This window comes from Micromonospora sp. NPDC003241, assembly GCF_053589795.1.
Map to the genome: position 1 here is coordinate 1 of NZ_JBSFSO010000045.1, position 54,678 is coordinate 54,678.

The window sequence follows — 54,678 nt, forward strand, 5'->3', positions numbered from 1 at the left end:
GCTTCCGTAACCACTCGATCCCGGATCGAGCACGACCTTGAGGCTGGCGAGCGAGTGCGCCGGCGGGACGTTGATCCGATGCCCGGATCTGCCGCGATCCGGTGCGAGCGCGGCTGCCCCTGGCAGTAACGGAGTGTAATCAGCGAGGCGGCCTGCCGTGCGACATGGAGGCCTGCTCGACAGACGTCGTTGACTCCTTCTGGTGCGTCGATCTCTGTACGCTCCGGCGTACCTACCTGTGCACTCGGGCCTGTACGCCGACACCCGGCGAGGCTCCGGCACTCCGGGGGCGGGTCCAGCACTCAGGCGCGGGTCCGGCACTCCGGGGCGGGTCCGGCACTCGGGCGCGGGTCCGGTGGGCAGGCCATAGCATGGGCAGCGACGCCGACGAACGGAGAGACCTGCCGTGATCACCGCGATCGTCCTGATCGACTGCGCCACCGACTCGATCCCCGAGGTGGCCGAGGCGCTGGCCGACCTGCCCGGGGTCAGCGAGGTCTACTCGGTGGCCGGGCACGTCGACCTGATCGCCATGGTCCGGGTCCGCGAGTTCGAGGAGATCGCGCAGATCATCGCCGGCAGCATCTCCAAGGTGCCAGGGGTGCTCAACACCGAGTCGCACATCGCGTTCCGCGCGTACTCCCGGCACGACCTGGAGGAGGCGTTCGCGATCGGCCTGGGCGCCACCGACTGAGGCGTCACCACGCCGCCCGGCCCCGACGCCGAGGTGAGGACCCACTCCGCTTCCTGCCACGACGGGGCGAGCCGGTCCATCCGTGGGACGGACCGACTCGCCGCGTTCACCGCCGGATCAGCTCTGCTGCGGCACCGGGACCTCGGTGCCACCCGGCACCGGCGACTCGGTCGGGCCACCCGGGGTCTCCTCGGTGACGCCCGGAGCCGGGGTGGTGCCACCCGGGGCCGGCACCGTGCCACCCGGGCCAGGCGTACCGCTGGCGCTGGTCTCCGGGACCGGGATGCCCAGTTCCTCGGCCAGCGTCACCAGGGCGTCGTAGTGCGCCTGCAGCACCGGCAGCGCGGTCTGCGCGAGCTGGACCACCTGCGGCTCGGTGCCCTGCGAGATCTCCGTCTGGGTCGCCTGGATGGCCTGCAGGTGGCCGGCCAGACCCTGGGTCACCCAGAGCCGGTCGAACTCCTCACCACTGGCGTTGTTCAGCTGGTCGAGAGCCGTCCGCTGATCAGGGGTGGGCTCGTTCGGCAACTGGACGTTGAGCTGCCCGGCCACGTCCTGCACCGACTGGTCCAGCTCGGTGTGGTCCGTGACGAACTGCTGCGCCAGGTCCTTGACCTGCTGGTTCTGACCCTTCTGCTGGGCCAGCTCACCGGCGGCGATCTCGTACAGGTTGACCTGGTGCACCGCCTGCAGGTACTGCGTGTCCTGTTCCGAAGGCTGCGCCGCCGCCTGCGCTGCCGCAGCGGGCGCGACACCCACCAGCACCAGTGCGGCCAGCAGGCCGAGGCGTTTGATACCCAACATGCTTCCTCCCCGTTGAGACGTTGGACCGCACGGATACCCGGCTGGCCGGGGTTATTCCTGCGATCCGACGACGGGCGGGAAGCCCCGGCGGCGGTCCGGAAGGCCCAGAACGGGCGTGGCGCCCGCCGGAGGACTCCGGCGGGCGCCACGTCACGTGGTGACGGACCTCAGCGGCGGGACTCCCCGCTGCCGATCTCCTCGCGCTCGGCGCGCGGCTCGACGGGCGGGTGACCCGGCGACACCGGCGCCTCGGCCGGCTTCTCGATCGGGTAGAAGAAGCCCCGGATCGCCGGGCCGAGGGCACCGAGCCGGTTCATCTTCTTCGGCACCACCCAGCCCGCGTACTCCAGCTCGGTGTGTCCGTGCTCGTCCGGCGTGGTCAGCGGCTGGTGCACCTCGACGAACCGACCGTCCGGCAGGCGCCGGATGATGCCGGTCTCCACGCCGTGGGCCAGCACCTCCCGGTCGTGCTGCTGCAGACCGAGGCAGATCCGGTAGGTCACGTAGTACGCCAGCGGCGGCAGGAGCAGCAGACCGATCCGGCCACCCCAGGTCATCGCGTTCAGGCTGATGTGGAACTTGTCAGCGATGACGTCGTTCGCGCCGGAGAGCGTCAGGATCACGTAGAACGTGATGGCCATGGCGCCCAGGCCGGTACGGAACGGCACGTCGCGGGGACGCTGGAGCAGGTTGTGGCTCCGGTAGTCCTTCAGGTAGCGGGCCTCCATGAACGGATAGAGCGTGGAGAGCCCGACCAGGATGCCCGGTAGCACCACCGTCGGCCAGAACAGCGGCGGAATCACGTAACCGTCGCCGATGGGTATGTTGATCTCCCAGTCCGGCATCAACCGCGTCGAGCCGTCCAGGAACATCACGTACCAGTCGGGCTGGCTGGCCGCCGAGACCACCCACGCCTCGTACGGGCCGAACAGCCAGAGCGGGTTGATCTGGATCAGGCCGCCCATCAGCGCGATCACGCCGAAGACGACCATGAAGAAGCCGCCCTGCTTGATCGCGTACCGGGGGAACATCCGCTCGCCCACGACGTTGCCGTTGGTCCGACCCGGACCCGGCCACTGGGTGTGCTTCTGCTTGAAGACCAGCCCCAGGTGGACGCTGATCAGCGCGACCAGCAGACCCGGGATGAGCAGTACGTGGGCGATGAAGAACCGGCTGATGATGATCGTGCCGGGGAACTCGCCGTCGAAGACCGCGGCGGTGACCCAGGTGCCGATCACCGGGATGGACAGCATGATCGCCGAGGCGATCCGCAGACCGGTGCCGGAGAGGCCGTCGTCCGGCAGCGAGTAGCCGGTGAAGCCGGCCAGGAAGCCCACCCAGAACAGCAGCGAACCGATGATCCAGTTGGTCTCACGCGGCTTGCGGAACGCACCGGTGAAGAAGATCCGGAGCATGTGCACCACGATCGCCGCCATGAACAGCAGCGCGGCCCAGTGGTGCATCTGCCGCATGATCAGGCCGCCCCGGACGTCGAACGAGATGTCCAGCGTCGAGGCGTACGCGGCCGACATCGGCGTACCCCGCAGCGGGGCGTAGCTGCCGTTGTAGATGACCTCGGTCATCGTCGGCTCGAAGAAGAAGGTCAGGAAGACACCGGTCAGCAGCAGCACGATGAACGAGAACAGCGCGATCTCGCCCAGCAGGAACGACCAGTGGTCGGGGAAGACCTTGTTGAGCAGCTTGCGCAGGGGGGTGGCCACCTGGAAGCGGTCGTCGACCGCCCGGGCGGTGTTGCCCGGAACCGCTGCTACGTCAAACTTGCGCCGCTTCACGGCCGCTCCCAGAAGTCGGGCCCGACGGGTTCGGTGTAGTCGGACGTCGCCACGAAGTAGCCCTCGGAGTCCACCTCGATCGGCAGCTGCGGCAGCCGCCGGCTGGCCGGACCGAAGATGGGCTTGGCGTTGTCGGTGATCAGGAACTGCGACTGGTGACACGGGCAGAGCAAACGGTTGGTCTGCTGCTCGTAGAGGCTCGCCGGGCAGCCGGCGTGCGTGCAGATCTTCGAGTAGGCGGCGTAGTTGCCCCACATGTAGTCGCCGTGACCCTCGCGCTCGTTGTTGCGGCGCGAGGTCTCGGCGTCGGCGTCCCGCAGGTGGATCAGCAGGGTCGGCGAGTCGGCGTACCGGTTGCTGACCCCGTGCTCGATACCCGGGAAGACGGTGATCTGGCCACCGGCGCTGATGTCGGCGGGGCGGATCGGCCGACCGTCCTCGCGGACCAGCCGGATCTTCTGGCCGTCCTGCGGGGCGAAGCCGGTGGTCATCATCTGGTCGTTCGCGTGCGGGTCGGAGATCAGGCCACCGACCAGCGGCGCCGCGGCGACCGCACCGACCGGCACCAGACCGGCCAGCAGCGACATGCCGAGCAGCGGGCGACGCTTCACGCCGAGCTCGTCGGCCATGTAGAGCATGGTCTGCCCGGTGATCGTCCGGTCCTCGCTGGCCACCACGCCCTCGTGCCGGTCCTGGATCGACACCTCCTTGGGCAGCAGCTTCTTGCCCCAGGTCAGGACGCCGAAGCCGATGCCCAGCAGGGCGATGCCGAGGGTCGTGCCGAGCAGCGGGGTGAAGTACTTGTCCCCGCCACGGCCCGGCTGGTACTCCCAGGGCCACCAGATGTAGACCGCCAGGAAGGCCGTCGCGGCCAGGCCGGTGACCAGGAACATCGCCGCCACCGTACGGACCAGCCGGCGCTCGGCCTTGCTGCCCGGGGCCACCTGCTCCTCGTAGTGGACGATCTCGATGTCGTCCCGACGGGCGCCCTCGCGGACGATGTCGAACCGGCTCAGCGCCGGGTCGTTCACGTCCACCGTTTCGTGGCCCGGGTGGGCTGGCTGCTCGGTGTGGGTGCTCATTCGCTCGGTCACGACTTGCCCGCAATCCACAGGCTGGCGAAGACGAGCGCGACGATGCCGATCAGGAAGATCGCCACACCCTCGGTGGAGGGTCCGTACCGGCCCAGGTTGAACCCGCCCGGGTCGCCGTCCGACTTCAGCGTCTGCTGGATGTAGGCGATGATGTCGGCCTTCTGCTCCGGCGTGATCTGGTTGTCACCGAAGACCGGCATGTTCTGCGGGCCACTGAGCATCGCGGCGTAGATCTGCCGGTCGGTGGCCGGCGCGAGGCTCGGCGCGTACTTGCCGGAGGAGAGGGCGCCGCCACCGCCGCTGAAGGCGTGGCACTGCGAGCAGTTGATCCGGTACAGCTCGCCGCCGACCGCGAGGTTGCCGTCCTCGTGCAGGTTGTCGCCGGCCGGCACGACCGGGCCGCCACCGAGCTCCTGGACGTACGCGGCGAGCTGGTCGATCTCGTCCGGGCTGAACACGACGGGCTTGCGCGCCGCCTGGGCCTCCTGCCGGGCCATCGGCATCCGGCCCGAGCCGACCTGGAACTCGACCGACGCCGCGCCGACGCCGATGAGGCTCGGCCCGCGCCCCTCGACCCCCTGCGCGTTGCGACCGTGACAGGTCACACAGCTCACGTCGAACAGCGCCTTGCCGTCTGCGGCTGCGCTGCTCAGCGGCGGGTTTTCCTGCGCCGACGCGCTCGGGGCGAGGACGGTGTAGGCACCGCCGGCCAGCATCAGCGCGGCGACCAGCCGGACCGCGGCACCCAGCCGGCGGCGGCCCCTGCTGGGCGCCGCGGGCCGCCCGCGCAGCCGCGCGAGCAGGCCGCGTCGGCGGTCGTTGTCAGAAGTCATGACCTGTGTCCTTAACCGGTTGGACCTTGTCTGCGGGGGTGTAGCAGCGGCACGGCGCGAGACGCGCCAAGATCACTGAAGCCAGTAGATCATGGCGTAGAGCCCGATCCAGACCACGTCGACGAAGTGCCAGTAGTACGACACGACGATCGCCGAGGTGGCCTGGGCCGGCGTGAACCGGCCCATGGTGGTGCGGATCATAAAGATCACGAAGGCGACCAGGCCTCCCGCCACGTGCAGGCCGTGGAAGCCGGTGGTCAGGTAGAACATCGACCCGTAACCGTCAGCGTTGATCTTGATGCCGTGGTGGACCAGCTCGCGGTACTCGTTGAGCTGACCGAGCAGGAAGATCAGGCCCATCACGAAGGTGATCGTGAACCAGCGCCGCAGCGCGTGCACGTCACCCCGCTCGGCGGCGAAGACGCCGATCTGGCAGGTCACCGAGGACAGCACCAGGATCGTCGTGAACGTCGTCGCGTACGGGATGTTCAAGACCTCGGTGTGCATCGCCCACTGCTCCGGCGCCGCCGCGCGGATGGAGAAGTACATGGCGAAGAGCGCCGCGAAGAACATGAGCTCGCTGGAGAGCCAGACGATCGTCCCGACGCTGACCATGTTGGGCCGCGTCAGAGAGTGGATCCGGCTCTTGTCAATGGCTGGGGCCGCAGTCACGCGGTCATTATTGCCGTTGACCACGGCCGGCGATCAGCGGGGGGTGAAACCCGTGGTCCGAGTGGCCCGATCGGTACCGTCCGGTTCGCCTGACCTAGGCTGATTGGCGTGCTGGAAACCGACCCGATCACGCTGGCCGTGACGGCCGCGCCGTCGCTGACGGCGGGCGCGATCAGCCCGGCGACGGCCCCGGTGACCGGCGGTGCCGGGTGGCTCGCGGCCGACGCCGGCCCGCCGCCCTTCCAGATCACCGCCGTGGTCACCGAGGCCAAGCTGGACAACTGGCTCGCCGTCGTCCTGGTGGTCGCCGCCGCCCTCTACCTCTACGGAGTGCACCGGCTGCGGCTGCGCGGGGACCGCTGGCCGATCGCCCGGACGGTCTTCTTCCTCGGGCCCGGCCTGGGCGGCATCGCCTCGGTCACGGTCAGCGGGCTGCACGCGTACGACACCACGCTGCTGTCGGTGCACATGGTGCAGCACATGGTGCTCTCCATGATCGCGCCGATCTTCCTGGCGCTGGGCGCGCCGGTGACGCTGGCCCTGCGTACGCTGCCGACCCGCCCCCGCAAGCGACTGCTGTCGGTGCTGCACAGCAGGATCGTGCGGATCTGGACGTTCCCGCTGGTGGCGTTCGCCATCTTCGTGGTGAACCCGTTCGCGCTGTACTTCACCGACCTGTACCGCTACACGCTGGAGAACGTCTGGGCGCACGAGGTGGTGCACGCCCACTTCATCATGACCGGCTGCCTGTTCTTCTGGCCGCTGGTCGGCCTGGACCCGCTGCCCGGACGCTGGCCGTACCCGGGCCGGGCCCTGCTGATGCTGCTGTCGGTGCCGTTCCACACCGTGCTCGGGCTGACCGTCATGCAGAGCAGCACCCTGTTCGGCGGCGACTGGTACCCCTCCCTCGGGCTGACCTGGGCCGACCCGTGGGACGACCAGGTCCTCGCCGGCGGCATCCTCTGGGCCGGCGGCGAGTTCGTCAGCGTGACGATGCTCGGCGTCCTGGTGGTGCAGTGGATGCGCGCGGCCGAGCGGGAGGCCCGCCGGGTCGACCGCGAGCTGGACCGCCAGGAGGCCCGGCAACGCGCTGCGGAGACCACCACCGGCCCGGCCGCCTGAGCCGGTCGGCGGGGCGCGCGGGGCGGCGTGTCCCGGGCGTCGGCACGACCGGTACGATCGGCGGCGCAGCTACGAGGTGGGAGCAAGTCTGACCATGAGCGAGCGCGAGCGAGTCATCGGACTCGGTGCGGTGGTGCCAGCGGACAGCACGGAGCGAAGCGGAGTGTCGGCATGAGTGAGCGTCTGTGCACCGTCCTGCTCTACAGCGACGACCCGCAGGTGCGGGACAGGATGCGGCTCGCCGTGGGCACCCGCCCCGCGTCCGACCTGCGCGTCGAGTTCGTCGAGGCGTCCACCTACGCCGAGTGCGTCCGCGTGGTCGACGACTTCGAGATCGACCTGATGCTGCTCGACGGTGAGGCCAGCCCCGGCGGCGGTCTCGGCATCGCCCGGCAGATCAAGGACGACTACGAGAACTCCCCGCCGACCTGTGTGGTGATCGCCCGCGCCGCCGACCGCTGGCTGGCCGCGTACGCCGAGGTCGACGCCACCCTGGTCCACCCGCTCGACCCGGTGACCACCGCCGCCACGGTGGCCGAGGTCCTGCGGACGCACGCCCCCGCCTGACGCACGCCCGACTCCGGCACCGCCACGGCGCCGGGCGAGCCGGCGCCGGTCCCGTCCCACCCGCACTCGTCTGCTCGGGAGGCCCGTCATGGGCGATCGGACCTGGCCACACCTGCTCACCGCGCTGCTGCGCGGCGAGGAACTCTCCGCCGCCGACACCGCCTGGGCGATGGGCGAGATCATGTCCGGCTCGGCCGCACCGGCCCAGATCGCCGGCTTCGCCGTGGCGCTGCGCGCCAAGGGCGAGACACCGGCCGAGGTGAGCGGGCTGGTGGAGGCGATGCTCGGCCAGGCCGTCCCGGTCGAGCTGCCCGAGGAGGTACGGGCCACCGCGCTGGACGTGGTCGGCACCGGTGGCGACCTGGCGCACACCGTGAACATCTCCACGATGACCGCCCTGGTGGTCGCCGGAACGGGCGTCCGCGTGGTCAAGCACGGCAACCGGGCCGCCTCGTCCTCCTGCGGCACCGCCGACCTGCTGGAGTTCCTGGGCATCCCGCTGGACCTCGGTCCCGAGGGGGTGGCCCGCTGCGTCGAGCAGGCCGGCATCGGCTTCTGTTTCGCCGCCCGCTTCCACCCCGGCATGCGGCACGCCGGTCCGGTCCGCCGTGAGCTGGGCGTACCCACCGCCTTCAACTTCCTCGGCCCGCTCACCAACCCGGCCCGTCCCCGCGCCGGTGCGGTCGGCTGCTTCGACTCGACCATGGCGCCGGTGATGGCCGCCGTCTTCGCCGCCAGGGGTGACTCGGTGATCGTGATGCGGGGCGAGGACGGCCTCGACGAGTTCACCACCGCCGCGCCCACCCGCTTCTGGATCGCGCAGAACGGCACCGTCAGGGAGACCGTGGTGGACGCCACGGACCTGGGGGTACCCCGGTCCACCCTCAGCGACCTGCGCGGCGGTGACGCCGCCTACAACGCCGAGGTGGCCCGTCGGCTGCTCGCCGGCGAACCCGGTCCGGTACGCGACGCCGTGCTGGTCAACGCCGCCGCCGCCCTGGCCACCCAGGGCCCGCTGGACGGTAGCCTGACCGACGCCCTGCGCGCCGGCCTGGCCCGGGCCGCCGAGTCGATCGACTCCGGCTCAGCCGCTCGTACGCTCGACCGCTGGATCGAGGTCGCCACCGCCTGACCCGGCCCGTCGGCCGCGCTCCGACGTGTCGGACAACCCGTCGGAGGTCGGTCGCCGCTCGTGGAAGTGTCGGAGAGCCCGCCCCGTCGGAGGTCGGCGCCGCTCGCGGATGTGTCGGAGAGCCCGCCCCGTCGGAGGTCGGCGCCGCTCGTGTAAGTGTCGGACGGCCCGCCCGTCGGAGGTCGGTCGCCGCTCGCGGATGTGTCGGACGGCCGTGGGAAACTACAGGCGAGTAGTTCCCCAGACGGCCGCCGGCCGGCACGCGCGGGAGGAGACGCCCATGTTGGTACGTGAGCTGCACTGTGAGACCTGCGACGACATCCGCGCCTTCGAGATGCCGCCCTGCCCCGACGGCCACGGTCCGGACTGCCCCGAGCTCCTCTGCACCGGATGCGGCACGGCGATCTTCGTCGCCCCCTACGCCTCGCTCTCGCGGGCCACCCCGCCCGCCCGCCGGGCGCTGCACCCACGCCACGCCGCCTGACGCTCCACCCACGTCACCCCGCCCGACGCACCACCCACGTGCCAGGTCGCCGTCCAGCGGGTCCTGGTTACCTACGGCCACGGCGGCGTTGACCAGCACGCACTCTGGCTCGGTGCACCATCCACGCCGCGCACCCTGGCCCGGCACACCATCCACGCCGCGCACCCTGGCCCGGCACACCGCCCGCACCACGCACTCTGGCCCAGCCCAGGCCCACGCCACGCGCTGTAGCCCGGTGCACCATCCACGCCACGCGCTCTGGCCCCGCACACCGCCCACACCACGCGCTCTGGCCCCGCACACCGCCCACACCACGCGCTCTGGCCCCGCACACCGCCCACACCACGCGCTCTGGCCCGGAGTCTCCGCCGGACTGCCCGGCGGAATCCCTGTCGACGGCCGCAGCGGTCCGCGAGACGACCTCGCCATGCCCGGAGCCGTCGGCACCGTGGCACCATTGTGCCCGCGGTATCCCTGCTCACCGGCCGTGGCGGCGGGGAGGCAGCAACTTCTTGGATACTGCTGCCTCAGACCCGACCTGAGGCAGCAGTATCCAAGAAGTTGCGCGGATCATGAGGGTGACGGCGATCGAAGCCGTCCGGAGGTGCGGCACCACGCGCTACCACCACGTGCCGCTCGACCCGAGGGTGACAAGGGCGTCCTCCTCACCCTCGCCGCTCCGGTCCCGCAGCACGCGACACACCTCACCCGCCACGTCGACGGCGGACGCGACGCCTGCTCGTCTCCCCGGCCCCGCAGCACGCGACGTACACATCGCTCCGGTCCCGCAGCACGCGACACCTACCCGTATCCCCGGGTCCGCAGCGCGCGATACCTACCCGCATCTCCGGGGTCGCAGCACGCGATACCTACCCGGGTCCGCAGGCACGCGACGCCTCCCCGCAGGCACGCGACACCTCTCCGCATCCCCCCGTCCCGTAGGCACGCGACACACCTCATCCCGCCGCAGCGACCGCACACACGGACACGCACACGGAGACGGAGTCGGAGGCACGGGCATAGACACGGAGACGGACACGGGAAAGCCCGCCTCCCTCAGGGAGGCGGGCTTTCACCAGGTCGGTGCGCCGATCAGTGCTCGGCGGTGCGCCGGGTGCCGCTGTAGTACTCGAACAGCAGGCCGCAGGTGGCGAAGACCACTGCCACCATGCCGGCGACGAGCAACCAGAGCTGCCAGAACACCAGGCCGAGGCCGGCGATGGCGGCGGCCAGGGCTAGACCGAACGGCCAGTAGCTGCCGGGGCTGAAGAAGCCGATCTCGCCCGCGCCGTCGGCGATCTCACCGTCGGGACGGTCCTCGGGACGCAGGTCGATCCGGCGGGAGACGAACCAGAAGAAGCCGCCGCACATGGAGCAGAGCAGGAACGACAGCAGCAGGGCCACGGTGCCGATCCACTCGACCCGACCGCCCGAGTCGGCGAAGGTCCAACCGCCGTAGAGGGCGGTGGCGAACAGCAGGAACGCGGCGATGATGAGGAAGATGCGCCACTCGGTCTTCATCCGGGGTTACCTCAGTTTCCCGCGCCGGCCGTGGTGCTGGCCTGGTTGAAGTTGTCCTGGGTACGGCGCGTGTCGAACGGCTTGGTGGTGATCGCGTACGGCTCCTCGCCGATCGCGGTCAGCGCGTCCTGGGTCGACGCCCCGTCCTGCTTGGCCGCGAGGAACCGGTCGAAGTTCTCCGGCGAGACGACCCGCAGCTCGAAGTTCATGAAGGCGTGGTAGCTGCCGCACAGCTCGGCGCAGCGGCCCACGTACGCGCCCTCGGACTCCAGCGAGGAGACCTCGAAGACGTTGCGGATGCTGCCCGGCATCACGTCCCGCTTGAACAGCATCTCCGGCACCCAGAAGGAGTGGATGACGTCGCGGCTGGTCTCCTCGAACCGGATGGACCGGTTGCTCGGCAGCACCAGGATCGGGATGACCTCGCTGGTGCCCAGCACCGAGGCGGTGGTGTCGGCGTCCACGCCCTGGCCGTCGCGGTAGTTGAACTGCCAGTTCCACTTGAAGGCGACCACCTCGACGGTGACGTCGGGGTTGTTGGTGGTCTTCACCACGTCGGTCTGCACGACCGCGGTGTAGTAGAAGAGCACGGCCACGATCAGCACCGGCGCGATGGTGTAGAGGAACTCCATCGGCAGGTTGTAGCGGGTCTGCACGGGCAGCTCGTTGCCGCGCTTGCGGTAACGCACCACGCACCAGAAGATCAGGCCCCAGACGAAGACGCCGACCACCAGCGCGGCGATGCACGAGGCGATCCACAGGTCGTACATCCGCCGGGATTCCGGCGTGATGCCGCCCTGGGGCCAGCCGAAGCCGCCGAACGCCGCGCCGACGTCACAGCCCGTGAGCAGGACCAGCAGCGCCGCCCCGCCGAAGCCGAGCCCGACAAGACGCCCGGCGCGACGCCCCCGACGCCCGACGGCTCCTGGGGATGCGCTGCTCCGCACGGCCGTCGGCCGTACCTCCGAACTCCTTGCGACCACCTGGTCCTGCCTCCCTAGCGCGCCGCGGTGCTTCCTCGGTCCGGCCGGCTCCGCCGAGCGGAACCACCACACCAGCGGCAAAGGCGTCACCGACGGTCGCAGATTACTCGACCATGACGGGCTCGACCCGGTTGGGGTCAGTCTCCGCCCTGGACGGGGGATCTTGCGCGGACCGAGGCGATAGCGTGGGCAGACGTGATTCCTTCCCCGGTCTACCTGGACGCGGCCACCGCCGCGCCGCTGCATCCGGTCGCTCGGCAGGCGCTGCTGGTCGCCCTCGACGACGGTTGGGCCGACCCGGATCGGCTCTACACCCAGGCCCGCCGCGCCCGCCAGTTGCTCGACGCCGCCCGCGAGGCGGCGGCGGACACCCTCGGCGTACGCCCCGACGAGCTCTCCTTCACTCCCAGCGGTACGAGCGCGGCGCACGCGGCCGTGCTGGGTGGCCTGGTCGGCCGTCGACGTGTCGGGGCGGGGCTGGTGCACTCGGCGATCGAGCACTCGGCGGTGTTGCACGCCGCCGAGCAGCACGTGGCGCGGGGCGGCACCACCACCGAGGTGCCGGTCGACCGGTCCGGCCGGCTGGACCTGGACGCCTGGTCGGCGGCGGTGGCGGGGCCCAGGGTGGCGCTGGCCGCGCTGATCGCCGCCAGCCACGAGGTGGGCACCGTGCAGCCGGTCGAGGACGCGGCGGCGGCCTGCGCCGAGGCGGGGGTGCCGCTGCACGTCGACGCCGCCCAGGTCGTGGGGCGGGTACCGGTGCCGGCCGGCTGGTCGGTGTTGACCGCGAGCGCCCGCAAGTGGGGCGGTCCCCCGGGCGTCGGGCTGCTGGTGGTCCGCAAGGGCACCCGCTGGGAGTCGCCGTGGCCGTCGGACGAGCACGAGTCGGGGCGTACGCCCGGCACGGTCAACCTGCCGGCGGTGGTCGCGGCGGCGGCGAGCCTGCGCGCGGCGGCGGCCGACGCCGACGCCGAGGCGGCCCGGCTGGCGCCGCTGGTGGACCGGATCCGGGCCCGGGTGGCGGCCGACGTGCCGGACGTCGAGGTGGTGGGCGATCCCGAGCGGCGGCTGCCGCACCTGGTCACCTTCTCCTGCCTCTATGTCGACGGCGAGGCGCTGCTGCACGCGTTGGACCGGCGGGGCTTCGCGGTGTCGTCGGGCTCCTCCTGCACCTCGTCGACGTTGCGCCCGTCACACGTGCTGGAGGCGATGGGGGTGCTGTCCCACGGCAACGTCCGGGTCTCGCTGCACCGGGGCACCACCGAGACGGACGTGGACCGCTTCCTCGCCGAGTTGCCGCAGATCGTGGCCGACCTGCGGGCGGAGGCGGGGGTGGTGGGGCTGTGACGACGCCCGACGAGGTGCTCGACTGTCTCGGCCAGCGGTGCCCGCTGCCGGTGATCGCGCTGGCCCGCCGACTGCCGTCCCTGCCCGTCGGCGCAGTGATCCGGGTGCTCGCCGACGACCCGGCGGCGGCGGTGGACATCCCGGCCTGGTGCCGGATGCGCCAGCAGGAGTTCCTGGGCGCCGCCCCCGGTCCCGGCTACGACGTCCGCCGCTCTACGTGAAAGGGCGACGTCCGCCGGACGCTGTGAAAGGAAGGGCACCTTATTAACGCCTCGTGCATAGCCGGGGTCCCCTGCTAACACCGCACCTGACCCACGATCGGCTCTCGATCCCGTCCGCCGCAGCGGAACCGCTCGGGATCGAGAGCCGGGACACCGTTCAGGCACCGCGACGGTGCAGTGGTCAGGGCAGCAGGTGGGGGCGGACCTCGTCGGCGGCCTCGTCGCCGTACGACTCGGCGAGGCGCTTGACGAACAGGTCGCGGCGTACCTGGTACTCCTGGGTGCCGACGGTCTCCAGCACCAGTGCGGCCAGCAGCGAGCCGACCTGCGCGGCGCGCTCCAGCCCGACGCCCCAGGAGAGCGCGGTGAAGAACCCGGCGCGGAAGCCGTCGCCGACGCCGGTGGGGTCGATCGCCTGGGCCTCGCGGGCGATCGGCACGTGGATCGGGGCGAAGTCCCGCCCGGCGATCTCCACGCCGTGCTTGCCCAGCGTGGTGACCCGGATCCGGACCCGGTCCAGCAACTGCGCGTCGCTCAGCCCGGCCTTGCTCTGCAGCAGCGACTTCTCGTAGTCGTTGGTCATCAGGTACTCGGCGCCGTCGATCAGCGACACCACGTCCTCGCCGTCCATCCGGGCGAGCTGCTGGGACGGGTCGGCGGCGAACCGGTAACCGCGCTCGCGGCACTCGGCGGAGTGGCGCAGCATCGCCTCCGGGTCGTTGGCGCCGACCAGGACCAGGTCCAGCCCGCCGAGCCGCTGCGCGACGGGGTGCAGCTCGATGTTGCGCGCCTCGCTCATCGCGCCGGCATAGAAGGAGGCGATCTGGCACATGTCGGTGTCGGTGGTGCAGACGAAGCGGGCGGTGTGCGCCACCTCGCTGATGTGCACCGAGTCGCAGTCCACCCCGTGCCGCTCCAGCCAGGAACGGTAGTCGGCGAAGTCGGCGCCGACGGCCCCGAGCAGCACCGGACGCAGGCCGAGCTGTCCCATGCCGAACGCGATGTTCGCCGCCACTCCGCCCCGGCGCAGCACCAGATCGTCCACCAGGAAGGAGAGCGAGACCTTGTGCAGCTGGTCGGCGATGAGCTGGTCGGCGAACCGGCCCGGGAAGCTCATCAGGTGGTCGGTGGCGATCGAGCCGGTCACGGCGATCTTCATGGCAACCCTCGGGGTCGGGATCAGGGCGCGGTCAGCCTACCGGCACCACGCCTGCCGAGCGACCAGCCCGCTCAACCTCCCCCACCGCCCACTTACCCACCCACCACCCCAAACCATCCCGCCCCCGACCAACCCACCAGCCACACCCCCGTCCCCACCCGGCCGGCCGGGTTGATCAAGGAGTTTTCGCCCTCCCGGCCGCCCTCACGTGACCAAAACCTCTTGATCACCGCAGGCAGGCGGGCGGGGGGCGGGCGGGAGCGCGGAGCGCGGGTGGGGGTGGGTGGGGGTGGGACGCGCGACGGCGGAACGGCCGGGGGGCCGTTCCGCCGTCGGAGGTTGGTTGGAGACTCAGCTGAAGGAGTCGCCGCAGGCGCAGGAGTTGCCTGCGTTGGGGTTGTCGATGGTGAAGCCCTGGGCGTCGATCCGGTCGGCGAAGTCGATGGTGGCGCCGGTCAGGTAGGGGGCGCTCATCCGATCGACGACCACCTCGACACCGTCGTAGTCGGTGACGACGTCACCGTCGAGCGAACGCTCGTCGAAGAAGAGCTGATACCGCAGGCCGGAGCAGCCACCCGGCTGCACGGCGACGCGGAGCCGCAGGTCGTCGCGGCCCTCCTGCTCGATCAGGGCCTTGACCTTCTGCGCCGCGACGTCGGTGAGGACGACGGACGTGGGGGCCTTGGCCTCGGTCGACTCGGTCTGCGCTGGCGTGGTCACGTGGAATTCTCCCTGCGCGCGTTCGAAGAAGTGGTCTTCCCCTGGCCAACGTCGTTCGCCGGTCAGCGATTCCCACAGCGGTCCAGCTTCTGATTGTAGGCCGCCGAGCGCCCGGTGACCCGGCAGCGTGACGGGCTCCTCCGGCGCACGCCGGACACCGGGGTGCTCCGGGGACGAGCTGCGGTCAGCGGCTCCACTGCCGGGCCAGTCGGGAGCCGAGTTCCCGCAGCCCCTGGGCCGGACGTTCCATCGCCGCCGCCAGCCCGCCGCGCTCCTCGCCGCCGAAGTGCTCCACCAGGCTGTACGCGTCGGTCACGCCGACCGATGCCGCCTCGCGCCGACCGGTGCTGACCTGGCCGGCGAGCACGACGCAGGGTACGCCCCGGTCCCGGGCGGCGCCCGCCACACCGGCCACCACCTTGCCGCGCAGCGACTGGTGGTCGAACTTGCCCTCGCCGGTGACCACCAGATCGACCTCGTCGAGCACGGTCTCCAGCCCGATCGCGCGGCTGACCAGTCCGATGCCGGATTCGCACCGACCGCCGAGGGCCAGCAGCGCGGCACCGACACCGCCGGCCGCGCCGCCCCCGGGCAGCGCGCCGAGCCCGCTGGGACAGCCCGGCAGGTCGCGTTCGAGCACCTCGGCCCAGCGCCCGAGCGCGGCGTCGAGCAGCAGCACGTCAGCGCGGTCGGCGCCCTTCTGCGGCCCGAAGACGTTGCTCGCGCCGTGCAGCCCGAGCAGCGGGTTGTCGACGTCGGTGGCGGCGATCAGGCGGGCGTCGCGCAGCCGGGGCGCCCCGTCGAGCGTGGCGGCGGCGGCCAGCGCGGCACCGCCGTACGGCAGAGCGGCGCCGGTGTCGTCCAGCGGGACGGCGCCCAAGGCGGTGATCATCCCGGCGCCGCCGTCGTTGGTGCCGGAGCCGCCCAGCCCGACGACCACCGTCCGGGCGCCCGCCTCGACCGCGGCGGCGATCAACTGACCCAGCCCGTACGACGTGGTGGCCCTGGGGTTGCGTTCGGCGGGGTCGAGCAGGTGCAGTCCGCACGCCTGGGCGCTCTCCAGCCAGGCGGTCGCGCCATCGTCGGTGAGCAGGATCTCACCGGTGACGGCACGGCCCAGCGGATCGGTCGTCGGCACCGGCACCCGCCGGCCGGACAGCGCGCCGGCGAGCACGTCGAGGAAGCCCGGCCCGCCGTCGGCCAGCGGCCTGACCAGCAGATCGTCGCCGGGCGCGATCTCCCGCCAGCCGTCGGCCACCGCAGCGGCGACCTCGGGGGCCGGCAGCGTGCCGGCGAACTTGTCCGGACAGAGCAGTACGCGCATGCCTGGCAGTGTGGCAGCCCACACCGGCTCGGGCGGCACGCTGGTCATGCTGTGGGACCATGGTGGGCGTGACGTCGACCTGGGTTGAGCCCTCCAACACCGCGACTGCGCTGCTGCTTCTCGGCCGTGGCAGCGATCCCGCCACCGAGCGTGGCGTGGAGTGTCCGGGTGACCTGCCGGCACCGAGCGACCCCGATCTGGTGTCCCGGGCGGCGGCGGCCAAGGCGGCGCTCGGCGACCGGGTCTTCGTACTGGGGCACCACTACCAGCGCGACGAGGTGATCCAGTTCGCCGACGTGACCGGTGACTCGTTCAAGCTGGCCCGCGAGGCCGCCGCCCGGCCGGACGCGGAGTACATCGTCTTCTGCGGTGTGCACTTCATGGCCGAGAGCGCCGACATCCTCACCTCGGACGCCCAGCAGGTGATCCTGCCGGACCTGGCGGCCGGCTGCTCGATGGCGGACATGGCCGCGCTGCCGCAGGTCGAGAGCGCGTGGGACGTCCTGACCGAGCTGGGCATCGCGGCGCAGACGGTCCCGGTGACCTACATGAACTCGTCGGCCGACATCAAGGGCTTCGTCGGTCGCAACGGCGGGGTGGTCTGCACCTCGTCGAACGCCAAGCGGGCCCTGGAGTGGGCCTACCAGCAGGGCGAGAAGGTGCTCTTCCTGCCCGACCAGCACCTGGGCCGCAACACGGCGGTGCTGGAGATGGGCTTCTCGCTGGACGACTGCGTGCTCTACGACCCGCACAAGCCGGGCGGTGGGCTGACGCCCGAGCAGCTCCGCGACGCGCGGATGATCCTGTGGCGGGGGCACTGTTCGGTGCACGGCCGGTTCACCCTCGACAGCGTCAACGACGTACGCGAGCGGGTGCCGGGCGTGAACGTGCTGGTGCACCCGGAGTGCCGGCACGAGGTGGTCAACGCCGCCGATCTGGTCGGTTCGACGGAGTACATCATCCGTACGATCGAGGCGGCTCCGGCTGGTTCGGCATGGGCGGTCGGCACCGAGCTGAATCTGGTCCGCCGGCTCGCGCTGGCGCACCCGGACAAGCAGATCATGTTCTTGGACAAGGCCGTCTGCTACTGCTCGACGATGAACCGCATCGATCTGCCGCACCTGGTGTGGGCGCTGGAGGAGCTGGTCGCGGGTCGGGTGGTCAACCGGATCACCGTCGACGCGGACACCGCGCACCACGCGCGGGTGGCGCTGGACCAGATGCTCGCACTACCGGGCGCCTGATCACTCTCGGCAACCATTGCCGTACACAAAAGTGCCGGATCACCGATAAATGCCCCCAGGGGTAGTGTGACCGGATCCATTCTCATCACAGAGGGCTATGCTGCCGGGCGGACGAGACACCGCGGGCGTGTGCGTTTGGCCGCGACCGCGCCGTGGGTAGCCACCTGCGGTGACCCAGATCGATACGACAGCACGCACGCGCTGGAGGTTGCGTTGACCGACGACGTCCTGGTCGTACACGGAGGCACCCCGCTTCAAGGGCGGATCCGCGTGCGCGGTGCGAAGAACCTGGTTTCCAAGGCGATGGTCGCCGCCCTGCTGGGCGACAGCCCGAGCCGGTTGTTCGACGTACCCAAGATTCGCGACGTGGAGGTGGTCCGGGGCCTGCTCGGGCTGCACGGCGTCAAGGTGACCGACGGCCTCGAGGACGGCGAGCTGGTCTTCGACCCGGCCAACGTGGAGAGCGCCAGCACCGACCAGATCAACGTGCACGCCGGTTCCAGCCGGATCCCGATCCTGTTCTGCGGACCGCTGCTGCACCGCCTCGGCCACGCCTTCATCCCGGACCTGGGCGGCTGCCACATCGGTCCCCGGCCGATCGACTTCCACCTCCAGGCGCTGCGGGAGTTCGGCGCCACGGTCGAGAAGACCCCCGAAGGGCTGCACCTGTCCGCCCCGAACGGCCTGCACGGCACCAAGTTCTCGCTGCCCTACCCGAGTGTGGGCGCGACCGAGCAGGTGCTGCTCACCGCCGTGATGGCCGAGGGCGTCACCGAGCTGCGCAACGCCGCCGTGGAGCCGGAGATCATCGACCTGATCTGCATCCTGCAGAAGATGGGCGCGATCATCAAGGTGCACACCGACCGGGTCATCGAGATCCAGGGCGTGCCCCGACTGCACGGCTACACGCACCGGCCGATCCCGGACCGGATCGAGGCGGCGAGCTGGGCCGCGGCGGCTCTGGCCACCCGGGGTCACGTCGAGGTGCTCGGCGCCGAGCAGGCCGACATGATGACCTTCCTGAACGTCTTCCGCTCGGTCGGCGGCGAGTACGAGGTGACCGACGCCCGCCCGCCGAAGCTGGGCAGCCCGGGCCAGGAGGGCGGCATCCGGTTCTGGCACCCGGGCGGCGAGCTGAACGCGGTGGCCCTGGAGACCGACGTGCACCCGGGCTTCATGACCGACTGGCAGCAGCCCCTGGTGGTGGCGCTGACCCAGGCGCGGGGCCTGTCGATCGTCCACGAGACGGTCTACGAGCAGCGGCTGGGCTACACCGAGGCGCTCAACACGATGGGCGCGAACATCCAGGTCTACCGGGACTGCCTGGGCGGCACCCCGTGCCGCTTCGGCCGGCGCAACTTCAAGCACTCCGCAGTGATCGCCGGGCCGAGCAAACTGCACGCGGCCGACCTGGTCATCCCCGACCTGCGGGCCGGTTTCAGCCACCTGATCGCCGCGCTGGCCGCCGAGGGCACCTCCCGGGTGTACGGCGTCGACCTGATCAACCGGGGCTACGAGGACTTCGAGGCGAAGCTCGCCGACCTCGGCGCGCACGTCGAGCGACCCTGACCTCGGCTGGGGAATCCGGCCCCTCTCGCACGGGTCCGGTGCACCGATGTGCACCGGCCTCGTGGCGTTGGCTACCCTTGCCGCGTGCCGTCGCTGTTTCGTCGTAAGTCCGCCGACCTCGCCGATCCCGTCACCGAGCCGGAGACCCCGGCCGAGGAGGAGTCGGAGTCCACTCGTGCGCGTGGTTACACGCCGAGCAAGGGACGGGAGACGCCCAAGCGGCCCGTCAGCGGCCGCCGGCCGGCCGGCGCGACCAAGCCGCTGAGCAAGGACGAGGCCAAGGCGCTGCGTCGCCAGCGGCGGGCCGAGGCGTCGGCGGAGTTCCGGCGCGAGGGCGGTCCGCGCGACCGGGGGCCGGAGCGGCTGCTCGCCCGCAACGTGGTGGACTCCCGCCGGACCGTCGGCACCTGGTTCTTCGGCGGCGCGCTGGTCGTGCTGATCGGCTCCAACCAGGCGATGCCTCCGGAGATCCGGCTCGCCTCGAACCTGCTCTGGGGCGCGCTGGCGCTCGGCGTGGTGATCGACTCCGTGCTCATCTCGCGCAAGATCAAGAAGCTGGTCCGGGAACGTTTCCCCCGCACCGACCAGCGGATGGGCTCGCTCTACTTCTACGCGATCATGCGGTCGATCACCTTCCGCAAGCTGCGTACCCCGGAGCCTCGGGTCGCCCTCGGCGACCCGGTCTGACCCGCCGGTCGCCGCCGCGCGGCGGCGACCCTCTCCGGCCGGCGACCGGCACCGGTCACGGCACGCCGAGCAGGCGCAGCACCGCAGCGGTGCCGGCGGCGGCGAGGACCACCACCACGAACGGCGCCCGGCGCCAGGCCAGCGCCACCCCGACCAGCACCCCCGCCGGGCGGGCCCAGCCGGCGAACCCGCCCGCCTCGGTCAGCGCCGCGGTGGCCGCCAGCGCCGCCAGCAGGGCCGCCGCGCCGACCGGCAGCAACTGCCGCGCCCATGCCGGCAGGTCGAGCCGGTCCCGCAGCAGCACCCCGGCGACCCGGAAGGCGTACGTCCCGACGGCCAGCGCCACGATCGCCGCGATCAGCACGGCTCCTTCTCCCCTCGCCCGGCCGGCACCGGATCGGCCCCCGGCACGTCGACCGTCGGTGTGTCGACCGGCTGCGCAGCGATCTGCGGCGGATTGCCCGGAGCGGGAGCCTCCAGCGCGTCGACCGGCATGGAGTGCTGCGGCGTACCGCCCGGCGCGGCGGTCTGCGCTGCGTCGACCCGCGTCCGACCGGTCCGGATCCGCTGGACGGCCAGCAGCCCCGGGCCGGCCAGGGCGAGCAGCACCGGCAGGCCGGCGGGGAGCAGCGGCGTGGTGAGTACCGCCACCACGGCACCGGCCAGCGCCATCCGCCGGGTCTCGGCATCACGCAGGCTGGGCAGCAGCAGGGCGATCAGGCCGGCCGGGAAGGCCGCGTCCAGCCCGAGTGCGGCCGGGTCACCGGCCACCCCGCCGGCCAGCACGCCGAGCACGGTGCCGGCGTTCCAGGCCAGGAAGAGCAGCACCCCGGCGAGCCAGAACGCCCGGCGGCGGTCGGCACCGGGCGGCCGGGCCAGGGTGAACGCGGTCGCCTCGTCGGTCATCAGGTGACTGCCGAGCAGACGGTGCCGCAGGCGGCGGCCGATCGTGTCACCGAGGGTCAACCCAAACGGCAGGTGCCGGGCGTTGAGCAGCAGCCCGGCGAGGACGGCGGCGACCGGGCTGCCGGCGGCCAGCAACCCGACCGCCATGAACTGCGCGCCTCCGGCGTACACCAGGACCGACATCGTCACGGTGGCCCAGCCGGGTATTCCGGCCGCCACGGCGACCGCGCCGAACGAGGCGCCCACGGCGACCATCGCCGCCGCGATGGCGGCGACGTCCCGGAGGACGCCGGCCCCCGGTGTTCGTTCTGGCGTACGCATGGTTCATCATGATGAACACGCCGCTGATGTTCGTCAAATAGAACAGCATGACCGACGGAGCGAACCATGGCCCCCGAACCCACTCCCCCGTTGGCCACCATCGCCGCCGCCCTCCGCTACGAGCGGCAACGGGTGGGCATCTCCCTCACCGAGCTCGCCCGGCGGGCCGGCATCGCCAAGTCGACGCTGTCGCAACTGGAGTCCGGCGTCGGCAACCCGAGTGTGGAGACACTGTGGGCGCTGGGAGTGGCGCTCGACGTGCCGTTCAGCCGGCTGGTCGAGCCGCCGGCCACCACGGTCCGGGTGGTCCGGGCCGGGGACGGTCCCCGCATCCGTTCCGAGCACGCCGACTTCGTCGGCACGCTGCTGACCGCCGGAGCCGCGCACGCCCGCCGGGACGTGTACCTGATCGAGCTGGAGCCGGGCCGGGTGCGGACCGCCGACCCGCACACCCCGCGCAGCGTGGAGCACGTGGTGGTGGGCGCCGGCCGACTGCGCTGCGGCCCCGAACGGGACCAGGTGGAACTCGGCCCGGGAGACTACGCGACCTTCCCGGGCGACGCCCCGCACCGCTACGAGGCCCTCGCACCGGGTACGTTCGCGGTGCTGGTGATGGAGCATCCCTGACTCGTGACGGGTGCCGCGACGGCGAGTTGACCAAGGGTTGCGGATCGCTGGAAGTCCGACCCGATCAAAGCCCTAAATGTCCTGATCAATAGGATAACGTTTGAGTTCGACGAGGGTGCCGCAGTGGCGGTGAACGAGCCCACGCCGCTACCCTCCATGCGCAGCCATTCGGTGCCGGGACGAGCGACTTCACCGGCCCGCAGGGGTGCCCAGCACGACCATTTCCGACGAGGTGACATCGGCGTGAGCGAGCGGACGCGAGCCGACCACCGGGGCGCGCCCGTGAACGGGCGGACGTCGGTCCCGTGGTCTGCCGTGACCTTGCCCTCCGGTGTCGCGCCGTCCGCCGGGCCCGCCCGAGACCACGATGCCGCAGCCGGCGCCGCCACCCGGCGACGTCCCGGCCGCAGCGACGGGCCCCGCGGATGAGTCGCGGCTACGCCGACCGGTGGCCGGGCCCCGCCGATCCGTCCTGGGCCGTCGAACCGACGGCCGAGTGGCAACCCCAGTTCCCGGGCCAGCGATACCCGGGTGACATCGGCCTCGACCACCAGCCGCCACCCGGCCGCAGCCGGTCCAGCGCCGTCGGCCGCGCCGAGGTGCCGCCACTCGCCCCGACGCGGCCGGACGGCACGTACGTGGGCCGGTCCTGGGACGACGAGCCGGACGGTCGGCCGGGACGGCAGGAGATCCCGGAGCCCCGACGCCACGACGGGCCCACCAGCGCGCCACCGTACGACCGGTCGCTCGCCGGTGCGCGTCCGGAGCGACCCGGCCCCGAGGGCCGATGGTCCGAGCGCGAACGGGACGGGATCACCTGGTCCGAGATGGGCGCCCAGGGTGCCGCCGGTACACCGACCCGCCACGACCAGCGCGACGCCGACCGGTACCCGCCGAGGGACCCGGACCGCCGCGACCGGTACGTCCCGCCCGACCCAGACCGCCGCGACCAGCGGGAACCCGACCGCTACGCCCGACGCGACCCGGACCGCCGCGACCCACGGGAACCCGACCGGTACGCCCGACGCGACGCCGACCGCCGCGACGCCGACCGCTACGCCCGCCGTGACCCGGACCGACGGGACCCGGACCGACGGGACCCGGACCGACGGGACCCGGACCGACGGGACCCGGACCGACGGGACCCGGACCGACGGGACCCGGACCGCTTCGGCTGGGACGCCCCCGAGCGCGGTGACGCCGACCGGTATGACCGCGATCCGGACCGGCGCGACGCCAACCGGCGCGACCCGGACCGTCGCGACGCAGACCGGCGCGACGCAGACCGACGTGACCCAGACCGTCGCGACGCAGACCGGCGCGACGCAGACCGACGTGACGCAGACCGACGTGACGCAGACCGACGTGACCCAGACCGTCGCGACGCAGACCGGCGCGACCCGGACGGCCGTGACCCGGACCGGTACGCCCGACGCGATCCGGACCGACGCGACGACCGAGACCCCGACCGGTACGCCCGCCGTGGGACCGACCCACGTGACCCGGACCGCTTCGCCCGACGCGATCCGGACCGACGCGACGACCGAGACCCGGACCGTTATGCCCGACGCGATCCGGACCGACGCGACGACCGGGATCCGGACCGTTATGCCCGGCGTGGCCCGGACCGGTGGGACGAGCGCGACCCCGACCGCCAGCCCCAGCGCCCACGTCGGTCCGAACCCGTCGGGCGCGACGGCCGCTGGGACCGGGATGCGCCGATCTCTCCGGGCGGACGCGCGGAACCCGGTTGGGCGGCGGAGCCGGACGACGACCGGCGTCGGTCCTCCGCCGCGCGTCGACCGGCCGAGGACGCCGACCGGCGGCCGACCGGTGAACCCCCCTCACGGCCCCGCTACCAGTGGAGCAGCCACCCCGGTGAGCCGTCGGTCGACGACCGGCCCTCGGTGGAGCGGTACGACTACCGCGACGACTTCAGCGTGGGCGACCCGGACAGCGCCCCGTACCCGGACGGCTACGTCGACGAGGAGCCGATCCGCACCCGCGACGAGTGGGAGCGTCCCGAACCATCGGAACGGGATGCGGCGCCCACGGGCGGGGACCTGCCATGGCCCGCCCCCGGGCCGCTGCGCCCGAGCACGGGACGGGACCACCGCGAGTACCAGCGACCGGCGGCTCCCGAGCCCGGTACCGACCGGCACCGACCGGACGAGCGTCGCCGCGCCGACGACTTCCCGGACCCGGCGGGGCCCGAGCGGTTCGACTCGGACCGCCCGGCCGCCCGACGGCCCGACCTCGACCGGCCCGTCTCCCCGGCTCCCGACGACGACGTCCTCCGGACTGGCCGCCCCCATCTGTCGGTGGTCCCCGACCGACCGGTCTCCCCCGCGCCGGACTCGGACCGCCCGGTGTCGCCCGCCGCCGGTCGCGCCCGGCCCGTCTCCCCCGCACCGGAGCGCGGTCGACCCGACGTCACGCACCGGGACCGGCCGCTCACCGTGGTCCCGGACCGGCCCGACGACACCGACCGCGACCGGGCCGCCGGTGGTCGTCCAGATCGGGAACGTCTCGACCGTCCGGACCCGAACCGGGACCGGCCCGCCGCAGCCGCCGGGAACCGCACGCCGGCCGGGGACACCGTCCGGCCGGCGCCACTGCACCAGCACGAGGTACGCCCGGCTCCGCTGCACGAGCACCAGGTTCGTCCCGCTCCCCTGCACGACCAGCCGGTCGTCGCCACCCCGCCGCCGGCCCCGGCACCCTCGGTCGCGGCGGCACCACCCGCTGCCGGTCCGTCACCGGTCCGCCCGGTCTCCGCGCCGCCCACGCAGCGCGCCGTTCCGCCGCCACCGGCCCCCGCCACGCCGCCGCCGGTCTCCGCCCCGCCGAGCCACCGACCGGTCAGCGCCCCGCCGAGCCACCGAACGGTCGCGACACCGCCACCGACCTCCGCACCACCCCGCCACCGACCGGTCAGCGGACCACCGAGCCACCGACCCGCCGTGGTCCCTCCGCCGATCTCCGCGCCCCCCTTCTCCGCGCCACCGGATCAGCGTCCAGTAACCACACCGCCAGCGGCCTCGGCACCGCCGAGTCACCGCCCGGTCTCCGCACCGCCCACGCACGCGCCGGCCGCCGGGCCGACACGCCCGCCCATCGACCGCACGCCGCTCGAACGGCCACCGGGCGACCGCACACCGCTCGACCGCACGCCGGGCGAGCAGCCGCCGGTAGAGCGCACGCCGCTCGACCGCAGGCCGACCGAGCAGCCCCCGGGCGACCGCACGCCGGGCGACCGCAGGCCGGGCGACCGCAGGCCAGGCGAGAGGCCACCGGTCGAGCGGTCCGGGTCGGAGACGTCGGAGCCACGGGTCGCCGCCCGGAAGCCGACCCGGTTCCTCCAGCCGCCGGCCGAGCCGGCCGCGCACGCGCCGTCCCCGGTACCGGCGGAGAGCGGAGCCGGATGGTTCGGGGCAGCCGATTCCGGTCCGGCGGTCACCCCCGACCGGCCCGCCCGTCACGGTTCCCCCGAGGAACCTGAGCCGTCGTGGTTCAGCGCCGGGTCGGCCGAGACGGACCGGCCGGTCTCGGCACCGCCGACGCCGTCCCTTTCGACGCCGTCGTTCCGCCCCGATGCCGACATGTCGGCACGCCCGGACTCCGGGCCACCAGCGGCACCGGTCTCCGGACCACCGGCACGGCCGATCTCCGGACCGCCGGACCGACCCGTCTCCGGAATCCCGGACCGGCCGATCTCGGGACCGCCGGCCCGACCGGTGTCCGCGCCCGTGTTCCCGGAGACGTCCGTGGGGTCCGCCGCCGGGCTCTCCGGTCCTCATTCGACGGACTCGATACCGCAGCTCGCCATCCCGGTCTCCGCGCCGCCGGTCCTCGACACCTCGACGCCGGTCTCCGCACCACCCGGACCGCGCCCGGCGGAGCGGGACCTGCTGGCACCGGTCTCCGCACCGCCCGTCGCTCCGGTCTCCGCCGTGCCCGCCGCCCCGCCGGGTCGGACGAGCGTCACGGGCACCTCGCCGGAGACGGAGAGGTTCCCGGACCTCGACGACTCGTCGACGCCCGCTGCGCCGTTGTCCGCACCGCCGCATGATCCGACCACGCCGTCGGGCACCTCAGCGCCGTCGGACACGTCAGCTCTGCCGGACGACGCAGCAGCACCGACCACCGGCACCACGCCGTCCAGCGCCGGTACCGCGCCGTCGGACACCGGAATGCCAACGGCGGACACCGACGACGTTCTCTCCGGGACCGACCGCCCGGCCACGGACGCCGGCTCGGCCGTATCGGACGACGAGCCGGAGCCCGACGAGGCACCAGAGCCGGAGGACGAGCCCGAGGCACCGGCCGACCCGGAGCAGCTGCTGGCGCGCTACCCCTGGCGGCTCGACCCGACGACGCTACGCGAACTGGTCGACGATCCCGAGGAACTGCGGGAGCTTCGGCAGGGGCTCACCGACAAGCTCGCCTCCGCCCTGGACAACCGTTCCCGGGCCCGGTTGCTGAGCCTGCGGGCGGTGGCGTCGCGCGTCCTCGGAGATCTCGACGACGCGGTGGACGACGGCCGGATGGCGCTGACCTACGCGGAGGCGACCGGCGAGCTGCGGCGGTCCGCGCTGGCGCAGGCCCGGTTGGCGCACGTGCTGCGCTGGCGGGGCGAGTTCGCCGAGGCCGACCGGTTGTTCGCGGAGGCCAACTCGGTGGAGCTGCCGGACCGGTTGCGCGCCGCGTTGCACGAACACGCCGCGCGCTCCTGCTATGACCAGGGCCGCCTGATGGAGGCGTGCCACCACTTCGAGCGCGCCCTCGACCTGCGCGGCGAGGGGGACGCCGAGTTGCTGGCCCGGGTACGCGTCGGGCTGGACGCGATCGCCGCGCGCGCCGAGGAGGGCGGCTTCGGGCCGTACCCGCGGAGTTGGGACGAGGTGTTGGAGCGGGAGCGGCCGCCGGTGCCGGCCCGCGACGGCGACGAGGGCTTGTGGGGGTACGCGGACGGCGAGGGTGACCTGGTCGTGCCGGCCCGGTACACCGAGGCCCAGCCGTTCCGGGAGGGTCTGGCCTGGGTACGCGGCACGCAGAGCGACCGGTGGTCGTTGATCGACCTGACCGGCGAGACAGTGGTCGAGCCGACCTACCTCGCGGCCCGGCCCTTCTCCGACGGGCTGGCCTGGGTGGTGCGCGACGACAGCGGTTGGCTGGCGGTGGACACCGCCGGTGCGGTGGTGGTGCCGCCCGGCTTCGCCGAGGTGCGGCCGTTCCGCCGGGGCGTGGCGGCGGTCCGGCGGGACGGGTGGGGTGCCGTCGACCGCACCGGGCAGATCGTGGTGCCGACCCGCTACCACGGTTTCCACACCACCCTCGCCGACGGCCGGTACGTCGACGGTTTCACCGACGAGGGGCTGGCCGTGGTCGACCTGGCCGGACGCAAGGGCGTGGTGGACCGGACCGGTCAGGTGCTGGTCGCCCCGGCCCACCCGGTGCTGCTGATCCATCCGGTGGCGTTCCTGGCCACCAACGGCGTCGGGCAGTGGGGCGCGCTGGACCGGCGCGGCGGATCGCTGATCGCCCCGGTGTTCCGCAACCCGGACGAGGTCGTCGCCGAGATCGAGGGGCTACTCAGCGACGCCAGCCCGACGCTCTGACCTGGACGGACCGTTCGTCGCGACCGAGGTGCGGCGATCCTCCGCAACCGGCACGCCACCGACGACGGTGGCCACGTCGGCCGGTGCGTCGAGAATCGCCCTGGCCGTTCGTACCCCCGGTGGGGCTAGGGTCGTGGCATGGAATTCCGACACCTGGGCCGCTCCGGCCTGATGGTCAGCGAGATCTCGTACGGCAACTGGATCACCCATGGCTCGCAGGTCGAGGAGGACGCGGCGTTCGCCTGTGTCCGAGCCGCACTGGACGCCGGCATCACCACCTTCGACACCGCCGACGTGTACGCCGGCACCCGCGCCGAGGACGTCCTCGGCCGGGCGCTGGAGCAGGAGCGGCGCGAGGGCCTGGAGATCTTCACCAAGGTGTACTGGCCCACCGGTCCGGGCCGCAACGACCGGGGCCTGTCCCGCAAGCACATCATGGAGTCGATCAACGGGTCGCTGCGCCGGTTGCGGACCGACTACGTCGACCTGTACCAGGCCCACCGGTACGACTACAGCACGCCGCTGGAAGAGACGATGGAGGCGTTCGCCGACGTCGTGCACTCCGGCAAGGCGCACTACATCGGGGTCTCCGAGTGGAAGGCGTCGCAGATCCGCGAGGCCCACGCCCTCGCCAGGGAGCTGCGCATCCCGCTGGTCTCCAGCCAGCCGCAGTACTCGATGCTCTGGCGGGTCATCGAGAGCGAGGTCGTACCGACCAGTGAGGAACTGGGCATCGGTCAGATCGTCTGGTCCCCGATGGCGCAGGGCGTCCTCACCGGCAAGTACCTTCCCGGCCAGCCGCCGCCCGCCGGTTCCCGGGCCACCGACGAGAAGTCCGGCGCCGGCTTCATCGCCAAGTGGCTCACCGACGACGTGCTGACCCGGGTGCAGCAGCTCCGGCCGCTGGCCGATCAGGCCGGGCTGACCATGGCCCAGCTCGCCGTCGCCTGGGTGCTGCAGAACCCGAACGTCTCCTCGGCGATCATCGGTGCGTCCCGCCCCGAGCAGGTGCACGACACCGTCAAGGCGGCCGGGGTCAAGCTCGACGCCGGTCTGCTCAAGGCGATCGACGAGATCGTCGAGCCGGTCACCGAGCGGGACCCGGCGCGTACCGAGTCGCCGGCCGAGCGGCCCTGAGCCGGCCCGTTCCCGGCCGAGGCAGGCACGTGCCCCGGCCGGGGACGGCGGTTCAGCTCTGCCAGAAGCGGACCAGGTCCAGGCCGGTGGCGTAGAGCCAGGGCGGCAGGCCCAGGACGTCACCGATGGCGAAGACCGCGCCGAAGAACCAGCCGCCGATCGTCGGGTTCCACAGCAGCGCGAACAGCAGGATGAAGCCGTACGGCGCGAAGAGGTCGTACATCCGCCGGTACGGCGGGCTCAGCCACGGCTGGATCATGTTGCCGCCGTCGAGTCCCGGCACCGGGAGCAGGTTGAGCAGGCTGGCGGTGATCTGGAGGAAGGCGAGCAGGGCGACGGCGGCCCAGAACTCGACCGGCCCGCCGCCGGACGCGCCGAGGCGCAGCACCGCCACCAGCACCAGCGCGAACACCACGTTGGTGGCCGGGCCGGCGAGGCTGACCAGGGTGTGTCGCAGTCGTCCGGCGATCACGTGCCGGTCCACCCAGACCGCGCCGCCGGGCAGTCCGATGCCGCCGAGCAGCACCACCGCCACCGGCAACGCGATGGACAGCAGCGGATGGCTGTACTTGAGCGGGTTGAGCGTCAGGTAGCCGCGGTGGGCCACCCCCCGGTCACCGAACCGGTACGCGACCACGGCGTGGGCGTACTCGTGCAGGCAGAGCGAGACCAGCCAGCCGGTGACCACGAAGCCGAACACGGCGAGTCGGACGTTGCCCACCCCGTGCCAGGTCAGCAGCGCGCTGGTGACCAGCAACGCGACCAGGGCGAGGAACACCGGGCTGGGCCGGAACGCGGCCCGGGGTACCCCCAGCACCAGCGGCTCGGAGTCCCGGGGTGGCATCACTGGGCCGGAGGTTGGAGACTCATCCGGTAGTCCACCCGGTCGTCCTCCAGCAGCGTGACCGAGGTGACGCCGGACGCCGCGAGCTCCCGCCAGGTCTGGCCGATCCAGGACTCGGCGTCGGCCTGGCTGCCGAACGACTCCCCCGGCCCGTCGACCGACTCGCCGTTCGCGCCCTCGTACCGCCAGCTCCACGCCATGTGCGCGTCTCCCCTCGCCGCTGATGTCCCGCTGGGACGAACCCCCGCCAGCGTAGTCGCACCGCACCGCCGACCGCCCGGCCACGGGCGTCGATCGAGGGCGGACCGGTGCGCGGTCGGTGGTTGACCGTCGCCGGGCCGGGTATCTCCGGGGGAACCGGATCTTCACGGAGGCGACGATGACGACACCCATCCCGGAGATGGACACGGCACAGCTTCGCGACATGGCGGTACGCGGCGGCATCCAGGGCGCACGGGAGATGGACCGGGAGGAACTGGTCGACGCGCTGGTCGCCCGCCCCGGCGAAGGTGCCTGGCAGGAGGACCCGAAGCCGGCGGACGTCAACCCCAACGACTACATGTACCAGTCCCCCGAGCCTCGGTGAGCTGGCGCGGGAGCGTGGCCCTGCGATGCCGCTCCCGCCCGGCCGGCCGTTAAGGTACGAGCCATGTCCCTAGACGGGTGGAACACGCTCCTGGTGCTCGGCGGCATCCGCTCCGGCAAGTCGGAGTTCGCCGAGGCCCTGGTGGCCGACGCGGTCACGGTCCGGTACGTGGCCACCGCCGCCGGCGGAGGCGACGACGACGCGGAGTGGGCGGCTCGGATCGCCGCGCACCGGGAGCGCCGGCCGGCGACCTGGAGCACCGAGGAGACGGCAGACGACCCGCGCCGGCTGGCCGACGTGATCGCCAGCGCCCGGCCGGACGAGACGTTGCTCGTCGACGACCTCGGTGGCTGGGTCACGGTGCTGCTCGACCCGGCCCACCAGCCGGCCGACGACACCGCGACCGTGGCCGAGCTGGCCGCCGCCGTCCGGGACTGCCCGGCACGGCTGGTGCTGGTCAGCCCCGAGGTCGGGCTCTCCCTGGTGCCGACCACGCCGCTGGGTCGGGCCTTCACCGACGCGTTGGGCGCGGTCAACCGGGCCGTCGCCGACGCCTGCGACACCGTGGTGCTGGTGGTCGCCGGCCAGCCGGTCCGGCTGAAGCCGGCCACGCCCGAGCCGGCGCCGGCCGCCGAGACCTCGCCGGGTCCGTCCGCCGCCGTCAACGGCACGGCGGTGCCCGCACAGGCCGGCCCGAGCGACGCGCGACCGGCCGACGGTGCCGTGGCACTGCCCGCGTCGCCTCCGGTGACCACCCCCGAGGTACCGGCCGCACCGGCGCCGGTCCCGGCCGCCGACGACACCGGGTGGACCGCGCCCACCATGACGCTGCCGGTGGCCGACACCGGCCTGGTCATCCAGGCGGGCATGGACCTTCCGATGCCCGACGACTACGCCGGTCCGCAGGCGGTGGACCGGCTGGCCACGCTCGACGTGCCGGGCACCGGGCTCGGCGTCCTGGAACAGGTGGTCTCGTTCGCCGCCGCCACCCAGGGCACCCCGACCCCGGCACCCTGGCAGTCGGTCCGGGTGCTGCTGCTGCACGGCGACCACGACGGCGGAAGCGCCGCCGGTACCCGGGCCGGGGAGTCGGCCCGGCGCGCCGAGGCGGCCCGCGCCGGTCAGGGTGTGCTCGCCCGGCTGGCCGCCGAGAGCGGGGCGAGCCTGCAGGTGGTGGAGGCGCCCACCGCCGCCGCCATCGAGCACGGCCCGGCGCTCACCGCCGAGCAGGTCGACGCCGCGCTGCGGTACGGCTGGCGGCTGGCCGAGGAGGCCGTGGACTCCGGCGTACAACTGCTGGTGGTGGCGGCGTGCGGCGCCGGCACCGAGGCCGCGGCGGCGGCGGTGCTGGCCGCGACGGCCGGTGCCGAGGCGCCCGCCGTGCTCGGCCGGGTGGTCACCTCCGACGGCGAGATCGACGACGTGGCCTGGATGGCCCGGTGCGCGGCCGTCCGGGACGCCCTGCACCGCACCCGGCGGGCCTCCCGGGACGCCAAGGACGTGCTGGCCCAGCTCGGCGGTGGGGACATCGCCGTGGCCACCGGTCTCCTGCTGGGTGCGACCGCGCGACGCACGCCGGTGCTGCTGGACGGACCGGTCGGCGTGGCCGCCGGCCTGGTCAGCCGGGACCTGGCCGGGCAGGCGCGGCACTGGTGCATGCTGGCCGACCACGGCGGGCACCCGGCCGTCAAGCTGGCCTCCGACGTGCTCGGCCTGAGCCCGCTCGCGCAGCTACGGCTGGACCTCGGCGAGGGCGCCAACGCGTTGACCGTGCTGCCGCTGCTGCGCTCGGTGCTGGCGCTGGCCGCCGCGCTGCCGCCGCGCCCGTCGCACGACCCGGCCGACGGCGTGGACGAGACCGAGGAGCCGGAGCCGGACGAGCCGGACTTCCGCGAGCCCGAGCCGGCGGGCCCGGGACCGACCAGCACCGAACCGGCAGGACCGGCCGGCACCGACCCGGCGGAGCAGGGCACGCGTGCCGGCTGAGCCCCGGCTCGGCGACGGGGCGCGACTGGCCCTGACCACCTTCACCATCCTGCCGGTACGCGCCGGCCGGATCGACCGGACCACGGCCGGTACGGCGATGGCGCTCGCCCCGCTGGTCGGCGCCCTACTGGCCGTGCCGCTCGGCGCTCTCCTGCTGCTGCTCGACGCGGTCACCGCACCGCTGGTCGCCGCCGGGGTGACCGTCGCGGCGGGCGCCCTGCTCACCCGAGGTCTGCACCTGGACGGGCTGGCCGACACGGTGGACGCGCTCGGGTCGTACCGGCGAGGTCCGGCCGCGCTGGAGATCATGAAGAAGCCGGACGTCGGGCCGTTCGGCGTGGTCGCCCTGGTGCTCGTCCTGCTGGTGCAGGCCGCGGCGCTGGCGGAGCTGGCCGGCCGGTCCCGGCCGGCGACGTTCGCGGCGGTGCTGGCGGCGGTGGCGGCCGGTCGGCTCGGGGTCTCGCTGGCCTGCCGGCGGGGTGTCCCGGCGGCCCGCCCGGACGGGCTCGGCGCGTTGGTCGCCGGCACCGTCGGGCCGGTCACGCTGGCCGTGGCGACGGTCGCCGTGGCGCTGGCGGCGGTCCCGGCCGTGCCGGATCGCCCCTGGCAGGGGCCGCTGGTCGTGTTCGCCGCGCTGGCCGTCGCGGCCGGGTTGCTGCGACACGTGGTACGCCGTCTCGGCGGCATCACCGGCGACGTGCTCGGCGCCACCGTGGAGCTGGTCACCACGCTGGTCTACCTGGGTCTGGTGCTGTCCGGCTGAGCAGTGCGGTCGCCGGCGGGTAGCGTTCCTTGTCGACAGCACCGGCGCGGCCACCCTGGGGACGACATGCTCATCACCGACGACTTCCTGCCCGTACCGGTCCCGGAGTCGCTCACCGCGACCTATCTGGTGCCGACGGTGGGGCTGCCGTCGGTGACCGCCCGCACGGCGGTCCGCGGGCTGGCCGGTCGACTGGCCGAGCCGGTGCACGGGCTGGCCGTGCAGATGCTGGACAGCCCGCTGATGAGCGTCGACATCCGCCCGATCGCCGAGTTCCCCGCGCTGCCCCCGGACCTGCTCACCGCGTTCGGGGCCACCGAGGAACAGCTCGACCGGCTGTCCGCCGCGAGCCACCTGGTGGTGGTGCAGGCCGAGTACCGGCCGGGCTGGCCGCCGGCCCACGAGTGGGCGGCCCGGGCGGTGGCCGCCGCCGTGGCCGAGGAGGTCGGCGGCGACGTGGTCGACGTGTTCGGGTTGCAGTTCCTGGACCCGGCGGCGGCCCTGCGCTCGCTGCCCGACGCCGAGGGCCGGGTCCGGCTGGTCGACTGGGTGCTGGTGCCGTACTCCTCGGACGCCGAGGGGCTCTGGTTCACCACCAAGGGGCTGCGCCGCTTCGGTCTGCTGGAGTTGCAGACCCAGGGCGTGCCGGACCACCTCACCCGGGCCTGGGGCGCGGTGATGACCGGCGCCGCCCGCCGCCTGCTGCGGGACTGGACCGACGGGCTGGCCGGCGAGGAGGTGCCGGCGTTCGTGCCGCTGCCGGTGCTGGCCACGGTCACCGGGCACGACATCGCGGTCGCGTACGGCAATCCGGAGCAGCACGGCGCGACCGCGCCGGTGCTGCTGCGGCTGGAGCTGGACCCGGCCACCGACCCGGACGCCGACTCGTTCCTGAGCCTGCGGCCACCGGCCGGGCATCCCGGCCCGGACGGGCGCTACTTCGCCGCCGCCTGCGGCACCCTGTTCGCCGGTATCCAGCCCGACGTGCGGTACGCGCGCTCCGGCGACGCGATGAGCCAGGCGGTCGCCACCGCCCGCGCCGGACTGGGCGACATCCGGGCCCGGTTCCGCGCCGGACAGCTCCCGCCGCAGACCCAGCTCGTGGTGAAGTACGGGCTGCCCGGCGACGACGGCCCGGAGTACGTCTGGGCCGGGGTGACCGCCTGGGACACGCCGGAACGGATCGTCGGCGCCAGCGCCAGCGACGCCAACACCGACCCCTCGGTCCGGATCGGCTCACCGGTGCAGGTCGAGACCGCCGACGTCGTCGACTGGGCCGTCCTGGACACCTCCGGCGTCGTCGAGGGCGGCTGGACCCAGGCCGTGTTGGACGCCGGGGAGCCGCCCCGCTCCTGAGTCACCGCACGGGGTCGCCGGTCACTTCACCGAGGGGTCGACGAACGGCGGCCGGGCCAGCCGGACCGGCAGGCGACGACCGCGCACGTCCACCTGGAGTTCGGTGCCGTCGGTCAGGGCCGGGGCGGTGTCGACCAACGCGAGGGCGATGCCCTGCTTCCGGGTCGGGCTGAACGTGCCGCTGGTGACCGTGCCGACCCGGGTGTCACCGTCGTACACCGCCATGCCGGGGCGCGGGATGGCCCGGTCCACGGCCTCCAGGCCGCGCAGCGTACGCGCCGGACCGGCGGCCTTCTCCGCGAGCAGTGCGTCCCGGCCCCAGAAGGCCGGCTTGTCCCAGCCCACCGCCCAGCCCGAACGGGCCTGCACCGGGCTGATCTGAAGCGACAGGTCCTGTCCGTGCAGCGGGTACCCCATCTCGGTGCGCAGGGTGTCCCGGGCGGCCAGCCCGCAGGCGCGCGGCGCGGGCTCGGCGGCGAACAGCGCGTCCCAGACGGTCACCGCGTCGGCCGCCGGGACCACCAGCTCGAAGCCCAGCTCACCGGTGTAGCCGGTGCGGCACACGGTCAGCGCGACGCCGTCGAGGGTGGCCGGCGAGAAGCTCATGTAGCCGTGGTCGGTGGGCAGGCCCAGCCCGGCCAGCAGCGCCGCCGAACGCGGTCCCTGGACCGCCAGCACCGCGTACGCCTCGTGCTCGTCGGTGACCGTGACCTGCTCCGGCGCGGCGGCACGCAGCCGGCGCACCACCTCGGCGGTGTTCGAGGCGTTCGGGATCAGGAAGACGTGGTCGTCGGCGTACAGGTAGGCGATGATGTCGTCCACCACGCCGCCGGTGGCCTCGTCGCAGCAGAGCGTGTACTGCGCCCGGCCGGGCCCGATCCGCCCCAGGTCGTTGCTGAGGCAGGAGTTCACGAACTCCGCCGCGCCCGGCCCGGTCACCCGCACCTTGCCCAGGTGCGAGACGTCGAACACGCCGACGTCGGTACGCACTGCGGTGTGTTCCCGCAGCACCCCGCCACCGGCGTACTCCAGCGGCATCTCCCAGCCGCCGAACGGGGCGAACTTGGCACCGAGTGCGGAGTGTCGCTCGGCCAGCGGAGAACGACGCAGCCGGGTCTCGGCGGCGTCGGTGGTCACGTCGGTCATGGGTGGGAACTTACCGGGGCGGACCGGTCTGGTTAGCATCGGCGGGACCCACCGGAGGAACCGGCGGGGCAGCACCGACGTCCGACGGGTACCTCATCCGTCGGCACCAACCGAACCGCCGGTACGCCACACGCGGCCGGCCCGGCCCGCCCGGGAGCAGCTTCCGTGACATCGCCCAGCACCACCCTGAGCCTGGTCGACACCGACCCCGCCGAACTCGCCGTCGACGCCATCGTGATCGGCGTGCACAGCACGACCGGTGGACAGGACGCCACCAGCGGCCTCGCCGGCACCCTGCTGCTCGCCAGCGGCGCCGAGAGCATCGCCGCCGCCTTCGACGGCAAGCTGACCGAGACGCTGGCACTGCTCGGCGCGACCGGCGGACCGGGCGAGGTGATCAAACTGGCCACCCTGGGCACCGTCACCGCCCCGCTGGTCGCCGCCGTCGGCCTCGGCCCGGAGCCCACCGGCGCGGCACCCGCCCCGGAGACCCTGCGGCGGGCGGCGGGGGCCGCCGTACGGGCGCTGGCCGGTGCGTCCCGGGTGGCGCTCGCGCTGCCGCTGCCGGACGACGCCGACGGCCCCGCCGCGCTGCGCGCGGTCGGCGAGGGAGCGCTGCTCGGCGGGTACCGGTTCGCCGGCTACAAGACCCGCCCGCAGCCGACCCGGCGCGAGCCGGTGGCCGAGGTGCTGGTCGCCGTCCCGGACGCCGCGGACGCCGGAGCGCAGGCCGAGGTGACCCGGGCCCGGACGGTGGCCGCCGCGGTCCGACAGACCCGCGACTGGGTCAACGTGGCGCCGAACGAGCTGCGCCCGCCGGTCTTCGCCGACGCGGTCGCCGAGGCCGGCCGGGCGGCGGGCCTGGAGGTCGAGGTGCTCGACGAGGTCGCCCTGCGCGAGGGCGGCTACGGCGGCATCATCGCGGTCGGTCAGGGCTCGGACGCCCCGCCGCGCCTGGTCAAGCTGACCTGGACGCCGGAGGGCGGCGGCACCGGCAAGCGGGTGGCGCTGGTCGGCAAGGGCATCACCTTCGACACCGGCGGCATCTCGATCAAGCCGGCGCAGGGCATGTGGGAGATGAAGTCCGACATGGCCGGGGCGGCGGCGGTGGCCGCCACCATGCTGGCCGTCGCGGAGCTGAAGCCGGCGGTGACGGTGACCGCGTACGTGCCGATGGCGGAGAACATGCCGTCCGGGACGTCGTACCGGCCGGGTGACGTGATCACCATGTTCAACGGCAAGCGGGTCGAGGTGCTCAACACCGACGCCGAGGGCCGGATGATCCTCGGTGACGCGATGGCCCGGGCCTGCGCGGACGGCTGCGACTACCTCTTCGAGACCTCCACCCTCACCGGCGGGCAGGTGGTCGCGCTGGGCAAGCGGATCTCCGGTCTGATGGGCACCGCCGAGCTGTGCGAGCGGGTCCGCGACGCCGGTGACGCGGTCGGCGAGCCGGCCTGGCCGATGCCGCTGCCGGACGACGTGCGCAAGGGCATGGACTCGGACGTGGCCGACATCTCGCAGGTCAACGCCGGCATGGACCGGGCCGGTCACATGCTCCAGGGCGGTGTGTTCCTGCGCGAGTTCGTCACCGACGACGTCGCCTGGGCGCACATCGACATCGCCGGTCCGTCGTACCACGCGGGCGAGGCGACCGGTTACTGGACCAAGGGCGGCACCGGGGTTCCGGTCCGTACCCTGCTGCACCTGATCGACGACGTCACCGCGAACGGCTGATCGGCGGGTAAGGCTTCGTGCAAGGAAGGGTCCCCTGCTAACGCCTGGTGCATAGCAAGGGACCCTTCCTAACATCCGAGCTGAGCCGCACGGACACGGCGCGGTGGGACGGGTCAGTACTGCTCGGGACGGCGCTTGCGACGCTCGTTGTAGTCGCGCATCCGCTGCGGGTAGCCCATCAGGGCGATGTCGTAGACGGGGATGCTGACCCGGTACGCGAAGCGGCGCGCCCCGTCCGGCCCGTCGATGCGACGCCGGGTCCATTCGCCGTCGTCGGCGATCAGGATGACGGTGGTCTCGGTCACCGTGGTGCGGGGTTCGATGAACGCCTCGACACCCTTGCGGGTCCGGACAAAGTTCTCCAAGTGCTCCAGATCGGCGCGATTGGCCGTACGGTCGGAGTCAACCGCGCGTGCCTGCTTGCGTCGCCGGAACAGTCCCACCGAGCCGTCTCCCCACGCGTCCGTCGTCGAAGGCAGTGCCAAGGGTACGTGGCGGCAACGTGTCGTTGGGCACCTCGGTACGCGGCTTCCGCACGGTGGTGACAAGATGGCCGAGGTGGGGTGTGTCCCTGTTACCCCGCCGTGACCCCCGATGCAGCGACGCGACCTGGGAGTTGGACGTGAGCGAGCCGAACGACGCAACCTTCGACATCGTCATCCTCGGAGGTGGCAGTGGCGGCTACGCGACCGCCCTGCGCGCCGCCCAGCTGGGCCTGAACGTCGCGCTGGTCGAGAAGGGCAAGCTGGGCGGGACCTGCCTGCACAACGGCTGCATCCCGACCAAGGCGCTGCTGCACGCGGCCGAGATCGCCGACCAGACCCGCGAGTCGGAGCAGTTCGGCATCAAGGCCGAGCTGGTCGGCGTCGACATGGCCGGGGTGAACGCGTACAAGGACGGTGTGATCTCCCGCCTCTACAAGGGCCTGCAGGGCCTGGTCGGCGGCACCAAGAACATCACCTTCGTGGCCGGGGCGGGCAAGCTGGTCGCCCCGAACGCGGTCGAGGTGGACGGCAAGCGGTACACCGGCCGCAACATCGTGCTGGCCTCCGGCTCGTACGCCAAGAGCCTGCCGGGCCTGGAGGTCGACGGCGAGCGGGTCATCACCAGCGACCACGCCCTGACCCTGGACCGGGTCCCGAGTTCGGCGATCGTGCTCGGCGGCGGTGTGATCGGCGTCGAGTTCGCCAGCGTCTGGAAGTCCTTCGGGGTGGACGTGACCATCGTCGAGGCGCTGCCCCGCCTGGTCGCCGCCGAGGACGAGGAGTCGTCGAAGGCGCTGGAGCGGGCGTTCCGCAAGCGGAAGATCAACTTCAAGGTCGGCAAGCCGTTCGAGAAGGTCGAGAAGACCGACAACGGCGTCAAGCTCACCATCGCCGGTGGCGACACGGTCGAGGCCGAACTGCTGCTGGTCGCCGTCGGTCGGGGCCCGAACACCGCCGACCTCGGCTACGAGGAGCAGGGCGTCAAGACCGACCGTGGGTACGTGCTGACCGACGAGCGGCTGCGCACGAGCGTGCCGAACGTGTACGCGGTCGGCGACATCGTGCCCGGCCTCCAGCTCGCCCACCGTGGCTTCCAGCAGGGCATCTTCGTCGCCGAGGAGATCGCCGGCCAGAACCCGGCGGTGATCGACGAGGCGGGCATCCCCCGGGTCACCTACTCCGAGCCGGAGCTGGCGTCGGTCGGCCTCACCGAGGCCAAGGCCAAGGAGCAGTACGGCGCCGACAAGATCAAGACGTACAACTACAACCTCGGCGGCAACGGCAAGAGCCAGATCCTCAAGACGGCCGGCTTCGTGAAGCTCGTCCGGGTCGACGACGGCCCGGTGGTCGGCGTGCACATGGTCGGCGCCCGGGTCGGTGAGCTGGTCGGCGAGGCGCAGCTGATCTACAACTGGGAGGCGTACCCGGGCGAGGTCGCGCAGCTCGTGCACGCCCACCCGACGCAGAACGAAGCCCTGGGCGAGGCGCACCTGGCCCTCGCCGGCAAGCCGCTGCACGCGCACGCCTGACCACGACAACCCGCGGCGTCCGGCGACGGGCGATGATCCCCCCACCAGGGAAATGAAGGAGTCTGGAGAACATGCCGGTATCGGTCACCATGCCCCGGCTCGGCGAGAGCGTCACCGAGGGCACCGTCACGCGCTGGCTCAAGCAGGAGGGTGAGACCGTCGAGGTCGACGAGCCCCTGCTCGAGGTTTCCACCGACAAGGTCGACACCGAGATCCCGTCGCCCGCGGCCGGCGTGCTGACCCGGATCGTGGTGGGCGAGGACGAGACGGCCGAGGTCGGCAGCGAGCTGGCGGTGATCTCCGGCGAGGGCGAGTCGGCCGGCGGCGAGGCCGCCCCGCAGCAGCAGGAGGCCCCCGCCGAGCAGGCCGCCGAGGCGGCCGAGGAGCCGCAGGCCGAGGCGGAGCAGTCGGCCGTCGAGGAGCCGGCCGAGCAGCCGGCCCAGGCCTCCGCGCCGTCGGGCGAGGGCACCCCGGTGCAGATGCCGGCCTTGGGCGAGAGCGTCACCGAGGGTACGGTCACCCGCTGGCTCAAGCAGGTCGGCGACAGCGTCGAGGTGGACGAGCCGCTGCTGGAGGTCTCCACCGACAAGGTCGACACCGAGATCCCCTCTCCGGTCGCCGGCACCGTCCTGGAGATCAAGGTCCCCGAGGACGAGACCGCCGAGGTCGGCGCCACGCTGGCCGTCGTCGGTGCGGCCGGTGCCGCCCCGGCCGAGGCCAAGCCGGAGCCGAAGCCCGAGCCCAAGCCCGAGCCCAAGGCGGAGCCGAAGGCCGAGGCCAAGCCCGAGCCGAAGCCGGAGGTCTCCGAGCCGACGCCGGGTGCCTCGTACAACGAGCCCGCCCCGGAGGCCGAGCAGGCCAAGGAGCCGGCAAAGGCCGAGCAGGCCGCCCAGCCGGCCGCTCCCGCTCCGCAGCGCGCAGCGGCCCCGTCGAACGGCGGCGAGCAGGCAGCCGGGTACGTGACGCCGCTGGTCCGCAAGCTGGCCGGTGAGCACGGCGTCGACCTCGCCTCGCTGAACGGCACCGGTGTCGGCGGGCGGATCCGCAAGCAGGACGTGCTGGACGCGGCCGAGAAGGCCAAGGCCGCCCAGGCCGCGCCCGCCGCGGCACAGCCGGCCGCCGCCACGGCCCCGGCCAAGCCGGCCGCCAAGCCGCAGCCGAGCGCCAAGCGCGGCACCACCGAGAAGCTGCCCCGGATCCGTTCGGCGATCGCCAAGCGGATGCAGCAGTCGCTGCACGAGATGGCGCAGCTCACCACCGTGATCGAGGTGGACGTCACCAAGATCGCCAAGCTGCGGGCGCAGGCCAAGGACTCGTTCCTGGCCCGGCACGGCGTCAAGCTGTCGTTCCTGCCGTTCTTCGCCCTCGCCGCGATCGAGGCGCTCCAGACGTACCCGATCGTCAACGCCCGGATGGACCTCGACGGCGGGACGATCACGTACCCGGACGCCGAGAACCTCGGCATCGCCGTGGACACCGAGCGCGGCCTGCTGGTGCCGGTCATCCACAACGCCGGTGACCTCAACCTGGGCGGCATCGCCAAGCGGGTGGCCGACCTGGCCGAGCGCACCCGGACCAACAAGATCAGCCCGGACGAGATCGCCGGTGCGACGTTCACGCTGACCAACACCGGCAGCCGGGGCGCGCTGTTCGACACCCCGATCGTGCCGTCGCCGCAGTCGGCGATGCTCGGCACGGGTGCCGTGGTCAAGCGCCCGGTCGTGGTCAACGACGCGGAGCTGGGCGAGGTCGTCGCGGTCCGGTCGATGATCTACCTGGCCCTCTCCTACGACCACCGACTGATCGACGGTGCCGACGCGGCCCGCTTCCTGGTCGCGGTCAAGGAGCGGCTGGAGGCCGGCAACTTCGAGGCCGAGCTGGGCCTGTAACCACCGTCAGCAGCACGAGAGGGCGCCCCGGTCGTCGACCGGGGCGCCCTCGCTCGTCGGGCCTACGGGTCTCAGCCCGCCAGGGTCTGCTCGCTGACCCGCCAGAGCCGCTGGGCGGCCTCCGGGTCGACGGCGTACGCGGCGACGCCGGTGCGGGTACCGGGCTCGTGCGGCCCGGCCTGCTGGCAGTCCTCGAAGTAGCGCCCGCCGACACCGTCGAGCAGCGGCGAGGTGGCCACCAGCACCGACGTGGCGGCGCCCTGCTCGGGCGTCTTCCAGGGGGCGGCCGGGCCGCTGGAGGCGCGCAGCCGGGCCAGCTCCTCCTCGTCCACGTACCGCTGGAGGTTGGTGCGGATCCCGCCGGGGTGCAGCGCGTTGGCCAGGATGCCGTCGTCGGCCCAGCGGCGGCTGGCCTCCACGGCGAAGAGCACGTTCGCGGTCTTGGACTGCCCGTACGCGGTCCACGGCTCGTACTCGCGCCGCGCGAAGTGGATGTCGTCGAAGTCGACGGGTGAGCGCAGGTGCGCCGCCGAGCTGACCGAGACGACCCGGGCGCCGCCGGCTGCGGCCAGGGCCGGGCGCAGCCCGGTGGCCAGCGCGAAGTGGCCGAGGTGGTTGGTGGCGAACTGCATCTCCCAGCCCTGCGGCGTCCGCATCTCGGGCGAGGCCATCATGCCGGCGTTGTTGACCAGGATGTGCAGGGGGCCGTCCCAGTTCGCCACGAAAGCGGCGACCGAGGCCGGGTCGACCAGGTCGAGGGCGGCCACCGCGATCCGGTCGTTGCCGGTGGTACGGGTGATCTCCTCGGCCGCACGATGGCCCTGGTCGGCTCGGCGTACGGCCAGCGTGACGTCGGCTCCGGCGGCGGCGAGCGCGCGGGCGGTCTCGACCCCGATGCCCGATCCTCCGCCGGTGACGACGGTCCGGCGACCGGTGAGGTCGATGCCCGCGACGACCTCCAGCGCGGTGGACTCCGCGGTGAACGGGGTGCTGACAGGCGTGCCGATGGTCATGATCCATCCTTGTCGGAGAGGCGCGGCGGGTGTGGACCGCCGCTACGATGAGAAGCGGAGGCTCCTCCGTTACCACCACACTAACCGGAGGGTCCTCCGTTTGCCACCCGGGTCGAGGCCCAGTTCAGGAGGAGACGTGCCGCAGACAGGTCCCCGACCGCTCCGCGCCGACGCCCAGCGCAACCGCGAGCGGCTGCTGGACGCGGCCGTCCGGGCGTTTTCCCAGGCAGGCCCGGAGGTAACCCTCGACTCGATCGCCAAGGACGCCGGGGTCGGCATCGGCACCCTCTATCGCCACTTCCCCACCCGGGAGTCGCTCGTCGAGGCGGCCTACCGCAACGAGCTGGCGAAACTCTGCGACGCGGCGGCCGAACTCCGCGACCGGCTACCACCGACCGAGGCGATCCGGGAGTGGATGGACCGGTTCATCGACTACCTGACCACCAAACGGGAGATGGCCGACGCGCTCCGGCTGGTGATCGCCTCCGGCGCCAACCCGTACGCCCAGAGCCGCGACCGCCTCGTCGGCGCGATCGGCCTGCTGCTGGAGGCCGGCGCGGCGGCGGGCACCGTACGCACCGACGTCGACCCCACCGACGTACTGGTCGGACTCAGCGGCGTCAGTCTCGCCTCCGGCGGCCGAGACCAGCGTGACCAGGCACGACGGCTGCTGGACCTGCTGATGGACGGATTGCGTTACCGCCCGGCGGGCTGATCCGAAACGCGCCCCTCGCGACCTGCGCCACTGCGAAACTCAGGCCGTGGACGACAGGCGCCGGCGGCAACGGCTGGGACCGGCGGTCGGGATCGCACCGGGCGCCCGGGTCGACAAGTTCGAGATCTTCTTTGACCTGGTCTTCGTCTTCTCCTTCTTCAACATCGCCCGGGCCACCGCCGCCAACATCAGCGACCGGCAACTGCTGCACGCCCTGCTGGTCCTCGCCGTGCTCTGGTGGTGCTGGGTGGTGCACACGGTGGTGGCCACCCGGGTACGCATCGGCGAGGGCTTCGTACCCGTCCTGATGATCGCCGGGATGGCCGCGCTGTTCTGCTTCGCGCTCGCGCTGCCCCAGGCGTTCATGGATTCCGGCGACACCGAGGCCGGGCCGATCGTGGTGGCGGTCAGCTACGTGGTCATCCGGGCCGTGCACCTGGCGCTGTTCCTGCACGCCGTCCGCGACGACCCGGTGGAACGCCGCCAGCTGCTCCGGTACGCCCCCGAACTGACCCTGAGCACCGCCCTGCTGCTCGTCGCCGCCCTGCTGCCCGGCCACCTACCCGAGGACAACATGGCGGCGCTGGTCCGGGACGGCCTGTGGATCAGCGTCGTGCTGCTCCAGTACGGCACCGGACTGCTGGCCCGGACCTGGGGTTGGGGGGTCACCTCGGCCGAGCACTGGACCGAACGGTACGACCTGATCCTGATCATCGCGCTCGGCGAGTCGGTGATCTCCATCGGCCTGGGCAGCAACCTGCTCGGCCAGCCGCCCACCCTGCCGGGGGTGACCGCCGCCGTGCTCGGGATCGTCTTCAGCGCCGCCATGTGGTGGATCCACTACGACGTGATCGGCCCGGCCGCGCGGATCGCGCTGCACGCCAGCGAGGGCCGTCCCCGGGTGCTGATGGCCCGGGACGCGTACGCCTACCTCTACCTGCCGATGATCGTCGGCATCCTGCTGTTCGCCCTCGGCGCCGAGAGCATCGTGCACGACATCGCCGAGCCCGGCGTCCCGATCAGCCAGTCGGCGCAGGGGCCGGACGTACCGCTGCTCTTCTCCGGGGTGCTCATCTATCTGGCCGGGAACATGCTGTTCCAGTGGCGCACCCTGCGCACGCTGTCCTGGCTGCGGCTGGGCACCGTAGTCCTGCTCGCGCTCGCCATCCCGATCACGATGCCGCTGCCCGGACTGCTCGCGCTCGGCGTGCTCGCCGTGATCCTGGTCGGCATGATCGTCGTCGAGGTGGTGGTGATGTCCGAGGGCCGGCACGCGTTGCGCGCGGCGGTCTTCGAGGAGCGCACCGCCCACGAGGCGGCCGAGGCCGCCTACCGCGCCCGCTGGCACGACAACCCGCCCGACCCACACCCGTGACATGCGTAGCACCCTGTAGCACTCCGCCTGCCGCTCTACACGACCAACCCGAACGACTTCGCCGGTCTGACGGAACTGGTCGACGTCCGGCACGTGCGCCGCCCCTGACTTCGTCGTTCGACAGACCCGCGAGGGTCAGCCGAGACATCGGCGTGACCGACTCGACCCAGCCGGACGGCTGCGCGTACCCGAAGATGTCTGTATGCGGATCCTGATGGCCGGCGCGTCCGGCTTCCTCGGCACCCGACTGGTCGACCTGCTCGTGGCCGACGGGCACCAGGTCACCCGGCTGGTCCGGCGACCACCGCGCCGGCCGGACGAGCGGCAGTGGACCCCGTCGGCGGCGCAGCTCGACCCGGCGCTGGTCGCGGAGGCGGACGCGGTGGTCAACCTGGCCGGCGCCGGGGTGGGCGACCGCCGCTGGAACGACCAGTACAAGCAGCTCATCCGCTCCAGCCGGGTGGACACCACCAGCACCCTGGCCATCACCATCGCCGGCCTGCCCGAGGCCGACCGGCCCAAGGTGCTGCTGAACGGCTCGGCGATCGGCTGGTACGGCAACACCGGGGACCGCGTGGTCGAGGAGGACGCGCCGGCCGGTGAGGGCTTCCTGGCCGACGTGGCCCGGGTCTGGGAGGCGGCCACGCGCCCGGCCGAGGACGCCGGGGTACGGGTGGTGCGGCTGCGCACCGGGTTGCCACTGCACCGCGACGGTGGACTGCTCAAGCCGCAACTGCTGCCGTTCAAACTGGGCATCGCCGGTCGACTCGGCAGCGGACGCCAGTGGATCCCGTGGATCTCGATGACCGACTGGCTGCACGCGGTCACGTTCCTGCTGGCCCACGGCGACCTGAGCGGCCCGGTGAACGTGGTCGGCCCGGCACCGGTCACCAACGCCGAGTTCACCCGGGAACTGGCCCGCCAGTTGCGCCGTCCGGCGATCGTTCCGATCCCGGCGTTGGCCCTGAAGGCGGTCCTCGGCGGCTTCGCCCAGGAGGCGCTGACCAGTACGCGGGTCCTGCCCGGCGTATTCAACCGGGCCGCCTTCACCTTCCGTCACCCGGACCTGCCCACCGCCCTGCACGCCGCCCTGCACGACTGATCTCGCTCCCCCGCCGCCACCCCGTCCGGCCGTCGTGCCTTGCTGAGGTGTTAGGAAGGGTCCCTTTACATGCACCAGGCGTTAGCAGGGGACCCTTCCTTACAAAGGTTGGTAACGTCCGCTAGGTGCCCAGCTCCCCGTCCTCGGCGTCCCTGACCACCTCGCCGCCGCGCGTCACCCGTGACCGCCGCGCCGACCTGATCGTGGCGTTGATCGCGCTGGCGCTCGCCGTCTGGGTGACCAGCGGGCTGTGGCGGGACCCGAACGGCCGCGCGATCACGGTCAACTCCAGCGACCAGGCGCTGTTCGAGTGGCTGCTGGCCTTCGGCGGGCACACGGTCAGCCACGGGGAGAACCCGTTCTTCACGTACCTGATCAACGTCCCGGACGGCGTCAACCTCGCGGTCAACACCTCGATCACCGTGTACGCGGTGGTCTTCGCCCCGCTGACGTACCTGATCGGGCCGCCGGCCACCTTCCTGGTGATCCTCACGCTGAACCTGGCCGCCACCGCCGTCGCCTGGTACTGGCTGCTCTCCCGGCACCTCGTCGGCAGCCGCCTCGCCGCCGCCGTCGGCGGACTGTTCATCGGCTTCTCCCCCGGCATGGTCTCGCACGCCAACGCCCATTTGAACTGGACCGCCGGCTGGCTGGTGCCGCTGCTGGTGTGGCGGCTGTTCGTGCTGCGTCGGTCGGCGCACCCGCTGCGGGACGGCGCGATCCTCGGCGTACTCGTCGCGATCGCCTTCTCCATCGCCGCCGAGGGGCTGTTCTTCACCGCGCTGGGGCTCGGCCTCTTCGTCGCGGTCTGGGCACTGCACCCGGCCAACCGGGTCGAGGCCCGATCCGTACTGCCGTCGTTCCTCCGTGGTCTCGTGGTGACCACCGTGGTCGCCGGGGTGCTGCTGGCGTACCCGCTCTGGCTGCACTTCGCCGGACCGCAACGCTTCCACGGCACCGGATTCGACTCGGTGATCCACTCCGAGGACATCGCCGCGTACGCCGCCTACCCGCGCCGCTCGCTGGCCGGCGAGGCCGGACTGGGCACCTCGCTGGCGCCGAACCCGACCGAGGAGAACTCCTTCTTCGGGCTGCCCCTGCTGCTGCTCACGGTCGCCTGCTTCGTCCTGCTGTGGCGGTCGGCCACGCCACGACGCCGGGCCACGCTGTGGGGGCTGGGCGTACTCGCGGTGGTCTTCACCGCCCTCTCCTTCGGGCCGGTGGCGAAGGTCAACGGCCACCGCACCGACCTGCCCATGCCGTTCGACCTGCTCGGGCAGCTCCCGGTGGTGAACGCGGCGCTGCCCGCGCGGCTCGCGCTGGTGGTGACGCCGGTGATCGGGCTGCTGCTGGCGTTCGCCGTGGACCGGCTCCGCCACCATCGGCCGGGTCGGGCGGCGGCGGTGGCCTGGACGGCCGCCTTCGCGGTCGCGCTGGTGCCGCTGGTCCCGACGCCGCTGCTCACCATCGAACGGGAGCCGATCCCCCGCTTCATCACCTCCGGCGCGTGGCGCGACTACGTCTCCCCGGGCGGGGTGCTGACCCCGGCGCCGCTGGCCCTCGACGTCTATCCGGACGGCCAGCGCTGGCAGGCGTACGCGCTGGCGAACCGGCAGGGCGAGTTCGCCATCCCGTCCGGCTTCTTCCTCGGCCCCGGCGGGCCCGACGGCCGCGGCCGGATCGGGCCGGTGCCGCGTCCGTTCGGCGCGCTGCTCGACCAGGCCGCGCGCAGCGGCCTGCCGCCGATCGTGACCGAGGGCACCCGCGAGGAGGTACGCGCCGACCTGGAGCACTGGCGGATCGAGACGGTGGTGCTCCCCGACGAGGTGCACGGCGCCAAGTGGCCGGTCGACGAGGAGGCGCTACGCCGGACGTTGACCCTGCTCTTCGGCGAGCCGGAACGGGTCGAGGACGTCTGGCTGTGGCGGGTCGGGCAGCGGTGAGCCGCCCGGCCCGTGAGCCGGCTCACCGGAGGTGACCAGCGAGTACGGGTCTAGGCTGGTGAGCGTGACCGCGACGACCTCCGGCCTGACGGCCGTACGTGCCGGCGTCCTCGACTACACCGCCGCCTGGGACGAGCAGCGCCGCCTGCACGAGACCGTGGTCTCCGGGGAGCAGGGCGACACGGTGCTGTTGCTGGAGCACCCCAGCGTCTATACCGCCGGCAAGCGCACCGAGCCGTGGGACCGGCCGATGGATGGCACCCCGGTGGTGGACGTGGATCGCGGCGGCAAGATCACGTGGCACGGTCCGGGGCAACTGGTCGGCTACCCGATCCTGCGCCTGCCCGACCCGGTCGACGTGGTCGCGTACGTCCGGCGGGTCGAGCAGTTGCTGATCGACGTGTGCGCCGAGTTCGGCCTGACCGCCACCCGGGTCGACGGACGCAGCGGCGTCTGGGTGCCGGCCGACGAGCGGGGGCCGGACCGCAAGGTGGCCGCCATCGGCATCCGGGTCGCCCGGGGCGTCACCCTGCACGGCTTCTCGATCAACTGCGACTGTGACCTGACCTACTTCGACCGGATCGTGCCGTGCGGCATCCGGGACGCCGGAGTCACCTCGCTCTCAGCCGAGCTGGGCCGCCCGGTCACCGTGGCCGAGGTGCTCCCCGTCGTCGAGCGCCACCTGCCGACCATCGTCACCACCTGATCCCGAGAGCAGCCGCACACCGGCGACCTCCCCGCACCCCCTCTTGAGCGAGTGCTTAAATTCGGCTACCTTTAAGCAGTCGCTCAAAACGGGGGTAGGCATGCGATCCATCTATGTCGAGACGCTCATCGACGCACCGATGGAGCAGGTCTGGTGGGCGACCCAGGAGCCCGGGGAGCACCGTCGGTGGGATCTGCGGTTCAGCCGGATCGACCCGGTGCCGGGCAGCCGGCCCACCCGATTCCGGTACGCCACCACCGTGCTCCCCGGGCTCACCGTGCGCGGCTGGGGCGTCCACGCCGGGGAGCGCCAGCGGCCCGACGGCACCCGCACCTCGGCGCTGCGGTTCGGCTCCGACGATCCGCGGTCACTCGTCGCCGCCGGCTCCGGCCACTGGCGATACCTGCCCGGGCCGCACGGCGTCCGGTTCCTGACCGGCTACTCGTACACCCCTCGCTGGGGTCTCCCGGGTCGGCTCGCCGACCTCGCCTTCCGGCCGCTGTTCGGCTGGGCCACCGCGTGGTCGTTCGACCGGCTGCGGCTCTGGCTGACGGCGGGCGTACCACCGGAACGCGCCCGGGCCAACGCGATGCGCGACGTCGCCCTCCGGATGCTCGCGGTGGTCGCGGTCACCGTGGCGGCCGGGGCCGCAGGCCGGACACCGGCCGCGCTGGCGTTGGTCGTCGCCGCAGCGGTCGCCTGCCTGGTGCCCCCACATCCGCACACCCCGGCGGCCCGACGCTGCCGGCGCCGCCCGCCGGACCGCCTCGCCGCCCGGCCACCCCGTCTCCTGGAGCGCCTGTGACCTCCGTCTTCGAGCACGCCCTCGGTGCCGACTTCGACCGCCTGCACCCGCGCCTGCGCCGCCGCTTCGCGGTCGACGGCGACACCGACCTCGGCTGCGTCGGCACCGGGACGATGGACCGGGTCTGGCGCGGCGGCGCCTTCACGTGGCCGTTCCTGCGCCTCGGCGCCCTGCGGCACATCCTGTTCCCGGAGACCGGCCGGCAGATCCCGTTCACCATCGAGAACTACGCCTACACCGACACGTACGGCCGCCCCACGCTGACCTTCGTCCGCACCTTCCAGGTCACCCCGCACCGGCGGCGACGCTTCGACGCCACCATGGTGTGGAGCGCCCGTCGCGGGATCCTGGTCGACTATCTGGGTACGCACCAGCACCTCGCGGTCGACCTGCACCCGTCCGTCGACGCCGCCGGTGGGCTGACCATCCGCAGCGGGGTCCAACGGTTCCCGAACGGGCTGCCCTGCCCCGCCGCGCTGACCGGCGAGGCACGCGTACGCGAGTGGTACGACGACCGGGCCGACCGGTTCCGCATCGAGGTCAGGGTCACCAACCGCCGGTTCGGCCCGCTCTTCGGCTACGAGGGCAGCTTCACCGTCGACCACGTCCCGTCGCACCGGACACCGGTGCCCGCCGCCGTACGGCCGCTGCGCGAGAATCCCCGGGAGTAGACGAGAGGACATCATGGCCACCCGGGACAAACTGATCGACGGTGCCATCGCCGCGATCCGTGAGCACGGCATCGCCGGCGTGTCGGCGCGTACGATCGCGGCCACGGCCGGAGTCAACCAGGCCCTGGTCTTCTATCACTTCGGCAGCGTGGACGACCTGCTGGCCGAGGCGTGCCGGAGCGTCACCGCCGCCCGGGTGGCCGTGTACCGGGCCCGCCTCGCCGACGTGTCGTCCCTGCGCGAACTGCTCGACGTCGGGCGTACCCTGCACCGCCAAGAACAGGCCGAGGGCAACCTGGCGGTGCTGGCCCAACTGCTGGCCGGCGCACAGAACGACCCCACGCTCGCCGAATCCACCGCAGCGGCCCTGCGGATCTGGACGGTGGAGATCGAGTCGGTGCTGCACCGGCTGCTCGACGGCTCGCCGATCGCCCCGGTCGTCGACCCCGCCGGGCTGGCCCGGGCAGTCAGCGCCGCCTTCATCGGCCTGGAACTCTATGACGGCGTCGACCCGGAGGGTGCCAGCGCCGCCTTCGACGCCCTGGAACGGCTCGCCGTACTGGTCGAAGTGATCGACGACCTCGGCCCCCTCGCCCGCCGAGCCGCCCGCGCCAAACTCCGCCACCTCACCTGAGCAACCCGCCGCTCGCCCGCCCGCCGTCCGTCCACCCCGGCGTCCCCCACCGCCCGGCTTACCACCCACCGCCCGTCCGCCACCCGCCACCCGTCCGCCACCCCGCCGGTTGCTCGCCGCCTTGCCCGTCCCCCGGCCGGGCCGCAGCCCCTCCCCCGCGATCATGGAGTTGTGGTCGTGACGAAACGGAAATACATCCGCGATTCCGCTGCCACAACTCCATGATCGACGCGGGCGAGCGGGCGAGCGGGCGAGCGGGCGAGCGGGCGAGCGGGCGAGCGGGCGAGCGGGCGACGGACGGCGGGCGACGGACGGCGGGCGACGGACGGGGTCAGGGATTCAGGCGGTGGAGGTCGCGGGGGAAGGCGGTGACCTCGCGGACGTTGGCGGCTCCGGTCAGCCGGGCGACGAAGCGTTCCAGACCGATGGCGAAGCCACCGTGCGGCGGCATGCCGTGCCGGAAGGCGTCGACGTATCCGGCGTACGGCTCGACCGGCTCGCCCCGGTCGGCGAGTGCGGCCAGGTAGTCGGCGTGCCGGTGCAGCCGCTGCCCGCCGGTCACCAGTTCCAGGCCACGGAAGAGCAGGTCGAAGCCGTTCGAGTAGTCCGGCCGGTCCGGGTCGGGGTGGGTGTAGAAGGGCCGCTTCGCCATCGGGTACCCGGTGACGAAGACGAAGTCCGACCCGTGCTCCCGGCGTGCCCACTCGCCCAGCGCCCGTTCGTGCGCGGGCGCCAGGTCCGGTTCGTCGGCGGGCGCCCCGGCGATCCGCAGCGCCTCGGTGAAGTGCACGTCCGGGATCTGCGTCGGCACGTCCGGCGGTCGTACGCCGAGGGTGGCCAGCGCGGCTCCGGCCCGGTCGTCGACCGTCGCCATCATGCCGGCCAGGGTGTCCCGCAGCACCGCCATCACGTCCCGGTGGTCGGTGACGAAGCCCAGTTCGGCGTCGAGGGAGGTGTACTGCGCCAGGTGCCGTACGGTGTCGTGCGGCTCGGCGCGGAACACCGGCCCGACCTCGTAGACCCGTTCGAAGACACCGACCATGAGCTGCTTGTAGAACTGCGGCGACTGGGCCAGGTACGCCGGCCGGCCGAACCAGTCGAGCGCGAAGACGTTCGCCCCGCTCTCAGTGGAGGAGCCGACGACCTTCGGGGTGTGGATCTCGACGAACCGCTGGGCGTCCAGCGTGGCCCGGAAACCGGCCACCGCCGCCGCCGAGACGCGCAGCGCGGCCGAACGGCTCGGGTGGCGCAGCGCGACGGGTGCGTGGTCGAGCTGGGTGGGCAGGCTGGCGGTGAGCGTCGGCCGGTACAGGTCGAAGGGCGGCGGCACGGCGGGCGGCCCGAGCGGGCGTACCACCGGGTCGGTCAGCTCGACCCCGGCGGGCGCGGTGGCGTTGGCGACCACCGTGCCCTCGACGGAGACGACGCTCTCTTCGGGCAGCGCCTCGATCTCGGCGCGGACCGCCGGGTCGGTGACCACCACCTGGGTGAGACCGGCGGCGTCCCGGACGATCAGGAAGGCCACCGACTTGAGCAGTCGGCGGCGGTGGACCCAGCCGGCGATCCGGACGGTACGGCCGGTGTGCGGGGTGAGTCGGTCGGACAGGATGCGTTGCACGGTTACCTCCTCGTCGATCGCAACGCGATCCCCGGGAGGTGTGGGCGAGCGGGAACCTCGCGGTGCCACCACACCTTCGCCCCCGTCGAGACGGGAGCCTCATTCGTCGCCTTTTCACCGGGGCCAGCCGGGCGGGCTCTACTGAACGCGGATGTTAGGCGGGGTCCCCTGCTCTACCGCAGGCGTTAACAGGGTGCCCTTCCTTACACATCGCACGCCGTTCTTCCCGCAGCTCGGGAGGGTCTTCACGGCCCGACGCCAGACCGCCTCGCAGCAACCGGCGGCTCTCTTCAACTGGCGGATCGGGGCGCTACTCGGCTCCGTCGTCGCTCTCGAACGGCAACGCTAGCACTCGACGAGGCCTTCCTGTGACGCGTAATTTCCGCCCTCGGTGTCCGGCGTCACAGGATTTCCCAGGTGACGGCGGTCGCCCGCAGTTCATCGACGGCCACCATCCGGCGTAGGCTCGTTTTGTGACGATCGAGCACTCCGCGCAGACGACCGGCCAGGCCGCGCGTACCGCGACGCCCGCCCCCGAGGGGCGGCGACTGCTGCGTATCGAGGCCCGCAACGCCGAGACGCCGATCGAGCGCAAACCCCCGTGGATCAAGGTCAAGGCCAAGATGGGCCCGGAGTACACCCAGTTGCGCGGGCTGGTCTCGCGCGAGGGGCTGCACACCGTGTGCCAGGAGGCCGGGTGCCCCAACATCTACGAATGTTGGGAGGACCGGGAGGCCACCTTCCTCATCGGCGGCGACCAGTGCACCCGCCGCTGTGACTTCTGCCAGATCGACACCGGCAAGCCGGCCGAGTTCGACGCCGACGAGCCGCGCCGGGTCGCCGAGTCGGTGGTCTCGATGGGTCTGCGGTACGCGACCATCACCGGCGTCGCCCGTGACGACCTGCCCGACGGCGGCGCCTGGCTGTACGCGGAGACCGTCCGGCAGATCCACGCCCTGCAACCGGGCTGCGGCGTCGAGCTGTTGATCCCCGACTTCAACGCGGTACCCGAGCAGCTCGCCGAGGTGTTCGGTGCTCGGCCCGAGGTGCTGGCGCACAACGTCGAGACGGTGCCACGGATCTTCAAGCGGATCCGGCCGGCGTTCCGCTACGAGCGCTCGCTGGACGTCATCAGCCAGGCTCGCGCCGCCGGCCTGGTCACCAAGAGCAACCTGATCCTGGGGATGGGCGAGGAGCGCGCCGAGGTCTCCCAGGCGCTGCGCGACCTGCACTCCGCCGGCTGTGAGCTGATCACCATCACGCAGTACCTTCGCCCCTCCCCCCGACACCACCCGGTGGAGCGCTGGGTCAAGCCGGAGGAGTTCGTCGAGCTGCGCGAGGAGGCCGAGGAGATCGGCTTCGCCGGGGTGATGAGCGGGCCGCTGGTGCGCTCGTCCTACCGCGCCGGCCGCCTCTACCAGCAGGCCCTGGCCGCCCGGGAAAGCGTCGCCGTCGCGAGCTGAGCCGGCGGCCGACCTCAGCCGGGTCGCCGGCTGAGCCTCCGGCCGGTCCCAGGGAGTCGCCGGTTGGGCCTGCGGCCGGTCCCAGGAAGTCGCCGGCTTGCCGGCGGGCGACCGCACGGACCGAGGTCAGGACGGGTCGGCGAGCAGCGTTCGACGGGCAGGACCGGACGGGGATCAACCGCACGGCGGGCGACCACTAGACTTGCCCGCATGGCAAAGCCCCAGGAGAAGGTCTCGTTCGGCCAGCGGCTGAAGCAGATCGGGTTGGTGTTCCGGTTCACCGCCAAGCAGGACAAGTGGTTCGCGCCACTGGCGGCCGGCGCGGTGCTGATCCCGCTCGCGCTGACCGTGGTCGCGGTCATGATCTGGGGCTGGCTCTGGTTGCCGCTGGGCATCCTCTTCGCCCTGCTCGCCCTGCTGATCGTGCTCAACCTGCGGTCGAACCGGGCGATGATGAACGCCGCCGAGGGGCAGCCGGGGGCCGCCGCGCAGATCATGGAGAACATGCGGGGCGACTGGCGGGTCTCCCCCGCGGTCAGCTCGACCACCCAGATGGACATGGTCCACCTGGTGATCGGCAAGCCGGGTGTGATCCTGCTGGCCGAGGGCAACCCGCAGCGGGTACGCGGGCTACTCGGCCAGGAGAAGCGCCGGCTCGCCAAGGTGATCGGCAACGCACCGCTCTACGACTACGTCATCGGCCAGGACGAGGGCGAGCTACCGATCCGCAAGCTGCGGATGACGCTGATGCGGCTGCCGCGCAACCTCAGCGGCAAGGACGTCAACTCGCTGGACAAGCGACTCAAGGCGCTCACCGCGCGGCCGCAGATGCCCAAGGGCGCGATCCCGAAGAACCTGCGCCCGCCGCGCGGTGCCTTCCGGCAGAGCCGGGGCCGCTGAGGTCGGGTCGGGCGGTCAGCGCCCGGCGCGTACGGCAGGGAGGACGACCGCACCACTCAGGCGGTCGTGCAGGCCCCGACGGTGCTGGTCCATCACCAGCGCCGGGACGACAAGCGCCAGCAGTACGCCGCGCAGCAGCGCCCGGACCAGGCCGATCCGTCCGCCGTCGGCCCAGGCGACGCAGCGGATCCTGGTGATGTACATGCCGGGGGTCTGCGCGAACAGGCCGAGGAAGAAGCCGTACATCACGATCAGCACGACGACAGGTGCCCACGGGTCGCCGGTGGGGCTGGCGAACAGGCCCGACGCGAGTAGGCAGAGCACCCAGTCGATGACCAGTGCCCCGAACCGGCGGCCCAGGTCGGCCGGGACGAAGGTGGGGTCGGTGGCGGGCGGCGGCGCGTGGTGTGGCTCGGTCGTCACAGCGGACAAGACTAGCCAGCACGCTGGTGCGGGCCCGGCGCAGGTCCGGCACGTGATACCGAAAAGGGTCAATAGCAGCAATCTTCACTACACTGGCACAGCCGGACCAGTCCGTCGCGTATCGGGTCCGTCCCATCAGGGAACATGACACAACGCGAGGGACGTAACACGGCAGAAACACTGGAGACATGGCCGGGCAACCGCACGGCCATAGCGTCGCCAGGAGCCTAGCTACCCCGTGGACGTGCCAGGAGGACGAGTGTTCGCCAATCCCGAGGAACTCCTGCGTTACCTCAAGAACGAGGACGTGAAGTTCGTCGACGTTCGTTTCTGTGACCTGCCCGGTGTGATGCAGCATTTCAATCTGCCGGTGGAGTCTGTCGACGACAACTTCTTCACTGATGGTC

49 protein-coding genes and 1 pseudogene are annotated in these 54,678 nt (G+C 72.5%); 31 read left to right on the forward strand and 19 right to left on the reverse strand.

Features of this window, described 5'->3' with window-relative positions; genetic code table 11:
- Positions 1-406 precede the first annotated feature (406 nt).
- The gene (locus tag ACWDVW_RS26675) at positions 407-694 is read left to right on the forward strand and encodes an Lrp/AsnC family transcriptional regulator (RefSeq protein ID WP_117228404.1); all 288 of its coding nucleotides are present in this window, start codon (positions 407-409) and stop codon (positions 692-694) included.
- Positions 695-811: 117 nt separating this feature from the next.
- On the opposite strand, the gene ACWDVW_RS26680 is transcribed toward ACWDVW_RS26675, so the two are convergent.
- From ACWDVW_RS26680 to ctaE, 5 genes are all read right to left on the reverse strand, one after another.
- On the reverse strand, positions 812-1,498 hold the full coding sequence (locus tag ACWDVW_RS26680; protein ID WP_449954011.1) for a DUF4142 domain-containing protein: 687 nt from the start codon (positions 1,496-1,498) through the stop codon (positions 812-814).
- 167 nt (positions 1,499-1,665) lie between these two features.
- On the reverse strand, positions 1,666-3,291 hold the full coding sequence (gene qcrB / locus ACWDVW_RS26685; protein WP_449954014.1) for a cytochrome bc1 complex cytochrome b subunit: 1,626 nt from the start codon (positions 3,289-3,291) through the stop codon (positions 1,666-1,668).
- Entirely contained in the window at positions 3,288-4,373 is a 1,086-nt protein-coding gene (gene qcrA / locus ACWDVW_RS26690) for a cytochrome bc1 complex Rieske iron-sulfur subunit (protein WP_449954112.1), read from the reverse strand. The genes qcrB and qcrA overlap by 4 nt, the downstream gene beginning before the upstream one ends.
- 8 nt (positions 4,374-4,381) lie before the next feature.
- Entirely contained in the window at positions 4,382-5,218 is an 837-nt protein-coding gene (gene qcrC / locus ACWDVW_RS26695) for a cytochrome bc1 complex diheme cytochrome c subunit (RefSeq protein WP_449954017.1), read from the reverse strand.
- A gap of 72 nt (positions 5,219-5,290) precedes the next feature.
- Complete coding sequence (ctaE, locus tag ACWDVW_RS26700; protein ID WP_162854382.1) at positions 5,291-5,890, reverse strand: aa3-type cytochrome oxidase subunit III; 600 nt, start codon at positions 5,888-5,890, stop codon at positions 5,291-5,293.
- Between the two features lie 108 nt (positions 5,891-5,998).
- Between ctaE and ACWDVW_RS26705 the strand changes: the two genes are divergently transcribed.
- The 4 genes from ACWDVW_RS26705 (at position 5,999) to ACWDVW_RS26720 (ending at position 9,195) form a co-directional block, all read left to right on the forward strand.
- Positions 5,999-7,012, forward strand: coding sequence for a cytochrome c oxidase assembly protein (locus ACWDVW_RS26705; protein WP_449954019.1), 1,014 nt, complete (start codon positions 5,999-6,001; stop codon positions 7,010-7,012).
- Between the two features lie 171 nt (positions 7,013-7,183).
- On the forward strand, positions 7,184-7,579 hold the full coding sequence (locus tag ACWDVW_RS26710; protein WP_131055539.1) for a response regulator: 396 nt from the start codon (positions 7,184-7,186) through the stop codon (positions 7,577-7,579).
- Positions 7,580-7,667: 88 nt separating this feature from the next.
- Positions 7,668-8,711, forward strand: coding sequence for an anthranilate phosphoribosyltransferase (trpD, locus tag ACWDVW_RS26715; protein ID WP_449954023.1), 1,044 nt, complete (start codon positions 7,668-7,670; stop codon positions 8,709-8,711).
- A 280-nt stretch (positions 8,712-8,991) separates the two neighbouring features.
- Complete coding sequence (locus ACWDVW_RS26720) at positions 8,992-9,195, forward strand: hypothetical protein (RefSeq protein WP_449954026.1); 204 nt, start codon at positions 8,992-8,994, stop codon at positions 9,193-9,195.
- A gap of 1,092 nt (positions 9,196-10,287) precedes the next feature.
- Here ACWDVW_RS26720 and ACWDVW_RS26725 read toward each other — a convergent pair.
- Both ACWDVW_RS26725 and ctaC read right to left on the reverse strand, forming a co-directional pair.
- A complete protein-coding gene (locus tag ACWDVW_RS26725; protein ID WP_396752363.1) occupies positions 10,288-10,716 on the reverse strand; it encodes a cytochrome c oxidase subunit 4 in 429 nt (142 codons plus the stop codon).
- An 11-nt stretch (positions 10,717-10,727) separates the two neighbouring features.
- Positions 10,728-11,699: an aa3-type cytochrome oxidase subunit II gene (gene ctaC, locus ACWDVW_RS26730; RefSeq protein ID WP_449954029.1), complete on the reverse strand. Its 972-nt coding sequence runs from the start codon at positions 11,697-11,699 to the stop codon at positions 10,728-10,730.
- A gap of 195 nt (positions 11,700-11,894) precedes the next feature.
- Here ctaC and ACWDVW_RS26735 point away from each other — a divergent pair, with 195 nt between their 5' ends.
- Together ACWDVW_RS26735 and ACWDVW_RS26740 are read left to right on the forward strand one after the other, a co-directional pair.
- The gene (locus tag ACWDVW_RS26735; RefSeq protein WP_449954032.1) at positions 11,895-13,046 is read left to right on the forward strand and encodes a cysteine desulfurase family protein; all 1,152 of its coding nucleotides are present in this window, start codon (positions 11,895-11,897) and stop codon (positions 13,044-13,046) included.
- Positions 13,043-13,267, forward strand: coding sequence for a sulfurtransferase TusA family protein (locus ACWDVW_RS26740; protein WP_449954035.1), 225 nt, complete (start codon positions 13,043-13,045; stop codon positions 13,265-13,267). The genes ACWDVW_RS26735 and ACWDVW_RS26740 overlap by 4 nt, the downstream gene beginning before the upstream one ends.
- A gap of 181 nt (positions 13,268-13,448) precedes the next feature.
- Here ACWDVW_RS26740 and ACWDVW_RS26745 read toward each other — a convergent pair whose 3' ends face one another.
- The 3 genes from ACWDVW_RS26745 to ACWDVW_RS26755 all read right to left on the reverse strand — a co-directional run bounded on the left by ACWDVW_RS26745 (position 13,449) and on the right by ACWDVW_RS26755 (position 16,470).
- Positions 13,449-14,426, reverse strand: coding sequence for a carbohydrate kinase family protein (locus ACWDVW_RS26745; RefSeq protein WP_449954037.1), 978 nt, complete (start codon positions 14,424-14,426; stop codon positions 13,449-13,451).
- A gap of 351 nt (positions 14,427-14,777) precedes the next feature.
- The gene (erpA, locus tag ACWDVW_RS26750) at positions 14,778-15,146 is read right to left on the reverse strand and encodes an iron-sulfur cluster insertion protein ErpA (protein WP_007072244.1); all 369 of its coding nucleotides are present in this window, start codon (positions 15,144-15,146) and stop codon (positions 14,778-14,780) included.
- A gap of 184 nt (positions 15,147-15,330) precedes the next feature.
- Positions 15,331-16,470, reverse strand: coding sequence for a glycerate kinase family protein (locus tag ACWDVW_RS26755; protein ID WP_449954041.1), 1,140 nt, complete (start codon positions 16,468-16,470; stop codon positions 15,331-15,333).
- Positions 16,471-16,538: 68 nt separating this feature from the next.
- Between ACWDVW_RS26755 and nadA the strand changes: the two genes are divergently transcribed.
- From nadA to ACWDVW_RS26770, 3 genes are all read left to right on the forward strand, one after another.
- Positions 16,539-17,714 carry a quinolinate synthase NadA gene (gene nadA, locus ACWDVW_RS26760; RefSeq protein ID WP_350696232.1) on the forward strand — a complete coding sequence of 392 codons (1,176 nt, stop codon included), beginning with the start codon at positions 16,539-16,541 and terminating at the stop codon, positions 17,712-17,714.
- 213 nt (positions 17,715-17,927) lie between these two features.
- Entirely contained in the window at positions 17,928-19,283 is a 1,356-nt protein-coding gene (gene murA, locus ACWDVW_RS26765) for a UDP-N-acetylglucosamine 1-carboxyvinyltransferase (RefSeq protein ID WP_449954043.1), read from the forward strand.
- A gap of 84 nt (positions 19,284-19,367) precedes the next feature.
- Entirely contained in the window at positions 19,368-19,970 is a 603-nt protein-coding gene (locus ACWDVW_RS26770) for a DUF3043 domain-containing protein (RefSeq protein ID WP_449954046.1), read from the forward strand.
- A gap of 55 nt (positions 19,971-20,025) precedes the next feature.
- On the opposite strand, the gene ACWDVW_RS26775 is transcribed toward ACWDVW_RS26770, so the two are convergent.
- A complete protein-coding gene (locus ACWDVW_RS26775; RefSeq protein ID WP_176094924.1) occupies positions 20,026-20,334 on the reverse strand; it encodes an AzlD domain-containing protein in 309 nt (102 codons plus the stop codon).
- A complete protein-coding gene (locus ACWDVW_RS26780) occupies positions 20,328-21,197 on the reverse strand; it encodes an AzlC family ABC transporter permease (RefSeq protein WP_449954050.1) in 870 nt (289 codons plus the stop codon). The genes ACWDVW_RS26775 and ACWDVW_RS26780 overlap by 7 nt, the downstream gene beginning before the upstream one ends.
- Before the next feature lie 66 nt (positions 21,198-21,263).
- On the opposite strand from ACWDVW_RS26780, the gene ACWDVW_RS26785 reads away from it, so the two are divergent.
- From ACWDVW_RS26785 to ACWDVW_RS26795, 3 genes are all read left to right on the forward strand, one after another.
- On the forward strand, positions 21,264-21,824 hold the full coding sequence (locus tag ACWDVW_RS26785; protein ID WP_350696223.1) for a helix-turn-helix domain-containing protein: 561 nt from the start codon (positions 21,264-21,266) through the stop codon (positions 21,822-21,824).
- Between the two features lie 425 nt (positions 21,825-22,249).
- Positions 22,250-27,445 (forward strand): WG repeat-containing protein, encoded by a 5,196-nt coding sequence (locus tag ACWDVW_RS26790; protein ID WP_449954053.1) that lies wholly within the window; start codon positions 22,250-22,252, stop codon positions 27,443-27,445.
- A 138-nt stretch (positions 27,446-27,583) separates the two neighbouring features.
- Entirely contained in the window at positions 27,584-28,582 is a 999-nt protein-coding gene (locus ACWDVW_RS26795; RefSeq protein WP_449954056.1) for an aldo/keto reductase family protein, read from the forward strand.
- A gap of 52 nt (positions 28,583-28,634) precedes the next feature.
- Here the strand turns inward: ACWDVW_RS26795 and ACWDVW_RS26800 are convergent, their stop codons facing one another.
- Positions 28,635-29,426, reverse strand: a complete 792-nt coding sequence (locus tag ACWDVW_RS26800) for a site-2 protease family protein (RefSeq protein WP_449954115.1) — start codon at positions 29,424-29,426, stop codon at positions 28,635-28,637.
- Positions 29,426-29,626 (reverse strand): hypothetical protein, encoded by a 201-nt coding sequence (locus tag ACWDVW_RS26805; protein ID WP_350696218.1) that lies wholly within the window; start codon positions 29,624-29,626, stop codon positions 29,426-29,428. Before ACWDVW_RS26805 ends, ACWDVW_RS26800 begins: the two co-directional genes overlap by 1 nt.
- Positions 29,627-29,805: 179 nt before the next feature.
- On the opposite strand from ACWDVW_RS26805, the gene ACWDVW_RS26810 reads away from it, so the two are divergent.
- The 4 genes from ACWDVW_RS26810 (at position 29,806) to ACWDVW_RS26825 (ending at position 34,117) form a co-directional block, all read left to right on the forward strand.
- A complete protein-coding gene (locus tag ACWDVW_RS26810) occupies positions 29,806-30,012 on the forward strand; it encodes a hypothetical protein (protein WP_131057367.1) in 207 nt (68 codons plus the stop codon).
- Positions 30,013-30,075: 63 nt separating this feature from the next.
- Positions 30,076-31,998 carry a bifunctional adenosylcobinamide kinase/adenosylcobinamide-phosphate guanylyltransferase gene (cobU, locus tag ACWDVW_RS26815; RefSeq protein WP_449954060.1) on the forward strand — a complete coding sequence of 641 codons (1,923 nt, stop codon included), beginning with the start codon at positions 30,076-30,078 and terminating at the stop codon, positions 31,996-31,998.
- Positions 31,988-32,761, forward strand: coding sequence for an adenosylcobinamide-GDP ribazoletransferase (locus ACWDVW_RS26820; RefSeq protein WP_449954063.1), 774 nt, complete (start codon positions 31,988-31,990; stop codon positions 32,759-32,761). The genes cobU and ACWDVW_RS26820 overlap by 11 nt, the downstream gene beginning before the upstream one ends.
- Before the next feature lie 66 nt (positions 32,762-32,827).
- Positions 32,828-34,117 (forward strand): DUF2314 domain-containing protein, encoded by a 1,290-nt coding sequence (locus tag ACWDVW_RS26825; protein WP_449954066.1) that lies wholly within the window; start codon positions 32,828-32,830, stop codon positions 34,115-34,117.
- Positions 34,118-34,138: 21 nt separating this feature from the next.
- Here the strand turns inward: ACWDVW_RS26825 and gcvT are convergent, their stop codons facing one another.
- A complete protein-coding gene (gcvT, locus tag ACWDVW_RS26830) occupies positions 34,139-35,263 on the reverse strand; it encodes a glycine cleavage system aminomethyltransferase GcvT (protein WP_449954068.1) in 1,125 nt (374 codons plus the stop codon).
- Between the two features lie 165 nt (positions 35,264-35,428).
- Between gcvT and ACWDVW_RS26835 the strand changes: the two genes are divergently transcribed.
- Entirely contained in the window at positions 35,429-37,000 is a 1,572-nt protein-coding gene (locus ACWDVW_RS26835) for a leucyl aminopeptidase (RefSeq protein WP_449954071.1), read from the forward strand.
- 113 nt (positions 37,001-37,113) lie between these two features.
- On the opposite strand, the gene ACWDVW_RS26840 is transcribed toward ACWDVW_RS26835, so the two are convergent.
- A complete protein-coding gene (locus tag ACWDVW_RS26840; protein ID WP_117228376.1) occupies positions 37,114-37,443 on the reverse strand; it encodes a hypothetical protein in 330 nt (109 codons plus the stop codon).
- 179 nt (positions 37,444-37,622) lie between these two features.
- Here ACWDVW_RS26840 and lpdA point away from each other — a divergent pair, with 179 nt between their 5' ends.
- The gene (lpdA, locus tag ACWDVW_RS26845; RefSeq protein ID WP_449954074.1) at positions 37,623-39,014 is read left to right on the forward strand and encodes a dihydrolipoyl dehydrogenase; all 1,392 of its coding nucleotides are present in this window, start codon (positions 37,623-37,625) and stop codon (positions 39,012-39,014) included.
- Positions 39,015-39,085: 71 nt separating this feature from the next.
- Positions 39,086-40,903, forward strand: coding sequence for a 2-oxoglutarate dehydrogenase, E2 component, dihydrolipoamide succinyltransferase (gene sucB / locus ACWDVW_RS26850; protein ID WP_449954076.1), 1,818 nt, complete (start codon positions 39,086-39,088; stop codon positions 40,901-40,903).
- Between the two features lie 71 nt (positions 40,904-40,974).
- Here sucB and ACWDVW_RS26855 read toward each other — a convergent pair whose 3' ends face one another.
- On the reverse strand, positions 40,975-41,916 hold the full coding sequence (locus tag ACWDVW_RS26855; protein WP_449954079.1) for an SDR family NAD(P)-dependent oxidoreductase: 942 nt from the start codon (positions 41,914-41,916) through the stop codon (positions 40,975-40,977).
- A 136-nt stretch (positions 41,917-42,052) separates the two neighbouring features.
- Between ACWDVW_RS26855 and ACWDVW_RS26860 the strand changes: the two genes are divergently transcribed.
- From ACWDVW_RS26860 to ACWDVW_RS26895, 8 genes are all read left to right on the forward strand, one after another.
- Positions 42,053-42,631 (forward strand): TetR/AcrR family transcriptional regulator, encoded by a 579-nt coding sequence (locus ACWDVW_RS26860; RefSeq protein WP_449954082.1) that lies wholly within the window; start codon positions 42,053-42,055, stop codon positions 42,629-42,631.
- Between the two features lie 46 nt (positions 42,632-42,677).
- Complete coding sequence (locus ACWDVW_RS26865; RefSeq protein ID WP_449954085.1) at positions 42,678-44,006, forward strand: low temperature requirement protein A; 1,329 nt, start codon at positions 42,678-42,680, stop codon at positions 44,004-44,006.
- A gap of 202 nt (positions 44,007-44,208) precedes the next feature.
- A complete protein-coding gene (locus ACWDVW_RS26870) occupies positions 44,209-45,108 on the forward strand; it encodes a TIGR01777 family oxidoreductase (RefSeq protein ID WP_449954088.1) in 900 nt (299 codons plus the stop codon).
- Positions 45,109-45,233: 125 nt separating this feature from the next.
- Complete coding sequence (locus ACWDVW_RS26875; RefSeq protein ID WP_449954091.1) at positions 45,234-47,051, forward strand: DUF2079 domain-containing protein; 1,818 nt, start codon at positions 45,234-45,236, stop codon at positions 47,049-47,051.
- Positions 47,052-47,115: 64 nt separating this feature from the next.
- Entirely contained in the window at positions 47,116-47,757 is a 642-nt protein-coding gene (gene lipB / locus ACWDVW_RS26880) for a lipoyl(octanoyl) transferase LipB (protein WP_449954094.1), read from the forward strand.
- Between the two features lie 100 nt (positions 47,758-47,857).
- Positions 47,858-48,562 (forward strand): hypothetical protein, encoded by a 705-nt coding sequence (locus tag ACWDVW_RS26885; RefSeq protein WP_449954096.1) that lies wholly within the window; start codon positions 47,858-47,860, stop codon positions 48,560-48,562.
- On the forward strand, positions 48,559-49,233 hold the full coding sequence (locus ACWDVW_RS26890) for a DUF4166 domain-containing protein (protein ID WP_449954099.1): 675 nt from the start codon (positions 48,559-48,561) through the stop codon (positions 49,231-49,233). The genes ACWDVW_RS26885 and ACWDVW_RS26890 overlap by 4 nt, the downstream gene beginning before the upstream one ends.
- A gap of 10 nt (positions 49,234-49,243) precedes the next feature.
- Entirely contained in the window at positions 49,244-49,867 is a 624-nt protein-coding gene (locus tag ACWDVW_RS26895) for a TetR/AcrR family transcriptional regulator (RefSeq protein ID WP_449954118.1), read from the forward strand.
- Positions 49,868-50,198: 331 nt separating this feature from the next.
- Here the strand turns inward: ACWDVW_RS26895 and aspS are convergent, their stop codons facing one another.
- Positions 50,199-51,485 carry an aspartate--tRNA(Asn) ligase gene (gene aspS / locus ACWDVW_RS26900; RefSeq protein ID WP_449954102.1) on the reverse strand — a complete coding sequence of 429 codons (1,287 nt, stop codon included), beginning with the start codon at positions 51,483-51,485 and terminating at the stop codon, positions 50,199-50,201.
- 473 nt (positions 51,486-51,958) lie between these two features.
- Here aspS and lipA point away from each other — a divergent pair, with 473 nt between their 5' ends.
- Both lipA and ACWDVW_RS26910 read left to right on the forward strand, forming a co-directional pair.
- Complete coding sequence (gene lipA, locus ACWDVW_RS26905; RefSeq protein ID WP_449954106.1) at positions 51,959-52,948, forward strand: lipoyl synthase; 990 nt, start codon at positions 51,959-51,961, stop codon at positions 52,946-52,948.
- A 210-nt stretch (positions 52,949-53,158) separates the two neighbouring features.
- Positions 53,159-53,848 (forward strand): DUF4191 domain-containing protein, encoded by a 690-nt coding sequence (locus tag ACWDVW_RS26910; protein WP_131055719.1) that lies wholly within the window; start codon positions 53,159-53,161, stop codon positions 53,846-53,848.
- 15 nt (positions 53,849-53,863) lie between these two features.
- On the opposite strand, the gene ACWDVW_RS26915 is transcribed toward ACWDVW_RS26910, so the two are convergent.
- On the reverse strand, positions 53,864-54,271 hold the full coding sequence (locus ACWDVW_RS26915) for an RDD family protein (protein WP_449954110.1): 408 nt from the start codon (positions 54,269-54,271) through the stop codon (positions 53,864-53,866).
- Positions 54,272-54,530: 259 nt separating this feature from the next.
- Between ACWDVW_RS26915 and ACWDVW_RS26920 the strand changes: the two are divergent.
- A pseudogene (locus tag ACWDVW_RS26920) lies at positions 54,531-54,678 on the forward strand (glutamine synthetase); the annotation flags it as partial.

Bases quoted from the DNA above. Each gene is read 5' to 3' on its own strand.
- ACWDVW_RS26810 (WP_131057367.1), top strand. From the start codon at position 29,806: ATGACGACACCCATCCCGGAGATGGACACGGCACAGCTTCGCGACATG.
- trpD (WP_449954023.1), top strand. From the start codon at position 7,668: ATGGGCGATCGGACCTGGCCACACCTGCTCACCGCGCTGCTGCGCGGC.
- sucB (WP_449954076.1), top strand. From the start codon at position 39,086: ATGCCGGTATCGGTCACCATGCCCCGGCTCGGCGAGAGCGTCACCGAG.
- ACWDVW_RS26870 (WP_449954088.1), top strand. From the start codon at position 44,209: ATGCGGATCCTGATGGCCGGCGCGTCCGGCTTCCTCGGCACCCGACTG.
- ACWDVW_RS26855 (WP_449954079.1), bottom strand. From the start codon at position 41,916: ATGACCATCGGCACGCCTGTCAGCACCCCGTTCACCGCGGAGTCCACC.
- qcrA (WP_449954112.1), bottom strand. From the start codon at position 4,373: ATGAGCACCCACACCGAGCAGCCAGCCCACCCGGGCCACGAAACGGTG.
- ACWDVW_RS26805 (WP_350696218.1), bottom strand. From the start codon at position 29,626: ATGGCGTGGAGCTGGCGGTACGAGGGCGCGAACGGCGAGTCGGTCGAC.
- cobU (WP_449954060.1), top strand. From the start codon at position 30,076: ATGTCCCTAGACGGGTGGAACACGCTCCTGGTGCTCGGCGGCATCCGC.
- gcvT (WP_449954068.1), bottom strand. From the start codon at position 35,263: ATGACCGACGTGACCACCGACGCCGCCGAGACCCGGCTGCGTCGTTCT.
- ACWDVW_RS26725 (WP_396752363.1), bottom strand. From the start codon at position 10,716: ATGAAGACCGAGTGGCGCATCTTCCTCATCATCGCCGCGTTCCTGCTG.
- ACWDVW_RS26800 (WP_449954115.1), bottom strand. From the start codon at position 29,426: ATGCCACCCCGGGACTCCGAGCCGCTGGTGCTGGGGGTACCCCGGGCC.
- qcrC (WP_449954017.1), bottom strand. From the start codon at position 5,218: ATGACTTCTGACAACGACCGCCGACGCGGCCTGCTCGCGCGGCTGCGC.
- ACWDVW_RS26885 (WP_449954096.1), top strand. From the start codon at position 47,858: ATGCGATCCATCTATGTCGAGACGCTCATCGACGCACCGATGGAGCAG.
- ACWDVW_RS26785 (WP_350696223.1), top strand. From the start codon at position 21,264: ATGGCCCCCGAACCCACTCCCCCGTTGGCCACCATCGCCGCCGCCCTC.
- ACWDVW_RS26720 (WP_449954026.1), top strand. From the start codon at position 8,992: ATGTTGGTACGTGAGCTGCACTGTGAGACCTGCGACGACATCCGCGCC.
- ACWDVW_RS26780 (WP_449954050.1), bottom strand. From the start codon at position 21,197: ATGCGTACGCCAGAACGAACACCGGGGGCCGGCGTCCTCCGGGACGTC.
- ACWDVW_RS26745 (WP_449954037.1), bottom strand. From the start codon at position 14,426: ATGAAGATCGCCGTGACCGGCTCGATCGCCACCGACCACCTGATGAGC.
- ACWDVW_RS26825 (WP_449954066.1), top strand. From the start codon at position 32,828: ATGCTCATCACCGACGACTTCCTGCCCGTACCGGTCCCGGAGTCGCTC.
- ACWDVW_RS26755 (WP_449954041.1), bottom strand. From the start codon at position 16,470: ATGCGCGTACTGCTCTGTCCGGACAAGTTCGCCGGCACGCTGCCGGCC.
- ACWDVW_RS26680 (WP_449954011.1), bottom strand. From the start codon at position 1,498: ATGTTGGGTATCAAACGCCTCGGCCTGCTGGCCGCACTGGTGCTGGTG.
- ACWDVW_RS26910 (WP_131055719.1), top strand. From the start codon at position 53,159: ATGGCAAAGCCCCAGGAGAAGGTCTCGTTCGGCCAGCGGCTGAAGCAG.
- ACWDVW_RS26795 (WP_449954056.1), top strand. From the start codon at position 27,584: ATGGAATTCCGACACCTGGGCCGCTCCGGCCTGATGGTCAGCGAGATC.
- ACWDVW_RS26710 (WP_131055539.1), top strand. From the start codon at position 7,184: ATGAGTGAGCGTCTGTGCACCGTCCTGCTCTACAGCGACGACCCGCAG.
- ACWDVW_RS26790 (WP_449954053.1), top strand. From the start codon at position 22,250: ATGAGTCGCGGCTACGCCGACCGGTGGCCGGGCCCCGCCGATCCGTCC.